55 protein-coding genes and 1 other RNA gene (1 of these 56 only partly in view) are annotated in these 55678 nt (G+C 61.5%); 19 read left to right on the top strand and 37 right to left on the bottom strand.

Translation table 11 applies throughout. The features are described from left to right. Window positions 1-511: the 3' portion of a trimeric intracellular cation channel family protein gene (locus tag Q4Q11_RS08080; protein WP_112512621.1), read on the top strand. 125 nt of this gene lie to the left of the window's left edge; 511 of the gene's 636 nt are visible here — the last part of the coding sequence; the start codon falls outside the window, past its left edge; its stop codon occupies window positions 509-511. Window positions 512-609: 98 nt separating this feature from the next. Here the strand turns inward: Q4Q11_RS08080 and irrA are convergent, their stop codons facing one another. Then, window positions 610-1023 (bottom strand): iron response transcriptional regulator IrrA, encoded by a 414-nt coding sequence (irrA, locus tag Q4Q11_RS08075; protein WP_112512620.1) that lies wholly within the window; start codon window positions 1021-1023, stop codon window positions 610-612. 297 nt (window positions 1024-1320) lie between these two features. Here irrA and fabA point away from each other — a divergent pair, with 297 nt between their 5' ends. From fabA to Q4Q11_RS08055, 4 genes are all read left to right on the top strand, one after another. Further along, window positions 1321-1836: a 3-hydroxyacyl-[acyl-carrier-protein] dehydratase FabA gene (gene fabA, locus Q4Q11_RS08070; RefSeq protein ID WP_112512619.1), complete on the top strand. Its 516-nt coding sequence runs from the start codon at window positions 1321-1323 to the stop codon at window positions 1834-1836. A gap of 53 nt (window positions 1837-1889) precedes the next feature. Beyond that, window positions 1890-3113 (top strand): beta-ketoacyl-ACP synthase I, encoded by a 1224-nt coding sequence (gene fabB / locus Q4Q11_RS08065; RefSeq protein ID WP_112512618.1) that lies wholly within the window; start codon window positions 1890-1892, stop codon window positions 3111-3113. A gap of 4 nt (window positions 3114-3117) precedes the next feature. Then, complete coding sequence (gene fabI / locus Q4Q11_RS08060; protein WP_498569158.1) at window positions 3118-3924, top strand: enoyl-ACP reductase FabI; 807 nt, start codon at window positions 3118-3120, stop codon at window positions 3922-3924. A gap of 95 nt (window positions 3925-4019) precedes the next feature. Next, a complete protein-coding gene (locus tag Q4Q11_RS08055) occupies window positions 4020-4373 on the top strand; it encodes an HIT family protein (protein WP_112512616.1) in 354 nt (117 codons plus the stop codon). Window positions 4374-4553: 180 nt separating this feature from the next. Here the strand turns inward: Q4Q11_RS08055 and Q4Q11_RS08050 are convergent, their stop codons facing one another. The 14 genes from Q4Q11_RS08050 to Q4Q11_RS07985 all read right to left on the bottom strand — a co-directional run bounded on the left by Q4Q11_RS08050 (window position 4554) and on the right by Q4Q11_RS07985 (window position 20069). Continuing rightward, complete coding sequence (locus Q4Q11_RS08050) at window positions 4554-5570, bottom strand: class I SAM-dependent methyltransferase (RefSeq protein WP_112512615.1); 1017 nt, start codon at window positions 5568-5570, stop codon at window positions 4554-4556. 216 nt (window positions 5571-5786) lie between these two features. Beyond that, a complete protein-coding gene (gene pnp / locus Q4Q11_RS08045; protein ID WP_112513271.1) occupies window positions 5787-7925 on the bottom strand; it encodes a polyribonucleotide nucleotidyltransferase in 2139 nt (712 codons plus the stop codon). A 323-nt stretch (window positions 7926-8248) separates the two neighbouring features. After that, window positions 8249-8518, bottom strand: a complete 270-nt coding sequence (rpsO, locus tag Q4Q11_RS08040; RefSeq protein ID WP_112513272.1) for a 30S ribosomal protein S15 — start codon at window positions 8516-8518, stop codon at window positions 8249-8251. 334 nt (window positions 8519-8852) lie between these two features. Next, window positions 8853-9785 carry a tRNA pseudouridine(55) synthase TruB gene (gene truB / locus Q4Q11_RS08035; protein WP_498569157.1) on the bottom strand — a complete coding sequence of 311 codons (933 nt, stop codon included), beginning with the start codon at window positions 9783-9785 and terminating at the stop codon, window positions 8853-8855. A gap of 12 nt (window positions 9786-9797) precedes the next feature. Beyond that, complete coding sequence (rbfA, locus tag Q4Q11_RS08030; protein WP_498569156.1) at window positions 9798-10205, bottom strand: 30S ribosome-binding factor RbfA; 408 nt, start codon at window positions 10203-10205, stop codon at window positions 9798-9800. A 68-nt stretch (window positions 10206-10273) separates the two neighbouring features. After that, window positions 10274-10495 carry a hypothetical protein gene (locus Q4Q11_RS08025; protein ID WP_498569155.1) on the bottom strand — a complete coding sequence of 74 codons (222 nt, stop codon included), beginning with the start codon at window positions 10493-10495 and terminating at the stop codon, window positions 10274-10276. Between the two features lie 154 nt (window positions 10496-10649). Continuing rightward, complete coding sequence (gene infB / locus Q4Q11_RS08020; protein WP_113222952.1) at window positions 10650-13385, bottom strand: translation initiation factor IF-2; 2736 nt, start codon at window positions 13383-13385, stop codon at window positions 10650-10652. 101 nt (window positions 13386-13486) lie between these two features. Next, window positions 13487-14179, bottom strand: coding sequence for an RNA-binding protein (locus Q4Q11_RS08015; RefSeq protein ID WP_498569154.1), 693 nt, complete (start codon window positions 14177-14179; stop codon window positions 13487-13489). Beyond that, entirely contained in the window at window positions 14176-15786 is a 1611-nt protein-coding gene (gene nusA / locus Q4Q11_RS08010) for a transcription termination factor NusA (RefSeq protein ID WP_112513276.1), read from the bottom strand. The genes Q4Q11_RS08015 and nusA overlap by 4 nt, the downstream gene beginning before the upstream one ends. 63 nt (window positions 15787-15849) lie before the next feature. After that, window positions 15850-16455 (bottom strand): ribosome maturation factor RimP, encoded by a 606-nt coding sequence (gene rimP, locus Q4Q11_RS08005; protein WP_113216830.1) that lies wholly within the window; start codon window positions 16453-16455, stop codon window positions 15850-15852. A 158-nt stretch (window positions 16456-16613) separates the two neighbouring features. Next, a complete protein-coding gene (locus Q4Q11_RS08000) occupies window positions 16614-17840 on the bottom strand; it encodes a lytic murein transglycosylase (RefSeq protein WP_498569163.1) in 1227 nt (408 codons plus the stop codon). A 246-nt stretch (window positions 17841-18086) separates the two neighbouring features. Then, window positions 18087-18692, bottom strand: a complete 606-nt coding sequence (recR, locus tag Q4Q11_RS07995) for a recombination mediator RecR (protein WP_112338892.1) — start codon at window positions 18690-18692, stop codon at window positions 18087-18089. Between the two features lie 134 nt (window positions 18693-18826). Further along, window positions 18827-19438: a LysE family translocator gene (locus Q4Q11_RS07990; protein WP_112513328.1), complete on the bottom strand. Its 612-nt coding sequence runs from the start codon at window positions 19436-19438 to the stop codon at window positions 18827-18829. Window positions 19439-19532: 94 nt separating this feature from the next. Continuing rightward, window positions 19533-20069 (bottom strand): RBBP9/YdeN family alpha/beta hydrolase, encoded by a 537-nt coding sequence (locus Q4Q11_RS07985; RefSeq protein WP_498569153.1) that lies wholly within the window; start codon window positions 20067-20069, stop codon window positions 19533-19535. Window positions 20070-20181: 112 nt separating this feature from the next. On the opposite strand from Q4Q11_RS07985, the gene Q4Q11_RS07980 reads away from it, so the two are divergent. Further along, window positions 20182-20658, top strand: coding sequence for an Lrp/AsnC family transcriptional regulator (locus tag Q4Q11_RS07980; protein ID WP_498569152.1), 477 nt, complete (start codon window positions 20182-20184; stop codon window positions 20656-20658). A gap of 16 nt (window positions 20659-20674) precedes the next feature. On the opposite strand, the gene Q4Q11_RS07975 is transcribed toward Q4Q11_RS07980, so the two are convergent. From Q4Q11_RS07975 to ffs, 3 genes are all read right to left on the bottom strand, one after another. Next, a complete protein-coding gene (locus Q4Q11_RS07975; RefSeq protein WP_037155519.1) occupies window positions 20675-20998 on the bottom strand; it encodes a YbaB/EbfC family nucleoid-associated protein in 324 nt (107 codons plus the stop codon). A 106-nt stretch (window positions 20999-21104) separates the two neighbouring features. Beyond that, a complete protein-coding gene (locus tag Q4Q11_RS07970; RefSeq protein ID WP_498569151.1) occupies window positions 21105-22979 on the bottom strand; it encodes a DNA polymerase III subunit gamma/tau in 1875 nt (624 codons plus the stop codon). Between the two features lie 44 nt (window positions 22980-23023). Beyond that, window positions 23024-23121, bottom strand: an RNA gene (gene ffs / locus Q4Q11_RS07965) — signal recognition particle sRNA small type. Window positions 23122-23212: 91 nt separating this feature from the next. Here ffs and Q4Q11_RS07960 point away from each other — a divergent pair. The 5 genes from Q4Q11_RS07960 (at window position 23213) to Q4Q11_RS07940 (ending at window position 26170) form a co-directional block, all read left to right on the top strand. Further along, on the top strand, window positions 23213-23623 hold the full coding sequence (locus Q4Q11_RS07960) for an HIT family protein (RefSeq protein WP_498569150.1): 411 nt from the start codon (window positions 23213-23215) through the stop codon (window positions 23621-23623). After that, window positions 23620-24579, top strand: coding sequence for an NAD(+) diphosphatase (gene nudC, locus Q4Q11_RS07955; protein WP_498569149.1), 960 nt, complete (start codon window positions 23620-23622; stop codon window positions 24577-24579). The genes Q4Q11_RS07960 and nudC overlap by 4 nt, the downstream gene beginning before the upstream one ends. A gap of 12 nt (window positions 24580-24591) precedes the next feature. Continuing rightward, window positions 24592-25278 carry a helix-turn-helix transcriptional regulator gene (locus Q4Q11_RS07950; protein WP_112513299.1) on the top strand — a complete coding sequence of 229 codons (687 nt, stop codon included), beginning with the start codon at window positions 24592-24594 and terminating at the stop codon, window positions 25276-25278. Window positions 25279-25361: 83 nt separating this feature from the next. Beyond that, window positions 25362-25595 carry a hypothetical protein gene (locus Q4Q11_RS07945; protein ID WP_498569148.1) on the top strand — a complete coding sequence of 78 codons (234 nt, stop codon included), beginning with the start codon at window positions 25362-25364 and terminating at the stop codon, window positions 25593-25595. Between the two features lie 206 nt (window positions 25596-25801). After that, entirely contained in the window at window positions 25802-26170 is a 369-nt protein-coding gene (locus tag Q4Q11_RS07940) for a VOC family protein (RefSeq protein ID WP_113217487.1), read from the top strand. A 98-nt stretch (window positions 26171-26268) separates the two neighbouring features. Here Q4Q11_RS07940 and Q4Q11_RS07935 read toward each other — a convergent pair whose 3' ends face one another. Then, a complete protein-coding gene (locus tag Q4Q11_RS07935; protein WP_112513296.1) occupies window positions 26269-27123 on the bottom strand; it encodes a prephenate dehydratase in 855 nt (284 codons plus the stop codon). A gap of 24 nt (window positions 27124-27147) precedes the next feature. Then, window positions 27148-27903, bottom strand: coding sequence for a 3-deoxy-manno-octulosonate cytidylyltransferase (locus Q4Q11_RS07930; protein ID WP_113337457.1), 756 nt, complete (start codon window positions 27901-27903; stop codon window positions 27148-27150). Window positions 27904-28054: 151 nt separating this feature from the next. Here Q4Q11_RS07930 and Q4Q11_RS07925 point away from each other — a divergent pair, with 151 nt between their 5' ends. Beyond that, on the top strand, window positions 28055-28633 hold the full coding sequence (locus tag Q4Q11_RS07925; protein WP_112513295.1) for a c-type cytochrome: 579 nt from the start codon (window positions 28055-28057) through the stop codon (window positions 28631-28633). Window positions 28634-28795: 162 nt separating this feature from the next. Here Q4Q11_RS07925 and Q4Q11_RS07920 read toward each other — a convergent pair whose 3' ends face one another. Both Q4Q11_RS07920 and Q4Q11_RS07915 read right to left on the bottom strand, forming a co-directional pair. Continuing rightward, a complete protein-coding gene (locus Q4Q11_RS07920) occupies window positions 28796-29953 on the bottom strand; it encodes a DUF3734 domain-containing protein (protein ID WP_498569147.1) in 1158 nt (385 codons plus the stop codon). Between the two features lie 119 nt (window positions 29954-30072). Beyond that, a complete protein-coding gene (locus tag Q4Q11_RS07915) occupies window positions 30073-31017 on the bottom strand; it encodes an AEC family transporter (RefSeq protein ID WP_113222961.1) in 945 nt (314 codons plus the stop codon). A 396-nt stretch (window positions 31018-31413) separates the two neighbouring features. Between Q4Q11_RS07915 and Q4Q11_RS07910 the strand changes: the two genes are divergently transcribed. Continuing rightward, window positions 31414-32406 carry an adenosine kinase gene (locus tag Q4Q11_RS07910; RefSeq protein ID WP_112513292.1) on the top strand — a complete coding sequence of 331 codons (993 nt, stop codon included), beginning with the start codon at window positions 31414-31416 and terminating at the stop codon, window positions 32404-32406. A gap of 289 nt (window positions 32407-32695) precedes the next feature. On the opposite strand, the gene Q4Q11_RS07905 is transcribed toward Q4Q11_RS07910, so the two are convergent. Both Q4Q11_RS07905 and Q4Q11_RS07900 read right to left on the bottom strand, forming a co-directional pair. Next, on the bottom strand, window positions 32696-33307 hold the full coding sequence (locus tag Q4Q11_RS07905; RefSeq protein ID WP_112513291.1) for a cadmium resistance transporter: 612 nt from the start codon (window positions 33305-33307) through the stop codon (window positions 32696-32698). Between the two features lie 85 nt (window positions 33308-33392). Beyond that, a complete protein-coding gene (locus Q4Q11_RS07900; RefSeq protein WP_112513290.1) occupies window positions 33393-33932 on the bottom strand; it encodes an SH3 domain-containing protein in 540 nt (179 codons plus the stop codon). A 190-nt stretch (window positions 33933-34122) separates the two neighbouring features. On the opposite strand from Q4Q11_RS07900, the gene Q4Q11_RS07895 reads away from it, so the two are divergent. Both Q4Q11_RS07895 and murA read left to right on the top strand, forming a co-directional pair. Continuing rightward, on the top strand, window positions 34123-35124 hold the full coding sequence (locus tag Q4Q11_RS07895; RefSeq protein ID WP_498569146.1) for a 2-hydroxyacid dehydrogenase: 1002 nt from the start codon (window positions 34123-34125) through the stop codon (window positions 35122-35124). Between the two features lie 142 nt (window positions 35125-35266). After that, the gene (gene murA / locus Q4Q11_RS07890) at window positions 35267-36580 is read left to right on the top strand and encodes a UDP-N-acetylglucosamine 1-carboxyvinyltransferase (protein ID WP_498569145.1); all 1314 of its coding nucleotides are present in this window, start codon (window positions 35267-35269) and stop codon (window positions 36578-36580) included. Window positions 36581-36606: 26 nt separating this feature from the next. Here the strand turns inward: murA and Q4Q11_RS07885 are convergent, their stop codons facing one another. From Q4Q11_RS07885 to Q4Q11_RS07860, 6 genes are all read right to left on the bottom strand, one after another. Continuing rightward, window positions 36607-37077, bottom strand: coding sequence for a GNAT family N-acetyltransferase (locus Q4Q11_RS07885; RefSeq protein ID WP_498569162.1), 471 nt, complete (start codon window positions 37075-37077; stop codon window positions 36607-36609). A gap of 5 nt (window positions 37078-37082) precedes the next feature. Beyond that, complete coding sequence (locus Q4Q11_RS07880) at window positions 37083-37853, bottom strand: molybdopterin-synthase adenylyltransferase MoeB (RefSeq protein ID WP_498569144.1); 771 nt, start codon at window positions 37851-37853, stop codon at window positions 37083-37085. Between the two features lie 35 nt (window positions 37854-37888). Continuing rightward, window positions 37889-39016, bottom strand: a complete 1128-nt coding sequence (gene recF, locus Q4Q11_RS07875; RefSeq protein ID WP_498569143.1) for a DNA replication/repair protein RecF — start codon at window positions 39014-39016, stop codon at window positions 37889-37891. A gap of 315 nt (window positions 39017-39331) precedes the next feature. Further along, a complete protein-coding gene (gene dnaJ, locus Q4Q11_RS07870; RefSeq protein WP_075856793.1) occupies window positions 39332-40477 on the bottom strand; it encodes a molecular chaperone DnaJ in 1146 nt (381 codons plus the stop codon). Between the two features lie 83 nt (window positions 40478-40560). Beyond that, a complete protein-coding gene (gene dnaK / locus Q4Q11_RS07865; protein ID WP_112507700.1) occupies window positions 40561-42480 on the bottom strand; it encodes a molecular chaperone DnaK in 1920 nt (639 codons plus the stop codon). A gap of 396 nt (window positions 42481-42876) precedes the next feature. After that, on the bottom strand, window positions 42877-45270 hold the full coding sequence (locus Q4Q11_RS07860; protein WP_498569142.1) for a transglycosylase domain-containing protein: 2394 nt from the start codon (window positions 45268-45270) through the stop codon (window positions 42877-42879). A 361-nt stretch (window positions 45271-45631) separates the two neighbouring features. On the opposite strand from Q4Q11_RS07860, the gene Q4Q11_RS07855 reads away from it, so the two are divergent. After that, entirely contained in the window at window positions 45632-45820 is a 189-nt protein-coding gene (locus Q4Q11_RS07855; RefSeq protein WP_112507696.1) for a hypothetical protein, read from the top strand. A gap of 75 nt (window positions 45821-45895) precedes the next feature. Here Q4Q11_RS07855 and Q4Q11_RS07850 read toward each other — a convergent pair whose 3' ends face one another. Next, on the bottom strand, window positions 45896-46054 hold the full coding sequence (locus tag Q4Q11_RS07850; RefSeq protein ID WP_498569141.1) for a hypothetical protein: 159 nt from the start codon (window positions 46052-46054) through the stop codon (window positions 45896-45898). Window positions 46055-46254: 200 nt separating this feature from the next. Between Q4Q11_RS07850 and Q4Q11_RS07845 the strand changes: the two genes are divergently transcribed. Further along, the gene (locus tag Q4Q11_RS07845; protein ID WP_095433530.1) at window positions 46255-46497 is read left to right on the top strand and encodes a DUF982 domain-containing protein; all 243 of its coding nucleotides are present in this window, start codon (window positions 46255-46257) and stop codon (window positions 46495-46497) included. A 226-nt stretch (window positions 46498-46723) separates the two neighbouring features. On the opposite strand, the gene Q4Q11_RS07840 is transcribed toward Q4Q11_RS07845, so the two are convergent. The 5 genes from Q4Q11_RS07840 to Q4Q11_RS07820 all read right to left on the bottom strand — a co-directional run bounded on the left by Q4Q11_RS07840 (window position 46724) and on the right by Q4Q11_RS07820 (window position 52663). Further along, complete coding sequence (locus Q4Q11_RS07840; protein ID WP_498569161.1) at window positions 46724-47587, bottom strand: SH3 domain-containing protein; 864 nt, start codon at window positions 47585-47587, stop codon at window positions 46724-46726. Between the two features lie 694 nt (window positions 47588-48281). Continuing rightward, a complete protein-coding gene (locus Q4Q11_RS07835) occupies window positions 48282-49727 on the bottom strand; it encodes an efflux transporter outer membrane subunit (RefSeq protein ID WP_113337464.1) in 1446 nt (481 codons plus the stop codon). A 350-nt stretch (window positions 49728-50077) separates the two neighbouring features. Continuing rightward, window positions 50078-51022: a phosphoribosylaminoimidazolesuccinocarboxamide synthase gene (locus tag Q4Q11_RS07830; RefSeq protein WP_498569160.1), complete on the bottom strand. Its 945-nt coding sequence runs from the start codon at window positions 51020-51022 to the stop codon at window positions 50078-50080. Window positions 51023-51166: 144 nt separating this feature from the next. After that, complete coding sequence (locus tag Q4Q11_RS07825) at window positions 51167-51850, bottom strand: phosphoribosyltransferase (RefSeq protein ID WP_498569140.1); 684 nt, start codon at window positions 51848-51850, stop codon at window positions 51167-51169. A 12-nt stretch (window positions 51851-51862) separates the two neighbouring features. Next, a complete protein-coding gene (locus Q4Q11_RS07820) occupies window positions 51863-52663 on the bottom strand; it encodes a pseudouridine synthase (protein ID WP_113337466.1) in 801 nt (266 codons plus the stop codon). A gap of 376 nt (window positions 52664-53039) precedes the next feature. Here Q4Q11_RS07820 and Q4Q11_RS07815 point away from each other — a divergent pair, with 376 nt between their 5' ends. Both Q4Q11_RS07815 and Q4Q11_RS07810 read left to right on the top strand, forming a co-directional pair. Then, the gene (locus tag Q4Q11_RS07815) at window positions 53040-53759 is read left to right on the top strand and encodes a response regulator (RefSeq protein WP_112507690.1); all 720 of its coding nucleotides are present in this window, start codon (window positions 53040-53042) and stop codon (window positions 53757-53759) included. A 3-nt stretch (window positions 53760-53762) separates the two neighbouring features. Further along, the gene (locus Q4Q11_RS07810) at window positions 53763-55112 is read left to right on the top strand and encodes an ATP-binding protein (RefSeq protein ID WP_498569139.1); all 1350 of its coding nucleotides are present in this window, start codon (window positions 53763-53765) and stop codon (window positions 55110-55112) included. Between the two features lie 64 nt (window positions 55113-55176). Here Q4Q11_RS07810 and Q4Q11_RS07805 read toward each other — a convergent pair whose 3' ends face one another. Beyond that, on the bottom strand, window positions 55177-55383 hold the full coding sequence (locus tag Q4Q11_RS07805) for a hypothetical protein (protein ID WP_112507686.1): 207 nt from the start codon (window positions 55381-55383) through the stop codon (window positions 55177-55179). Window positions 55384-55678: the final 295 nt, after the last annotated feature.

Below are 55678 nucleotides of genomic sequence, written 5' to 3'. Positions count from 1 at the left end.
CGGCGGCGGCACGCTACGCGATATCGTCCTTGGCCGAGTGCCTGTCTTCTGGGTGCTGAACCCGACCTATATCGTCATCTGCGCCGTGGTCGGCGTCCTAGTCTTTTTCACCGCGCATCTCTTCGAATCGCGCTACCGGCTGCTCATTTGGCTCGATGCGGTCGGACTATCGGCCTATTGCGTCATGGGAGCGGCAAAGGGCATGGCGGCAACGGGCTCGCCCACCGTCGCCATCGTCACTGGCGCACTGACGGCGACCTTCGGCGGCATCCTGCGCGATCTGCTGGCGAACGAACCTTCGGTGCTGCTGCGTCCGGAAATCTATGTGACCGCTTCGCTTGTCGGCGCCGGCGTCTTTACTGCCGCCAACGCGACGATGCTGCCGCTCTATGCGTCCGCGGGATTGGGCGTGACGGCGGCCTTTGTGGTGCGCGGCGGCGCGCTCTGGTTCGGCTGGACCTTCCCGACCTATCATCATAAGCCGGGCCGGCATCCGGACGATGTGATGTAATGGGAGGCAGTAGGAACTAGCCAGTAGGCGATAGCGGATGGCTGGGAGACAATTCTATTGCCTATTGCCTATTGCCTATTGCCTATTGCCTATTGCCGCTACTTGCGGCGCAGGCGGATCACCACGTCGACATGGGCGATTTCCATGCCTTTCGGTGGTTCGGGCAGATTGGCGATCGTCAGGTTGCTGATCGGGATATCCAGCACTTCGTTGTGGCCTTCCACGAAAAAGTGATGGTGGTCGGAGACGTTCGTGTCGAAATAGGTCTTGGTGCTTTCGACGGCAAGCACGCGGATCAGGCCGGCTTCGGTGAACTGATGCAGCGTGTTGTAGACGGTCGCGAGCGAAACCGGAACGCCAGCGGCAACGGCTTCCTCGTGAAGTTCCTCGACTGTCAGATGGCGGTCGCCCTTGGCGAAGAGAAGGTCTCCCAGCGCGATCCGCTGTCGGGTCGGTCTCAGGCCGACATTGCGCAGCCTGGTTTCGATCGCGATTTCGGCATGTTCTGCCATTCAGGGACTCCGGATTCCTGATCTCTATAATTCTTTCCTAAGCCATATAACTTTTGCCTTGATTGCTTTCAATAGTTTCAGTGGGGTGGGAAGGTGCTCAAAAGCCGCAAAAAACGGGCTTTTGCCGCATTTGGCTCTGGTAGCGGCTCTGGCGTTCCTGTATGCGACCACCACATAACGGCTAGTGCCTTCGATCGAACGGAAGAATGAGAGTCCAATGCTTTCGCTTCATTTTCTGTCCATCTTGCACTAAAGCTTCACATCCATCGGCATTCATGCGGGGGAAACGGAATTTTTATGACGACGAGACAGTCCAGCTTCAATTACGAGGAAATCCTGGCTTGCGGCCGCGGCGAGCTGTTCGGTCCGGGCAATGCACAGCTTCCCCTGCCGCCGATGCTGATGGTCCACCGCATTACTGAAATTTCCGAGACCGGCGGCGCCTTCGACAAGGGCTTCATCCGCGCTGAATACGACGTGCGCCCCGACGACTGGTACTTCCCCTGTCATTTCGCCGGCAATCCCATCATGCCGGGCTGTCTCGGCCTCGACGGCATGTGGCAGTTGACCGGCTTCTTCCTCGGCTGGCTCGGTGAGCCCGGCCGCGGCATGGCGCTTTCGACAGGCGAAGTGAAGTTCAAGGGCATGGTCCGTCCGGATACGAAGCTTCTCGAATACGGCATCGACTTCAAGCGCGTCATGCGCGGCCGCCTCGTCCTCGGCACGGCCGATGGCTGGCTGAAGGCCGATGGTGAGACGATCTATCAGGCGACGGACCTGCGCGTGGGCCTGTCCAAGGACAAGGTCGTCTGAACTGCGGCGTCGCCGCCTCCACAAAGACAGATGTTTTAGAAAAGGTCATCGACATGAGACGGGTAGTTGTTACGGGTCTGGGTATTGTCTCTTCGATTGGAAACAATGCTCAAGAGGTGACCGCCTCGCTGCGCGACGCCAAATCCGGCATTTCCTTCTCCCCCGATTTTGCCGAGCACGGCTTCAAGTGCCAGGTCTGGGGATCGCCGAAGATCGACACGACCGATATGGTGGATCGCCGCGCCATGCGCTTTTTGTCGCAGGGCGGCGCCTGGAACCACGTCGCCATGAAGCAGGCGATCGCCGATAGCGGCCTCGAGGAAAGCGATATCACCAACGAGCGCACCGGCATTATCATGGGCTCCGGCGGCCCGTCGACCCGCACGCTGATCGAGGCGGCCGATATCACCCGCAAGAACAACAGCCCGAAGCGCATCGGCCCGTTTGCAGTACCGAAGTCGATGTCGTCGACCGCCTCGGCCACGCTTGCGACCTGGTTCAAGATCCACGGCGTCAACTACTCGATCTCGTCTGCGTGCTCGACTTCGGCGCACTGCATCGGCAACGCCGCCGAAATGATCCAATGGGGCAAGCAGGACGTCATGTTCGCCGGCGGCCACGAAGATCTCGACTGGACCATGTCGAACCTCTTCGACGCCATGGGCGCCATGTCGTCCGACTTCAACGAGAACCACCCCGAAACCGCTTCGCGCGCCTATGACGCCAAGCGAGATGGTTTCGTCATTGCCGGCGGCGCCGGCGTGCTGGTTCTGGAAGAGCTTGAGCATGCCAAGGCCCGCGGCGCCAAGATCTATGCCGAAATCGTCGGCTACGGCGCCACCTCGGACGGTTACGATATGGTAGCACCTTCGGGCGAGGGTGCCGTGCGCTGCATGCGCCAGGCGCTCGCCACCGTGAAGGGCGAGATCGACTACATCAACACTCACGGCACCTCGACGCCGGTCGGCGACAGCAAGGAAATCGGCGCGATCCGCGAAGTTTTCGGCGACAAGATCCCGCCGGTCCAGTCGACCAAGTCGCTGACGGGCCATTCGCTCGGCGCAGCGGGCGTGCAGGAATCGATCTATTCGATCCTGATGATGCAGGAGCGTTTCATCGGGGAAAGCGCTCATATCACCGAACTCGATCCGGAATTCGAAGGCGTGCCGATCGTTCGCAAGCGTATCGACAACGCCAAGTTCGATATCGCTCTTTCGAATTCCTTCGGCTTCGGCGGCACCAACGCCACGCTCGTATTCCAGCGCTACAACGGATAAGGCAATGACGGGAATCATGCAGGGTAAGCGCGGCCTCATCATGGGTGTCGCAAACAATCATTCGATTGCCTGGGGTATTTCAAAGGCGCTTGCCGCCGAAGGCGCGGAACTGGCTTTCACATTTCAGGGCGAGGCGCTCGGCAAGCGCGTCAAGCCGCTCGCAGCCGAAGTCGGTTCGGATTTCCTTCTGCCGTGCGATGTCGAGGATCTGGCTTCGGTCGATGCCGTCTTCGACACCATCAAGGAGCGCTGGGGCAAGCTGGACTTCATCGTCCATGCCATCGGCTTTTCCGACAAGAACGAGCTCAAAGGGCTCTATGCCAACACCACGCGGGAGAATTTCACCCGCACCATGGTGATTTCCTGCTTCTCCTTCACCGAGATCGCCAAGCGGGCGGCCGATCTGATGATCGAGGGCGGCAGCATGCTGACGCTGACCTATAACGGCTCGACGCGCGTCATCCCGAACTACAACGTCATGGGTGTCGCCAAGGCCGCGCTCGAGGCGTCCGTCCGCTATCTCGCCGCCGATTACGGCCCGCGCGGCATCCGCGTCAACGCCGTCTCCGCCGGCCCGATCCGGACGCTCGCCGGCGCCGGCATTTCCGACGCTCGCGCCATTCTCTCGTGGAACCAGCGCAACGCACCGCTGCGCAAGTCCGTCACCATCGACCAGGTCGGTTCGTCGTCACTCTATCTTCTGTCGGATCTGTCGGCAGGCGTGACCGGCGAAATCCATTTCGTCGATGCCGGCTACAACATCACCTCGATGCCGACGCTGGAAACGCTGTCGAGCGCGGATGTGGAGTAAATTCGGCATCGGGCGCCGAAACTGTCACCTCAATTGCAAATTCTGTAGCATCTTAGGGCCGCTGCGAGCGGCCTTAAGTTTGGGCGGAGGTCCGTGTGGTAGGTGAAAATTGCGTCTTTTGCCGTATGTCCGAACTGACCGTCCTCGCCGAAAACGCGATGGCCTTTGCGATCAGGGACAAATTCCCGGTCCGGCCGTTACACACATTGATCATTCCCAAGCGTCACGTAACGGACATTTTCGCAACGGATGCGGAAGAGCGCGAAGCCATTCACCAGCTTGCCATGCATTGCCAGGAGGCAATCGCCGGCAGCGATCCGTCAGTCCGCGGATTTAATTTCGGATCGAACATCGGCCATGCAGCGGGTCAGAAAATCTTTCACGCCCATGTCCATCTGATTCCCCGCCGGCTGGGTGAGGTGGAGTTGCCTGGCGCCCGGCCGGATTGAGTAGCGAACGGCTTAGCTTGCGTCGCAAGGCGCTTTGATCGAAGGCGATTGCTTCAATGGCGGCGGCGGGGGGCGAATACATCTACGCCGTGCTGAGCCGCGAATGGGCTGCAATGGCAAGGAATCGAATCTCCTGAGCCCAGCTCGAAAAATGGCGGCCGATTGACCGCCATTCATCGTTTACTTCTTCGCCCAAAGCACCTTGTAACGGGCATTGCGGCAGGTCTCGCCGAATTCCCTGAAATTCTCCGCCAGCACCGGCTCGTAGGGCAGGCCACGATTGGCGACCAGCATCAGCCGTCCGCCGCCGCGCAGCGCCGAAGCGGCCGTCTTGATCATCGCCTGCCCGAGCGAGGGCTCGGCGGCATGGCCTTCGTGGAAAGGCGGGTTCATGATGATCAGGTCGTATTTGTCCTTGACCGGCTCGCTCGCCAGATCGTGCCAGAAGAAGCGCTGGGCGACCTTTGGGCAGTGCGACAGCAGATTGGCGCGTGCGGCCTCCAGAGCGCCGTAATGGGCCTCGTAGAGGTCGATACGTTCGATCCTCGGCGACTTCGTTGCGAGCTCGACAGAGAGATAGCCCCAGCCGGCGCCGAAATCGGCGGCATCGCCGGCAAAATCGGTCGGCAGGCGCGAAGCGAGCAGTTCGGAACCGGCATCCACGCGGTCATGGGAGAACATGCCTGGCGCCGTGGTGAAGCTGTCGTCGACCAGCGTTGCCGGCTTTGCAAGCTGCGCCGTCAAAATCTTGATATCGGCGGGACGGGCAAACCAGAAGGCGACGCCGTGATACTTCGGCATATGCTCAATTTCGAGGCCGAAGGCCTCGATGCGCTTGCGCAGCGGCTGGATGCCGTCTTCCTTGCCGCCGGCAACGACGATGAGGCCGCCTTCCTTAACGCGTGCCAGCGCTTCGGCGATATGATCTTCATTCTCGCCCTTGTGCTTGCCGCAAAGCACCAGCGCGCCATCATAGTCTTCGCCTTCGATATCCGGCGTCACGTTGATGCGCTGCGCCTGCAGCTGGCGAAAGAAGGGGCGGAAGCCCTGGACGGCGGAAAGCTCGGCGGCAAAGCCCTCCGGCAGTGCAAAGCCGGCCTCGGCGCCGAGAAACAGGATGCGCTGACCTTCGCCGGGTGCGTCGACAGTGCCGGAGGCAAAGGGATGGAACAGGGTCTTCAGGGCATCGCGGCTCATGGGCGGGTCTCATCATGGGAATGGGTTTCGTCTGTCGGGTATGCGCGGCATTTTAGCTTGTGCTTGCCCCTCACCCTAGCCCTCCCCGCGTACGGGGGAGGGCTAGGGTGAGGGGCCGGGCACATAGCTTCAGCGAAAGCAGGCTAGGCCGACGGCATCAATATAAAAAGGGCGCGGAAAAGATCCCGCGCCCCGGACTTGGATGAAGGCGCGGGCTTATTCGGCCGCGTCGTCCTTCTTCTTGTCGGCAGCGATTTCCTGGCCGGTCGCCTGGTCGACAACCTTCATGGACAGGCGAACCTTGCCGCGCTCGTCGAAGCCGAGCAGCTTGACCCAGACCTTGTCGCCTTCCTTGACGACGTCCTGCGTCTTGGCAACGCGCTCGGAAGCGAGCTGCGAGATGTGGACGAGGCCGTCACGGGCGCCGAAGAAGTTGACGAAGGCGCCGAAGTCGGCGGTCTTGACAACGGTGCCTTCGTAGATCTGGCCGACTTCCGGCTCGGCGACGATCGAGTGGATCCACTTGCGGGCCGCTTCGATTTCCTTGCCGGAGGAGGAGGCGATCTTGACGGTGCCGTCGTCCTCGATGTTGATCTTCGCGCCGGTCTTTTCGACGATTTCGCGGATGACCTTGCCGCCCGAACCGATGACTTCGCGGATCTTGTCGACCGGGATGTTCATCACTTCGATGCGCGGAGCGAATTCGCCGAGCTGGCCGCGGCTCTCGGAGATGGCCTTGGCCATCTCGCCGAGAATGTGCAGACGGCCGCCCTTGGCCTGGTTCAGGGCGACATTCATGATCTCTTCGGTGATGCCTTCGATCTTGATGTCCATCTGCAGGGCGGTGATACCGGCTTCCGTGCCGGCGACCTTGAAGTCCATGTCGCCGAGGTGGTCTTCGTCACCGAGGATGTCGGAGAGAACGGCGAAGCGTTCTTCTTCCTTGATCAGGCCCATGGCGATACCGGCAACCGGCTTTGCCAGCGGCACGCCGGCATCCATCAGCGCCAGCGAGGTGCCGCAAACGGTCGCCATCGAGGACGAGCCGTTCGACTCGGTGATCTCAGAGACGACGCGCAGCGTGTAGGGGAACTGTTCCGCTGTCGGCAGCATCGGGTGCACAGCGCGCCAGGCGAGCTTGCCATGGCCGATTTCGCGACGGCCCGGAGAACCCATGCGGCCGGTTTCGCCGACCGAGTAGGGCGGGAAGTTGTAGTGCAGCATGAAGTTTTCTTTGTACATGCCAGTCAGGCTGTCGACATACTGCTCGTCTTCGCCGGTGCCGAGCGTGGCAACGACGACTGCCTGCGTCTCGCCGCGGGTGAAGAGGGCGGAACCGTGCGTGCGCGGCAGCAGGCCGACTTCGGCGAGGATCGGACGGACCGTCTGCAGGTCGCGGCCGTCGATGCGGCTGGACGTGTCGAGGATGTTCCAGCGGACGATCTTCGCCTGCAGGTGCTTGAAGATGGCGCCGACTTCCTCGGCCGTGTACTTGGCTTCGCCTTCCTCGGGCAGGAAGTGTGCCTTGACCTTCGCCTTGACAGCGTCGACGGCGGCATAGCGGTCAGCCTTCTGCGTGATCTTGTAGGCGTCGCGCAATTCGGTTTCGGCAAGGCCGAGCATTTCCTTCTCGAGCTCGGAATAGTCTTCCGGCTGGAAATCGCGCGGCTCCTTGGCGGCGACTTCGGCGAGCTTGATGATCGCATCGATCACAGGCTGGAAGCCGCGGTGACCGAACATGACGGCGCCGAGCATGACGTCTTCAGGCAGTTCTTTGGCTTCGGATTCAACCATGAGAACGGCTTCCTGCGTGCCGGCGACGACGAGGTCGAGGCTCGATTCGTCCATCTCGTCGAGATGCGGGTTCAGCACGTATTCGCCGTTGATGTAGCCGACGCGGGCGCCGCCGATCGGACCCATGAACGGGACGCCCGAGAGCGTCAGGGCGGCCGAGGTGGCGACCATCGACAGGATGTCGGGATTGTTTTCCAGGTCATGCTGGATGACTGTCACGACGACCTGCGTGTCGTTCTTGTAGCCTTCCGGGAAGAGCGGGCGGATCGGGCGGTCGATCAGGCGCGAAACGAGGGTTTCGTTTTCGCTCGGGCGTCCTTCGCGCTTGAAGTAGCCGCCGGGGATCTTGCCGGCTGCGTAGGTCTTTTCCTGGTAGTTGACGGTGAGCGGGAAGAAGTCCTGGCCCGGCTTCGGCGCCTTGGCGGAAACGACGGTCGCAAGCACCACGGTCTCGCCATAGGTGGCGACGACGGCGCCGTCGGCCTGGCGGGCGATCTTGCCGGTTTCGAGTTTCAGCGGGCGGCCTGCCCACTCGATTTCGACGGTATGGATATCGAACATATCTTGTCCTTGCACTATGCGGGAAAATGCGCCGTCGCCGACGTTTCGGCAGGGCGCATCTTCAACCGCACGAAATGTGACGCATCACGGGCAAGACAACGAGAGGCTTTCGAAGATCGGCCGAAGCAAGAAGCTTCGGCTGAAAGCATCCGGCAATCCTGCCCCATGACAGGTCAACGGTTGTTGTTGGCAGGACCGGCCCATCCGGCCTGCCGGCGGTTTCGCATCGCGCAAGAGAAGGCGCGAGGGAAACAGTCTTCCAGGGTTCGTACCCTTCATAAGCATCCGGCGGACGTTCAGGTGAACGCCCGCCGGAAGTTCCGTTAGCGGCGGATACCGAGGCTGGTGATCAGCTTGGTATAACGGCCTTCGTCCTTCTTCTTGAGGTAGTCAAGAAGCGAGCGCCGGCTGGAAACCATCGTCAGGAGGCCACGACGGGAATGGTTGTCCTTCTTGTGGCCCTTGAAGTGTTCGGTGAGGTTGTTGATGCGCTCGGTCAGGATCGCAACCTGAACTTCCGGAGAACCGGTGTCGCCTTCGGCGGTTGCGTATTCCTTGATCAGCGCAGCCTTGCGCTCAGCAGTGATCGACATCGGGTGATCCTTTCTATGAGAGGAATTAAGGTCGCCAAACGCCGGGATGTCGTCCAGCATTGGCCGCGAATGCAATCAGGCGCGCCTGATGCTGGCGCTGCCTATAGACCATTTGGGCTGCAAAGGGAAGGGCATCCTGTCTTTACCTTCTCCCCTCGGGGAGAAGGTGGCCCGAAGGGTCGGATGAGGGGGTGGCGCGGCATCGGGAAATTTGCCTTTCGCTTGCGCTCAAGCCACTCGAAGCTTTGCTTCGAGCCCCCTCATCCGGCCTCTCTCAATCTCGCTCAGCGAGTTTGCTCGCGTCCACCTTCTCTCCGCCGGAGAGAAGATGCTTTTATCCAAAAACCCGCTTGGGCCGGAACTCACCCTGCCCGATCTCGCCGATCGCGATCAGCTTGCCGCGTGCCGTGGCATAGGCCTCGGTTTTGGCAACCGGCGCATCGCGGCCGCGCACCAGGATCGGGTTGCCCATCTTCAGGCGATGCGCCTGGTCGTCGCTGATGACGAGATGCGGCAGCGAAGACAGGGCTTCCGCCGTGTCGATGAGCAGAGCATCGAGCGCTGCGAGCCGCTCGTCCGCATCTTCGATCTCTTCCAGCGCCACGAGATCGGCAAGCGGCACCATCGTCTCCTCGGCGAAGGGGGCGACGAAGCTGCGGCGCAGGCCGGAAATATGACCGTAGCAACCAAGGTCGCGGCCGAAGTCGCGGGCAAGCGCGCGCACATAGGTTCCCTTGCCGCATTCCACCTCGAAATGCGCCGTATTGGCATCCGGGCAGGCGAGCAGCGTCAGGCGGAAGATTTCGACTTCGCGCGACGGGATCTCGACCGTTTCGCCCTCGCGAGCCAGATCGTAGGCGCGTTCGCCTGATATCTTGATGGCGGAAAACTGCGGCGGGATCTGGTTGATGACGCCGGTATATTTCGGCAGCAGCGCGCGGATGTCCTCTTCGCCGGGACGCTTGTCGGACGTGGCGGTCACTTCGCCTTCGAGGTCGTCGGAGGCGCGTTCCTCGCCCCAGGTCACGGTGAATTCGTAGATCTTGCGGCCGTCCATGACGTAGGGAACCGTCTTGGTGGCGTCGCCGAGCGCGATCGGCAGCATGCCGGATGCGAGCGGATCGAGCGTGCCGGCATGGCCGGCCTTCTGGGCCTTGAACAGCCACTTGATCTTGGAAACGGCTTCGGTCGAGCCGAAATCAATCGGCTTGTCGAGGATGAGCCAGCCCGAAATCGGGCGGCCCTTGGGCTTGCGTGGCTTGGACATTCTCTGTCTCTGTTATTGATCTTGGTCGTTGTCGTCTTCGAGATCGCGGCTGACCTCGGGCGAGCGCAGAAGCGCCTCGATCTTCTGGTAGTTGTCGAAGCTCGTATCGTCTCGGAAACGAACCTCCGGCATGTACTTCATCTGGCGAAGCTGCGGGCCGAGGCGGCCGCGGATATATTTCGCGTGGCGGTTCAGCGCCTCGATGACGGCGCCGTGGTCGGCGACGCCGAGCGGGGTCACGAAGGCGGTAGCGATCTTCAGATCGGGCGACATGCGCACTTCGGAAATGGAGATCACGGTGCGCTCGATCAGGTCGTCGCGCACTTCGCCGCGTTGCAGGACCTGCGTAATCGCTGAGCGCACCTGCTCGCCGACGCGAAGCATGCGCTGCGAAGGCGCGGAAGAAGTTGGTCTGGTCATGGTTGTTCCGTTAGCAGCGTCCCGTGGACGCGATAAAGCGGGTCAAATGACTCGATCCGGCGCAAAGGTCAAGGCTGGAGAGGGGTTGCGGTCCCCCAGAAGCCGAGAATCCTCGCGAATGCGGCATCCTGTGCTCCACGGTCGGAAAAGGCAGACGCCGGAATATAGGTAACGAAGGATTCGAGATCGAACTCGATCCGTCCGTCAGAGCGGCGAATATCGAGGATCTCACTCCAGCCGACCCATAGCATCGTATTGATCGATGCCCAGGAGGCGCCTTCGGCATGCATGTGCGTCCGGTTGCCGAATGAAGGAGGCGATAATGGAGCGATCGTCTTCAGGCACAGTGGTCATGCCGGTGGTCCATCCTCATTCGGATGGATCCAATAAAAAAACCGCCGGTCTTGGCCGGCGGTTTTGATATCTAGCAAATCGAACGATCGCTCAGAGCGTACGGGTGATATGCTCGACGCGGAAGCACTCGATCGTGTCGCCGGCGCGGATGTCTTCGTAGTTTTCGAAGGCCATGCCGCATTCCTGGCCGACATTGACTTCCGACACTTCATCCTTGAAGCGCTTGAGCGTCTTGAGCTTGCCCTCGTGGATAACGACGTTGTCGCGGACCAGACGCACACCGACGCCACGCTCGACCTTGCCCTCGGTGACGCGGCAACCCGCGACCTTGCCGACCTTCGTGATGTTGAACACCTCGAGGATTTCGGCATTGCCGAGGAAGGTTTCGCGGCGCTCCGGAGAAAGCAGGCCCGACATTGCCGCCTTCACGTCATCCACCAGGTCGTAGATGATGTTGTAGTAGCGGATCTCGATGCCTTCGCGCTCGGCAAACTGGCGTGCCTGGGCATTGGCGCGAACGTTGAAGCCGATGATGGCCGCGTTCGAGGCTTCGGCAAGCGAAATATCCGACTCGGTGATGCCGCCCGCGCCCGAATGGACGATGCGCGCACGGACTTCGTCGGTACCGAGCTTCTCGAGCGCACCGGCAATGGCTTCGATCGAGCCCTGCACGTCGCCCTTGACCACCAGCGGGAATTCCTTCACGCCGGCGCTCTGCAGCTGGGTCATCATCTGTTCGAGCGAACCGCGCTGACCGGACTGGCGTGCGGCCGCCTTGTCGCGGGCCAGGCGCTGACGGTATTCCGAAATCTCGCGGGCGCGGCTTTCGTTTTCGACGACGGCGAATTTATCACCTGCAGCCGGCGTACCCGAAAGACCGAGAACCTCGACGGGCGTGGCCGGACCGGCTTCCTTCACATGTTCGCCCTTGTCGTTGATCAAAGCGCGCACGCGGCCCCACTGATCGCCGGCGACGACGATCTGACCCGGACGCAGCGTACCCTTCTGAACGAGGACCGTGGCAACGGAGCCACGACCGCGATCAAGCTGGGCTTCGATGACGGTGCCCTCTGCCGTGCGGTTCGGATTGGCCTTGAGATCAAGGATTTCCGCCTGCAGCAGGATGGCTTCCAGCAGCTTGTCGAGGTTGGTACGGTTCTTCGCGGAGACTTCCACGTCGAGAACTTCGCCGCCCATCGATTCGACGAAGACTTCATGCTGCAGCAGTTCCGTGCGGACCTTCTGCGGATTGGCTTCGTGCTTGTCGATCTTGTTGATCGCGACGATGATCGGAACACCCGCCGCCTTGGCGTGGTTGATCGATTCGATCGTCTGCGGCATCACGCTGTCGTCGGCCGCAACCACGAGGATCGCGATGTCGGTCGCCTGGGCACCGCGGGCACGCATCGCCGTGAAGGCGGCGTGGCCGGGCGTGTCGATGAAGGTGATCTTCTGACCGTTCTGCTCGACCTGATAGGCGCCGATATGCTGGGTGATGCCACCGGCTTCGCCGGCAACCACGTTCGCATGGCGGATGGCATCGAGCAGCGAGGTCTTGCCGTGGTCGACGTGACCCATAATGGTGACAACCGGCGGACGGGAAACCAGCTCGCCTTCCTCGTCGGCAACGTTGAAGATGCCTTGCTCGACATCGGATTCCGAAACGCGCTTGACCGTGTGGCCGAATTCGCCGGCGATCAGCTCGGCCAGATCGGCGTCGATGACGTCGCCCGGCTTCATCATCTGGCCTTCCTTCATCAGGTACTTGATGACGTCGACGGCACGTTCGGACATGCGCTGCGACAGTTCCTGAATGGTGATGGTCTCGGGCAGGACGACTTCACGCGAAATCTTTTCGCGCGTTTCCTGCATTTGGCTGCGACGGAACTTCTCCTGGCGGCGGCGCATGGCCGAAAGCGAGCGGCCGCGGGCGTTGCCGTCTTCGTCGACATCGGCCGTGGTAACCGTCAGCTTGCCGCGGCGGCGATCGTCGTCCGTCTTCGGACGCGTGGTGACCGGCTTTGCCGGCTCCGGACGCACGACCTTGCCGCGCACAGGCGCGCCGCCACGCGGCGGGCCGCGGTCGTCGTCGTCCTGGCTGACGCGGCGCCGGGCGGCAGGCGTCTCCATCGAGGGGGCACCCGGGCGGGCCGGCTGCGGAGCCGCGTCCGGACGACGCGCAACGACCGGTGCCGGAGCGGGTTGGGCTGCCGGCTTCGGAGCTTCTGTCTGGGGTTCGGCCGGTGCGGCAGGCGCCGCTGCCTTGGCTTCGACAGCACGAGCGGCCTCTTCCTCGGCGCGGCGGGCGGCTTCGGCCTGTTCGGTGACGCGGCGTGCCTCTTCTTCCTGCCTGCGGCGTGCCTCTTCCTCGGCGCGGCGAACGGCGTCGGCGGCGTCACGAGCCTGGGCGTCGGCAAGCGCGCGGCGGCGAGCGTCCATCTCGTCGGCCGACAGGTGGTTCAGAACCACCGGACGCGACGAGCGTTCCTGCTGCGGACGCTGCTGATAACCCTGGTTCGATTGCGCGGGGCGCTGCTGCTGGCCACCCGGCTGATGAATGCGCGGAGCCGGCTGGGGCGGGCGCGGCGGCTGCGGCGTCGGCTCGGCGACACGCGTCACCGATGGCGCGGCTGTCGTCGCCGGCGTGATTGGCTTTTCGTCTTCAGGACGTAGCGGGCGGCGCTTACGGGTTTCAACCACGACCGCCTTGGTGCGACCGCGGCCCATGTCCTGGCGCACGGTGCCCTGGTTTACGCCTGAAGGTTTCAAGGTGAGGGTCTTCTTACCCGAAACACTCAGCGTCTTGTCGTCTTGATTGTCGGTCATTCCGTTCCTGTTCCTTCGGACAGGGTACGGAAATATCCGTCAGACCCTGTCGTTCAATGCATGTACCTTAATGAGGCGTCCGGCAGAGGCCGGTGACCGCGTCATTGTTTTCGCCGGCCAGCGCCGCCCGTTGCCCGGGACTGACCGCCGTTGCGGTACCGTTCGAGCAGGTTTGCGCGCTTCACTACACCCTCACCCGCCTGCCCTGCAAGCGCTGCGGCATGGATAAAAGCATTCTGGCCCATCAGTTCGTCCATTTCCGCCTCCGTAAAGACACGGAAGGATGGTATTTCCATTTCGGTCTCCATGCCGAGATGCCAGGCCTTGCGGGCCTGGTCGATCTTGCGCACGCCGTCGGCAGCAGCGTTCATCGCATGGAACACGGCAAGTGCCGAGCCGTTGCGAACGGCGCCGTCCACCTTCGACGAGCCGGATACGAACTGGCCCGCCTTGCGCGCCATGTTCATCATCCCGGCCAGTTGCGCCGCAAGCAGGCGGTCGACGGTGGCACCGAGATCGTTCGGTGCGGTCACCTCCGCCTTCAGGGCGCGGGAGAACAACTTCTTTGCCACTGCCTTGTCCACGAGCGCCCGGTCGATCTTGACCCAGCATCCGCGTCCCGGCAGCTGCCGCTTCAGATCGGGAACGACGGTTCCGTCCGGAGCGGCGACGAAGCGGATCAGCTCGTCGGGCGATCCGCTTTCGCGTGTTACGATGCACATACGGCCATTCGCGCCATCACCCGCAAGATCGTCGTCTTCGGATGCGGCCTTCGGCCCCTCTGCGCTCATCATGCTTCCTGCTCGGCCTCGCCTTCACCCTCCGATGCCTCTTCGGCTTCGGCGGCGAGATCGGCTTCGGTGATCCAGCCGGCCAGCAGGCGGGCCTGCACGACCATCTGTTCGGCTTCCACGCGCGAGACTTCGAGCTTGGAGAACAGGCCTTCGAACTTCTTCGTTTCGCCGTTCTTGCGCTCGGACCAGCCGACGAGGTCGTCGGCGGCGCAGCCGGCGAAGTCCTCGATCGTCTTGATGCCGTCCTCGCCGAGAGCAACCATCATCTGAGCCGTCATGCCGTTGATCTGACGAAGCTCGTCGGAAACGCCGAGAGCCTTGCGCTTCTCGTCCATCTCGGCTTCGAGCTTCTCGAGATATTCGCGGGCGCGGGTCTGGATTTCCTGGGCGGTGTCTTCGTCGAAACCGTCGATGGAGGAGATTTCGTCGAGATCGACGTAGGCCAGTTCCTCGACAGCGGCAAAGCCCTCGGAGGCCAGAACCTGGCCGACCATTTCGTCGACGTCGAGCGCATCCATGAAGAGGTTGGTGCGCTCGTTGAATTCCTTCTGACGGCGTTCCGATTCCTCGGCTTCCGTCATGATGTCGATATCCCAGCCCGTCAGCTGCGACGCGAGGCGGACATTCTGACCGCGGCGGCCGATGGCGAGCGACAGCTGCTCGTCCGGAACCACGACTTCGATGCGCTCGGCATCTTCATCGAGAACGACCTTGGCGACTTCGGCGGGCTGAAGCGCGTTGACGACGAAGTTCGCCGGCTCGTTGGACCAGGGAATGATGTCGATCTTTTCGCCCTGCAGTTCGCCGACGACGGCCTGGACGCGAGAACCGCGCATACCGACGCAGGCGCCGACCGGGTCGATCGACGAGTCGTTCGAGATGACGGCGATCTTGGCGCGTGAGCCCGGATCGCGGGCAACCGACTTCACCTGGATGATGCCGTCGTAGATTTCCGGCACTTCCATGGTGAAGAGCTTGACCATGAATTGCGGATGCGTGCGCGACAGGAAGATCTGCGGACCGCGCTGCTCGCGGCGGACGTCGTAGACATAGGCGCGGACGCGGTCGCCGTAGCGGAAGTTTTCGCGCGGGATCATCTCGTCACGGCGGATGATGCCTTCGCCGCGGCCGAGATCGACGATGACGTTGCCGTATTCGACGCGCTTGACCGTGCCGTTGACGATTTCGCCGACGCGATCCTTGAATTCGTCGAACTGGCGGTCACGCTCGGCTTCGCGCACCTTCTGCACGATGACCTGCTTGGCCGACTGGGCGGCGATGCGGCCGAAATCCATCGGCGGCAGCGGATCGGCGATGAAATCGCCAAGGGCTGCGTCCGGATTGCGGTCGCGGGCCAGTTCCAGCGGAATCTGCGTGGAATAATCCTCGGCCTTCTCGACCACTTCGAGCAGACGCTGCAGGCGGATCTCGCCCGTCTTCGGGTTGATGTCGGCGCGGATATTCGATTCCGTGCCGTAACGAGAGCGCGCGGCCTTCTGGATCGCATCCGCCATTGCGGCAAGCACGATCTCGCGGTCGATGACCTTTTCGCGCGCCACTGCATCTGCGATCTGCAGAAGTTCTAGCCGGTTCGCACTGACTGCCATTGTCTTTAGTCTCCGTCTTCCAGCCCTCAGGGTTCCCGTTCCGTCAGGCGGTTCGTTGATCGGTTATTCTTCGTCGTCCGCTTCGTTCTGGTTCGCTGCCTCGGCTTTCGCCAGCTTGTCGGCGCGCAGCGCGTCGCGGATGAGATCGTCCGTCAGGATCAGCTTGGCTTCGGCCAAGGTGCTGAACGGAATGGTCACCTTGAGCTCCTCGCCACGGGTAACCTGGTCGCGCTCGATCGTGAAACCGTTGGCATCGACGGCGATGATCTTGCCGCGGAAGCGCTTGCGGTTATCGACGAGGATCGACGTTTCGCATTTGACGAGGTGGCCGATCCAGCGCTGGAAATCCGACTTGCGCACCATCGGGCGGTCGATGCCCGGCGACGACACTTCCAGATGATACGCCTTATCGATCGGATCTTCCACATCCAGCACCGGCGAAATGGCCATGGAAACCTCTTCGCAGTCCTCGACGGTCATGGTGCCGTCGTTGCGCTCGGTCATGATCTGCAGCGTCAGGCCGTTCAGGTTCAGGAGGCGCGCACGCACCAGGCGGAAGCCCATGCCCACGAGGACAGGCTCGATGATGGCGGCAACGCGCTGATCAAGGCCGGTTTCGACGATCAGCCGGGGTTCATTGGTATTGTCTGCGTTTGTCACGTCCGACAAGCATTCACTCCGCATTTTTCATGCATCGGGAGATCGCGCTAATAAAAAAGAGCGGGTCCTTGCGGCCCACTCTTCATCACACGATCAAGAATTTGATGCGGATATAAGCCTCTTTCCTGCGAATTGCAAGGCATTCGCGCCGAAAGCCGTTTCCGGGGCTATTTCAGCACGCCGAGCATCGAGCTATCGGGATAGCAGGTGGGCTTCATGCCGTTCTTTTCCTGCCACTGACCGATCGAGCGCCGCGTCTTATAGCCGGGCAGGCCGTCCGTGCCGCCGACATCGTAGCCCTTGCGCTCCAGAGCCTTCTGCATGTTGGCGACGTCGGAGCGCAGCATCTTGCCGACATCGCCCCATTTTTCCTGGAAGGCGCCGCTGCCATCGGCAATGCGGTCGGCGAGATTGCCGATATAGAGGCCGTAGAGGTCGGAATTGTTGTATTCCTTGATGACGTAGAAATTCGGCGTCACGATGAATTCCGGCCCGTCGCGGCCGGCCGGCACCAGCATCATGCCGCTGGCGCGCAATTCGTCCGATGGAAATGCCTTGCCGGATACCCGCGTGATGCTAAGCGAGGCCCATTGCGAGATCGGCTTGGCAAGGTCGGGGCCTTCCTGGGCGCAGGAAACGTTCTGCGGGATCGTGACCTCGTATCCCCAGCTTCGGCCGCGCTGCCAGCCCTTCTGAACCATATAGTTGGCTATGGATGCCAGCGTATCCGGCACGGAGGTCCAGATGTTGCGGTGGCCGTCGCCGTCGAAGTCGACGGCATATTTCAGATAGTTGGTCGGCATGAACTGCGGCTGGCCGAGTGCGCCGGCCCAGGAACCCTTGAACTGATCCGGCGTGACGTCGCCATGTTCGAGGATGCGCAGGGCGGCGATAAGCTCGGTTCGAAACATGTCCTTGCGCGTCGACATGAAGGCTTTGGTTGCCAGCACCTGGATCGCGGAATTCGGCAGCTTGGCAATGCCGAAACCGGTCTCGCGGCCCCAGATGGCGAGCAGGATCGGTCCCGGAACGCCATAGGTTTTCTCGATCCGCCGCAGCACCGGTCCATATTGCGAAGCAAGCCCCCGCCCTGTTGCGGCGAGCTTCTGCAGCCGCGCCTCGTTGAAATAGGGGGCGGGGGAGGAGAACTCGGCCTGGGTTTGCGCCTGTTGTTTGGGCTTCGGGAAGCCCGGCGGCTCGAGGTCAGGCAGATCCCAGTTCAGCGTTACGCCGGCGAAGGCGGCCTGGAAAGTCTTTTCGGAAATTCCGGCCTTTTGCGCCTCGGGCCAGAAATTCTTCTGTATCCAGGCCTGAAACTGCGCCTCGACGTCGGTTTTGGAGGCGGCGAGAGCGGGAAAGGGGAGGAGGGCGAGGAGGAGGATGAGCAACCGCAGAACGTGCCGCGAGATACCCCCCTCTGTCCCTTTCGGGACATCTCCCCCACAAGGGGGGAGATTGTTGGCGGCGAGCTTCGTGCCATGTCGATAGTTCGAAGTTTCTGCAGGCAGGATATTGGTTTGAGGCAGATCGCCGCTGCGGGCAACCAATCTCCCCCCTTGTGGGGGAGATGTCAGCGAAAGCTGACAGAGGGGGGTATGGACTCTCCTCATACGCAGTCCTTTATATCTTCGCGAAAATCCTCAAATCGCCGTCCGCGCCCTCAGCGCTGCCGCCAGCGTGCCCTCATCAAGATAATCTAGTTCGCCGCCGACAGGCACGCCATGGGCAAGGCGGGTGATCTTGACCTCGAGGCCATCCAGCTGGTCGGTTATATAGTGTGCTGTGGTTTGCCCTTCGACCGTGGCGTTGACGGCGATGATGATCTCGCGGACGCCGCCTTCGCCGACGCGCGCGATCAGCCCGCGAATATTGAGATCGTCAGGCCCGACGCCGTCGAGCGGTGACAAGACGCCGCCGAGAACGTGATAGGCGGCGTTCATCGCGCCCGATCGTTCCAGTGCCCAGAGGTCGGAGACATCCTCGACGACGATGATGACGGACTGGTCGCGTCGGTCGTCGGTGCAGACGGTGCAGGGATCGACGGTATCGACATTGCCGCAGCGCGAACAGATCTTCACCTTGTCATAGGCGTCGCCCATGGCATGGGACAGCGGCCCGAGAAGCTGATCCTTCTTCTTGATCAGATGCAGCGCCGCGCGGCGCGCCGAGCGCGGCCCAAGGCCCGGCACTTTTGCCAGAAGCTGGATGAGTTTTTCGATTTCGGGGCCGGTGACTCGCTTTGCCATTGGAGGCTTTTAGCTCATAAGCTTCGAGAACGGAATCACGGAACGGACGGTCGGCAAAGGAAAAATCCCGGCCGTTTCCAATCGCATGCTATCTTTACGCCGTGTTCAGGGATGGAGTTCGAAAATTCCCGAACCTAACGCATGGCGATCGCTACGGCCGCGCCCGCCATAGTGCCGGCGCTGGCGCGGTTGGCAATGCGAACGGCGCGGCGGCTCTTCAGGAAGGTTCTCGCCTTCGCGGCAAGCATCGCCCAGGAGAGATCGATGACGATGAGAACCACGAACATCGTCGCCACCAGCTCGGCCCAGCCAGATATCGCCACGCCATGCAGATCGATGATCGAAGGCAGCAGCGCCACGTAGAATACCATGATCTTCGGATTGCCCATGGTGACCGTGAAGCCGGCGAGAAACAGTCGCGCGGGCGATTGTGCATCCGGCAACTGTTCTTCCGTCGTGTCGGAGGCCGCAAACCACATTTTCCATGCAAGATAGAGCAGATAGGCGACACCGAGCCATTTGATCGCCACGAAGGCGACATGGAAAGTCTCGGCAATGGTCGCAAGGCCGGCGATGGCGCAGGTCAGCCAGATTGCCTCGCCGAGCCACATGGCGGCAAGAAACGGCAGGACATCGCGCGCGCCCTTCGTCAGCACGCGTGCCACCAGCGCGGCAATGCTAGGTCCCGGCGACCCCGCTGCGATGAACAAGGCACCGGCAAAAACAAGCAGCGTCGACAGGCTCATCGCATTCCCTCCGATCGGGCAGGCCAGACGATATCTGGACGAAGACGGTCAGAGATAGCATTCCGGCCCGATTTTTCCAAATGGCGAATTGCGCTTATTCGAGCTGCGCGCGAAAGCGCTCGAAAATTGCCTTGCCTTCCGGCCAGTCCCCTAGTCCTGATGCAGCATTGATATGGCCGCATGGCCCGACCTCGACAAAGGTGCTGCCCCAGATTTCGGCACTGTGACGCGCATGGTCGATGGAGCCGAAAGGATCGTCGGTGCTGGCGACGAGCAGGGATGGAAAGGGCAGCCTCTGCTGTGGCGGATCGGCGAAGCTGCCGGCTTCGGCCAGATAGATTTCGCCTGTGGGGTCGGGAGCGGCCACCAGAAAGGCGCCGAGGATTGCCGTTTTCTTCACGGGAACCCAATGGACGATGAGCTGGCAGGCAAGACTATGCGCGATCAGGATCGGCGGCGTTCTAGAGCTCGAGATCTCCTTCTCTAGCGCAGCAATCCAGTCCGCGAGTTCCGGTCTGTCCCAGCTCGGCGGCTGGAACCTGCGCGTGTTGGGGTTTTGTCGCTCCCATAGTGTCTGCCAGTGATTTTCGCCCGAGCCGCCAAGCCCCGGCAACATGATGATATCGCTCATGCCAATCCTTTCTCCTTATTTCCTCGTGGAGAAACCTGCCATGTCGCTCGATCGATTGACATTGCAATCCATTGGATAAAACCTTCGCGAACCGATGAATTGAAGGTGTGGAATGGATAATGTCGAAAGAGGGCTGGATCCGACGGATCTATCGATCGTCGAGATCCTGCAGCAGGATGGACGAATCTCGGTATCGGAACTTGGCCGCCGCGTCGGCCTCTCGCAGCCGGCGGCCTCGGAGCGGCTGAAGCGGCTGGAAGAGCGCGGCGTGATTGCAGCTTATCGCGCCATCATCGATCCCGCCGTCGTCGGGCTCGGCATGATGGCGGTCATCCGGCTGCGAACCACGCATGAGCATATCCGGCCCTGCCTGAAGCAGTTTTCGGAAATGCCCGAGATTATCGAGGTCTTGAGGCTGACGGGCGAAGATTGCTTCCTGCTCAAGGTTCTCGTGCCGACACCGTCGGACCTTGAAACCATCGTCGATTCCGTCGCGCGTCATGGCGCCGTGACGACGTCGCTGGTGCTGCGGAACGAGCCGGCAAAGGCGATCGGCCGCGATCTCATTCGCAAGGCGACCGCACGCTGAAGGAAATAGACTAGCCTCAGAAAGGCAGCTTGAAGCCGGGCGGGATCGGCAGGCCGGCTGTGAGTTCGCGCGTCTTTTCGGCGGCGATTGCCTCGGCCTTTTCCTGAGCATCCTTGTTGGCGGCAACGATCAGGTCTTCGAGAATCTCGACATCGTCTTCCTTGAAGAGCGACGGATCGATCTTGAGGCCGACCATCAGGCCCTTGCCGTTGACGGTGACGGTGACGAGGCCGCCGCCGGCCTTGCCTTCGACGCGAATGTCGGCGATCTCCGACTGCATCTTCTCCATCTTGGCCTGCATTTCCTTCACTTTGCCCATCATGCCCATGATGTCGCGCATCGTCTTTGGTCCTTCTTCTGCAAACGTCTATTTCTTGGCAGAGATGTATTCCCGCGGCCGCCGCTGCTCGGCGAGCCGGGCGGGTTTGCTACCGTCCATCCTACCCCTAGAATTCTATATCGTCGCCCGGCAGGATATCGCCATCGACGGATTCGGCGATTGCCGGCGGAGCGGCGGCTTCGTCCTCTTCGTCCGCCTCAGGTGCCCGCACCCGCACGTCGATGATCTTTGCGCCCGGAAATTGCGCCAGGATCGCGGCGACGTCGGGGTCCTGCCGCGCATCGGCGACCCGCTGCTTCTGGGCGTTCGCCTCGGCCTCGACAAGCGTCGGCTGGCCTTCCTCGCGGCTGAGGCTGACGATCCAGTGGATCCCGGTCCATTCCTTCAGCTTGACGGCGAGTTCGTTCAGCAGCGTGCCGGGAGCGCCCGGCGTCAGGCTGACATCGAGCCTTCCCGGTTCCAGCTTGACCGGACGCACGAAGGTGCGCACCAGCGCCTTCAGCTTCGGATCGCGCTTCTGACTGGCGAGTTCGGCGATATCGGCCATCGAATTGACCGGCACGAGCGGCTTCGGCGCCTCGGCGGGTTTCTGCTCGATGCGTCCGACGGGTTGCGAATCCGGCTGTGTATTCGGTACGGCACGCAGCATCGCGACGGAGGCGGAGTGCGTGGGTCGCGGCGCCGGTGTTTCGACCGCGCGCGCCATGGCATTGCCCTGATAGGACACCGCTCCACCGCCATTGCCGCCGCCAGGGGACGGCGACGGGCGGGAGCCGCCGCTGCCTTCGGAAAATTCGGCAAGCCTGCGGGCAGCATCTTCCGGTGCCGGCAAATGGGCGGCGTGCGCGAGCCGGATCAGCACCATTTCGGCCGCACCGGCGGTGCGCGCGGCATTCTCGGTCTCGGTGATGCCCTTGAGAAGCATCTGCCAGATGCGGGAAAGTGCTGTGACCGCAACCCCTTGCGCGAATTCCGCCGCTTTCGTGCGCTCGATTTCGCTGAGCGACGGATCGTCGGCGGCATCGGGCACATATTTGAGGCGGGTCACGAGATGGGTGAAATCGGCAAGGTCGGTGAGCACGACGACGGGATTGGCGCCGGCCTCGTACTGGCTGTTGAATTCGGCAAGCGCCGCCGAGACATCGCCTTTGACGACATGGCCGAAGAGATCGACGATGCGCGCGCGGTCGGCGAGCCCGAGCATTGCGCGCACCGCATCGGCAGCGACGAAGCCGCTGCCATGGGCGATCGCCTGGTCGAGCAGCGACAGGCCGTCGCGCGCCGAACCTTCGGCGGCGCGGGCGATCATGGCGAGCGCGTCCGGCTCGGCCTCGATGCCTTCCTTGCCGGCGATGGTGGTGAATAGCCCGACGAGATCGGAGGCGCTGATACGGCGCAGGTCGAAGCGCTGGCAGCGCGACAGCACCGTGATCGGAACTTTACGGATTTCCGTCGTCGCGAAGATGAACTTCACATGCTCGGGCGGCTCTTCCAGCGTCTTCAAGAGCCCGTTGAAGGCCGCCGTCGACAGCATGTGCACTTCGTCGATGATGTAGACCTTGTAGCGGGCCGAAACCGGACGGTAGCGCACCTGCTCGATGATTTCGCGGATATCGTCGATACCTGTATGCGAGGCGGCGTCCATTTCGATGACGTCGACATGCCTGCCTTCCATGATCGCCTGGCAATGTTCGCCGGGTTCACGCAGATCGATGGTGGGGCGATCGATGTCGGCGGTCTTGTAGTTGAGGCCGCGTGCAAGGATGCGGGCCGTCGTCGTCTTGCCGACGCCGCGCACGCCCGTCAGCATATAGGCTTGGGCGATGCGGCCGGTCTCGAACGCGTTGGTCAGCGTGCGAACCATCGGCTCCTGGCCGACCATCAGGTCGGTGAAGTCCTTCGGCCTGTATTTGCGGGCCAGCACCCGGTAACCGGTGCCGGTCGAAGCGGCATCTTTTGCTTGTCGCTCGGTGTCGCTCATCGCCCTGCTTGTCGCCCGGAAAGCCGGGTCTTGCTTTCGGAGTGGTGGGAGGCTGGCACGAATGACCCGTGCCGGGCTCGTTAGGGCTGCTTCCTTCCGGACCTGACCCGGTTGGCGAGTGGCTCGTCCACCACCAACCTCCCGAATGCACATATCGGCAATATCGTCATCAAAAGCAAGCCAAGGTCAAAAAAAACTGCTAAACATTTGATAAAACAATGGAGGATGCCCCTTTGAAGGAGTTCACGCTCGACGATCGTCTGGCGAATGACAGCGTTTCAGTCACCATAACCGGCCTCTGTGACGTCAGGCTGATGAAGGACCGCCGCTGGCCCTGGCTCGTGCTGATCCCCCGCAGACCCGACAAATCGGAAGTTTTCGAGCTGACCCCGCTCGACCGGGTCTTGCTGACCTTCGAAACGGATAAGGCCGCAGGCGCGTTGAAGACGCTGACGGGAGCCACAAAAATCAACGTCGGGGCACTTGGAAATATCGTCCGTCAGCTGCATGTTCATGTCATCGCGCGGTTCGAAGGTGATGCCAACTGGCCAGGCCCGGTCTGGGGCTACGGCAAGGCGGAACCCTATTCGGACGAAGACATGAACAGCCTGATAGCCAAGTTGCGGGAAACGCTTTCACAATGAGCCACTCCATCTTTTCCTCGGATGCCCCGCATCCGGAACCAAGCAGTCTCACCGCTTTTGCGGAAAACCAGCTCAACCGGGATGCGGAGCATCGCGACGAGGAATCGATCAAGCATGCGCTCGCCAAGGAAGGCACGCATATCCTGGCATTCGCACGGGATCGGCTTGTTTTGAAGCATGATGGCCAGGTGCTCGATCCGCTGTTTGCCCGCTATGAGCTGCAGGAGCTCGACCCGAATTGGGAGGAGGCTGTGTTGCTCGGCTACCGCAAGACCGGCGAGCCCCGGCTTGCCGTACCCGTGCGCGTCAATGCCGATGAACTCGCCAGCCAGTACAAGCCTGCCGACATGCGCTCGCTCTGGCGCGATCTTCTGCTGGAAGGCGAAATCCTCGGCGAGGCGGCGCAGGGCATGAGCCTCCTGCGCTGGAATGGCGACAACCGTTTCTGCGGACGCTGCGGCTCGGTCATGGAAAGCCGCATCGGCGGCTACAAGCGGGTCTGTACGGCCTGCGAACACATGATCTTCCCGCGCACGGATCCGGTGGTCATCATGCTTTGCATCGATGAGGAAAGGAATCGCTGCCTCCTCGGCCGCAGCCATCATTTCGCGCCCGGCATGTATTCCTGTCTTGCCGGTTTCGTCGAGCCGGGCGAAACCATCGAAAATGCGGTGCGCCGCGAGACACTCGAGGAATCCGGCATCCATATCGGCCGCGTGCGCTATCATGCCTCGCAGCCTTGGCCGATGCCGCATTCCCTCATGATCGGCTGCTATGCCGAGGCGAGGTCGATCGACATCCATATGGACGAGGCCGAGCTTGAGGATTGCCGCTGGTTCACCCCGGAAGAGACGCTTGCGATGCTCGATCACGTTTCGGCATCCGGCAACACATCCCCGCCCAAGGGCGCCATTGCCCATCGCCTGATGCGCGACTGGGTGGAATGGAAGCGCTAGGACTATCCTGCCATGGCCCGCTCGGAACGCCTGCTGACGCTGTTGCAGACACTGCGGCGCTACCGGCGTCCGGTGAGCGGTGCCGTTCTGGCCGAGGAGACCGGCGTCAGCCTGCGCACGCTCTATCGCGATATTGCCAGCCTGCAGTCGCAGGGCGCCATGATAGAAGGTGAGCCCGGCATCGGTTATGTGCTGAAGCCCGGTTTCATGCTGCCGCCGATGATGTTTTCGCAGGATGAGATCGAAGCGCTGGTGCTGGGATCGAGGTGGGTGGCGCGTGCAACCGACGCCCGTCTGGCGGCCGCAGGAACCGATGCGCTCGCAAAGATTGCCGCCGTGCTGCCCGCGGACCTCCGCGAGGCGGTCGACCAGGCGGCCGTGGTCGTCGGCACGCGCCGCATCACCGAAGACAAGGCAGATCTCTCCCTGATGCGCAAGGCAATCCGCACTGAGCGCATGGTGCAGCTGACCTATGGTGATGTGAACGGTGCCATCTCGACCCGGCGCATCTGGCCATTCGCGCTCGGCTATTTCGACAACTCGCGTATCATCATGGCCTGGTGCGAGCTGCGCCAGGATTTTCGCCATTTCCGCGCCGATCGCATCGTCGATTTCGCGGTGCTGGAGGCACGCTACCCGCGCCGGCGTGTTGCCCTCGCCAGAGAATGGCAGGCGCGGGAGGGCGTGGCTCACAATTGATCCGTCTGCGCAACGCTACTGCCAGAAACTGTCAGTAGGCTTGGTTATTATCGGCACCATCCAAGCAGGAAGGAGGGCCGATCATGGCAAGCAATGTTTTCATGCAACAAACGCATCGCGGTGGCGTCAAGGCACGCGAAAGCAAAGATCGTCCGGCGCCAGCATGGCCGGCTCGCTTCTCGCAGATTGTGCTTGGCTGTTTCACCCGCGGCTGGGATCGCCTCGACATCGAGGAAACGCCAAACTCCGTCAAGCGCGATCTCGGCTTCCTGGATGGCCGCGCCCCTTACCGTGAGGAAGACCGGATGCGTCGCTAAGCATGCCGCGACCTTCGCGATAAGGATATGAGCACAATCAAGAACTCGAGCGCAGCAGGCTGATCCAAACGGCGCTATGCCCTTCGGAAATGCGTCTGTGCAAACCTCCGACAATACTCTGACAAAGCCATCCCCGGCGGCTCCGCTCCGTTCGCCGGACTGCCTTCGCATGCCTTCATATCCACCAAAACAAGAGGAATGTCCAAATGACCAGCCCGAACCTCATCATCTTCTACGTCAAGGACCCCAGTGAAAGCACGCCGTTCTACCGCGATCTGCTCGGCCGCGAGCCGGCTTTCGCATCGCCCAACTTCGTGGCCTTCGGGCTCGACAACGGCCTGAGCCTCGGGCTGTGGCGGCGCAGCAGCGTCGAGCCGCAGCCCTCGGCGATCGGCAATCGCGGCGAACTGGGCTTCATGGTCGAAGGCGCCGGCGCCGTCGAACGGCACTACAAGGATTGGAAGGCGCGCGGCCTGCCGATCGCGCAGGAATTGACGACGATGGATTTCGGCCCGACCTTCGTCGTGCTCGATCCCGACGGCCATCGTCTTCGCGTTTGTGAGCCGGATAAATAAAGCTTGAGCTTATATTTGCCCCTCACCCTAACCTTCTCCCCGCCCGCGGGGAGAAGGTGGCCGGCAGGCCGGATGAGGGGCTTATCAGGCCGGAGATCCTAAAGATCGCCGCGCATCGGATGGCCCTTGTAGACGCCGAGGATGCGAACCTTTTCGGAGAAGAAGCGCAGTTCTTCCAGCGCGCGGCGCACATGCGGATCCGAAGGATGGCCCTCGATATCGGCATAGAACTGCGTTGCCACGAAACGGCCGCCGAGCTGGTAGCTTTCGAGCTTCGTCATGTTGATGCCGTTGGTGGCAAAGCCGCCAAGCGCCTTGTAGAGCGCGGCCGGAATGTTGCGGACGTTGAAGACGAAGGTGGTGACGATCTTTTCGTCCGGCGAGCTGCGCTCCGCCCAGTTTTCGTCCCGCGACAGGACGACGAAGCGCGTCATGTTGTTTTCGGTGTCCTCGACATTCTCGGCAATGATCTCCAGCCCGTAGAGATCGGCTGCGAGCCGGGGCGCGAGCGCTGCCATGCTGCGGTCCCCGCTTTCCTGCACGAGCTTGGCGGCGCCTGCGGTGTCGCCGGCGATAACGGGTTTCCAGCCGTTGGCGCGCACAATGTTGCGGCATTGACCCAGCGCATGGATGTGGCTGTGCACCGTGCGGATCTCTTCCTTCTTGACGCCGGGCAGAACCATGAGCTGGAAGCGGATCGGCATGAAGTATTCGCCGACGATATGCAGGCGCGAATCCGGCAGAAGATGATGAATGTCGGCGACACGGCCGGCGATCGTGTTCTCGATCGGAATCATGCCGAGATCGGCTTCGCCGTTGTCGATCGCGGCAAAGGCATCTTCGAAGGTCTGGCAGGGCAGAGGCTCCATGGTCGGGAACATGTCACGGCTGGCCATGTCGGAATTGGCACCGTAGTCGCCCTGGAAAGAGATCTTGTTGGTCTTGCTGATCATGGAACTGCCCTTGGGGGAATGCCGTCAGTGAGAGGCGGCGGAGAGGATGCGTCTGGCCTTTTCGAGGTCGGCGGGAGTATCGACACCGAGGGGAACCGTGTCAACGATCTCGACATCGATGCGCATGCCGGCTTCCAGCGCCCGCAGCTGCTCCAGTGATTCGCGCCGCTCCAGCGGCGACGGGCCGGCCTGGACGAATTTTTCGAGGGCGGCGCGGCGATAGGTGTAAAGGCCGATGTGATGATAGAGCGGCCCCTCGCCGTAGGGCGCGGTAGCGCGGGTGAAATAGAGAGCGCGCAGGCGATCGTTCGAAATCTGCGAGCCGATGACCTTGACCACGCTTGGCAGGGTCTTCTCTTCTTCGTCCTTGATCACGACGGCCAGCGTGGCGATATCGACGGCCGGATTCTCGAGCGGGCGCAGCGAGGCGCGGATGGTCTCGGGATCGATCGTCGGCAGGTCGCCCTGCACATTGACGACGATCTCGGCGCGGCCTTGCGGATCGACGGCCTGCAGCGCCTCGTAGATGCGGTCGGAACCGGATTGGTGGTCTCCACGTGTCATGACGACGTCAAAGCCGGCATCGGCGACGGCGGCATAAGTGTCCTTGTGGTCGACGGCGACGACGATGCGACCGATCGCCGCCTCGCGCGCACGCTTGGCAACCTGTACGATCATGGGCAGGCCGCAAATGTCGGCGAGCGGCTTGCCCGGCAGGCGCGTGGAGGCCATGCGGGCGGGAATGAGGACCAGCGTCTTGTCTAAATTCGGATCAGTCATTGTTGGGCCTTCTATTCCCAAGGGAAAAGTGTCAAAACGTCTCATGGCGGAGGCCGTTTGCACAGTTGCAAGAAACAGCCAAAAGACATAGGTTTCGCGCGAATTCAAGATGGGCCGGCGGAGGATGCCGGCGGCGAGGGGAGCATAGCAGATGAATTCATCCTACGTGAACATGGGAGTCGGGGCACTTTTGGCCACGCTGTTCGTGTTGAAGTCCGTGTCGCTCGCGTCAGGATTTATTTTCCATACAGAGACGCCGGAAAAGCCCGGTTTCGCCATCGTTGCGGCAGAGGAGCCGGCAGCGGGTGGCGACAAGGCTGCCGCCGCCAAGGCGGAAACGCCGATCGCTCAGCTCTTGCAGAAGGCCGACGCCAAAGCCGGAGAAGCGATCTTCAAGAAGTGTCAAGCCTGTCACTCCGGGGAAAAGGGAGGGCCGAACAAGGTCGGTCCAGATCTCTGGGGCGTCGTCGATCGTCCCGTCGCCGAGCACGAGGGCTTTGCCTATTCGTCCGGCATGAAGGACTTCTCCAAAGGCGGCTCGGAGAAGTGGACCTACGATCACCTCTATCACTTCCTGGCCGCTCCGAAGAAATTCGTGGCTGGAACGGCGATGGGTTTTGCCGGCTTGCCGAAGGAAGAGGATCGCGCCAACGTGATCGCCTATCTGCGCACGCTTGCCGATACGCAGGTGCCGCTGCCGGATCCGAACGCGCCGGCCGCTACGAACTGAGGCAATCCGGACTGCGGATAGAAAACCCGGCCACCAAGGCCGGGTTGTTTACGCTGAGACGCACGGAACAGTTCCAGGAAATGCGTAGCCGTTCCATCCGCAATTGCGAGAAAGCAAAGAGGCAGAGCGGTCCGGAGATTCCGTGAGAAAAGCCGGATTGCTCTATGCCGAATGCCGGCGCGCGCGCGTTCTCTGGTCGAGGTCGAACACTTTCAGGCCGTCCTCGGCCGCTGGCGGAACGCGCCAGTCTTCCGCGAGCAATGCCTTTCGGCCGTCGTGCAGGCCGGCTTTCCAATGTTCATGCATCGATAGCGCCGAAAATTCATAGTCCTTCGAATGCGCACGGAACTGCTTGTTGCGGTAGATGAGATGGATGATGGTAACGCCGTAGTCCGAGCAGTGCTGTTCTAGCTTCTTGATCTCCGGATCGGCCTTGGCCTCTTCGGGAAGTCGCGCATAAAGATCGGATATGGCGCGCCGCAGGCGGTGACGCTCCAGAAAGAGATCGGTGTTGAGCCGGGTGCGGCTTGAATAGGTGATGTCCTTGCGCCGCTCCTCGACTTGCTCGAGATCTTGCGGCAGCGAACCGACGGCGCTGAAGAGATCGACCTGAAACACCACCGTATCGACATCGGCACCATTGCGCAGCACGTAGCTGAGCGGCGTGTTCGAAACCAGACCGCCGTCCCAATACTGCTCGCTTCCGATCTTGACGGCCGGAAAGCCCGGCGGCAGTGCGCCGCTCGCCATGATGTGCTCGGGCGTGATCTTGATATCCCTGTTGTCGAAGAAGGCGAAGTTGCCGGTACGCACATTGACGGCACCGAGACTGAGGCGCACCGGACCGTGATTGATCCGATCGAAATCGACATGGTCGAGCAGCGTCTGGCGCAATTGCTCAGTGTCGTAGATGCTGGTTGCGCCAGCCGATCCGCGTCCCTGGACCCAGGCTGGGATTTGCCACGGGGAAAAGAAGCCGGGAACGCCGAAGGTCGACACCCACCAGCTGCTGACGGTGCGGTAGAAGGGGCTGGTCTCACGCTGCCGCTCCATCAGGATGTCGACAGGAAGCTGGATCGTGATCTTGTTCCAGAAGGAGCGCAGCTTCTCAAGCCGTTCGCCCGGCACATTGCCGGCCATGATGGAGGCGTTGATGGCGCCGATCGAGATACCGGCGATCCAGTCCGGTTCGATATTCTGTTCTCTGAGGGCTTGAAAGGCGCCTGCCTGATAGGAACCAAGCGCGCCGCCGCCCTGAAGCACGAACACTTTCTGCGAATAGGCTGAAGCGGGATTGGTGACTTGGGTTGCAATATTCATGTGCCATCCTTTGCTGCGCTCCGGGTGGGAAGGCCGGGATGCGCAAATATATGACCATTTTCCTGCATGCTTCTCCGATGCGGAGAAATGCCATTGCGAATCGGCGGCCCGAGCCGGCGCTATGCGAGCAGATAGGCCCAAAGCGACACCGAAAATGCCCCGAGCGCTGTCGTCAAGGTTATCGTCGAGGCGGCGAGACTGTGACCGACGCCGAAGCGATTGGCAATCAGCCATGCGTTCACACCTGTGGGAACGGCGGCAGTGAGCACGAGTGCCGCCCGCCATTCTGGGCTGAGGCCAAGGAGGTGGCCGGCCGCCAGCACGCAGGCCGGCAGCAGAAACAGCTTGAAGACCGACATGACGCTGGCGATCCCGAGATTGCCTGACAGCCCGTATTGACGCAGCGCCATGCCGAGCGAGATCAGCGCCGCGGGACCTGCTATATTGGCGATGCTGTCGACGACACTGCCGAGCGGAGCTGGGATGGGGATCGCCGTCAGGTGGATGATGAGACCGCAAAAAAGGCCGATAACAAGCGGATTGCGGATAAGGTTGCTGCCGACCTGCCGCAGCAGCTCGCCGGTGCTGCGGCCCGCGCCCGCATTTTCCCTGCGCTCGGCCTGTTCCATCAGCAGCGTGCCCGCGATCATCATGGTCGGCAGATGCACGGCAATCAGGATCGACATCGCCATGACGCCTTCTGGGCCGACCGTGCGACCGACAAGGGGCAGGCCGATGAAGATCGTGTTGGCGAAGGCCGAGGAAACGCCGGCCAGCACACCGATGCGCGCATCCCGTCCGAACAGCCGCGTTGCGACGATATGGCCGGCTGTCCAGGTGATGGCGACGCCGGAAAAATAGGCGATCCATAGTCGGAATGGCGAAGCGCCGCGAAAATTCGCCTCCGCGATGGTCTGAAACAGCAGGAGCGGCACTGCGATCTTGAAGACGAAGTCGCTCATCGCCTCGCCGACCTCGGCTTTCAGGAGGCCGGTGCGCACGACGACCCAGCCAACGAGAATCAAGAGGAAGACCGGAAGGACATCGGTGAGGATTTCGGACATGCGGGATGTGGGCCGTGAAAAGGTGGCTCGGGAAGGACAACCCTTTCGTTGTAGCAGCTTGCTCGGCTGTGAGAACCTGCAAAAACAAAAAGCGGGCTAAGGCCCGCTTGTGCGTCCGGCTCCACCGGAAGGTCCCCCCGGTGCACATGCCGCCAGTTCATCCGTGGTCGGCCCGCGTACCGGTGAGGCGGAAGGCATCATTCCTTCCCAGACTGGCGCGGAAGTCTTTCGAGCTTCCCATCCCAGCCGCTTGATAAGCATCTAAAGATAGAAAGTGACAGGCAAATGACCGATTGGAATTAAGTTGGCCGCAGCGGCGCCGATTTTTCTTCCAAACTTTGGAAAAACCGATATTACCGGATACCGGCTATCACCAATACCGGGATCTTCCTATAGATGACTCGCTTCGATGTACTGACCGTTGGCAACGCCATTGTCGACATTATCGCCCGTTGCGACGATCAGTTCCTGATCGACAACAAGATCACCAAGGCCGCGATGAACCTCATCGACGCCGAGCGCGCCGAACTTCTCTATTCGCGCATGGGGCCGGCGCTGGAAGCCTCCGGCGGCAGTGCCGGCAATACGGCGGCAGGAGTAGCGAATTTCGGCGGGAAGGCCGCCTATTTCGGCAAGGTCGCCGAGGATCAGCTCGGGCAGATCTTCGCCCACGATATCCGCGCCCAGGGCGTCCACTATGAGACAAAGGCGAAGGGCATATTCCCGCCCACCGCACGTTCGATGATCTTCGTGACCGAGGACGGCGAGCGTTCCATGAACACCTACCTCGGTGCCTGCGTCGAACTTGGCCCCGAAGATGTCGAGGAAGATGTCGTTGCCGATGCCAAGGTGACCTATTTCGAAGGCTATCTCTGGGATCCGCCGCGTGCGAAGGAAGCGATCCGCGAATGCGCTCGCATCGCCCATGCCAATGGTCGCGAAATGTCGATGACACTGTCCGACAGCTTCTGTGTCGGCCGTTATCGCGACGAGTTCCTCGATCTCATGCGCTCGGGCACCGTCGATATCGTCTTTGCCAATCGCGACGAGGCATTGTCGCTGTACGAGACCGATGATTTCGAAAAGGCGCTGACGCTGATTGCGGCGGATTGCAAGATCGCCGCCGTGACGACAGGCAAGGATGGCGCCGTGATCGTGCGCGGCGGCGAACGCCATGCCGTCGATGCCCATCCGATCGAGGAACGCGTCGATACGACCGGCGCCGGCGATCTCTTCGCTGCCGGCTTCCTGTTTGGCTATACGCAGGGCCGCAGCCTGCAGGATTGCGCCAGGCTCGGCAACCTCGCGGCTGCGATCGTCATCGAGCAGATCGGACCGCGGCCGATGCGGTCGCTGTCGGAAGCGGCCGCGGAAGTCGGTCTGCTCTGAGCGGTAATCCGTTGTTTTTGATCCTGAATGCCGTCCGCATTGCCCAATGACGGGCGGCTTTTTCTTGACGCCGGTCTGGTTGGCTGGAGCAATTCGAGGAAAAACGCATCGCGGTTTTCCGTCCGGAGTTGCGCCAAGACAAAAAGATGAAGCATTTTCGCTATTCGAAGGAAAGCGGAAAGCATCTGATGCATGCCGCGCAACAGTGTGCAGCCGTTTTGCGACAACGACATGCACGAAATCAAAGAGCTAAAGCACCGCAAGCGAATCTGAAAAATCGCGACATGCTTTAGCGCCAGAAGAGCGTCATCGTCCCGGCCTCATAGAGAATGAGCATGCCGATCGCGATCAGGACGAACGGCACGAACCGGTATCCGTAACGCCTAATCGGTGCGCCAAGTTTCGGATGGTTGACAATGGAATGTGCCGCGACGAGCCAGACTGCCGTCAGAGCGGCGAAGATGCAGCCGAAGGCCAGAATTTCATAGGCGGAGCGTGTGGCGAAGAGCGGTGTATAGACGCTGATATTGTCGCCGCCGTTGGCGATCGTCACGAGGGCGACAGCCACGATATTGCCGTGCCCGGCCGAGGCTTTTTCATGGTCTTCCGGATTGTCGCCCGTGTCGATGTCATTCCAGAGTTCCCATAATCTCCTGAGGCCGAAATAGATCGGCGCAAAGCCGAGAAGGCCGACATAGGCGGCTGGAACGACGAGCACGAGGAGCGAGGCGATGACACTGACGCCGTAGAGAGCGGCAATTCCGAGATACTGGCCGATGACGATCTGCTTCGCTCGGAATTTCGGATCGGCGAAGAAACCGATAAGGACGAAGATGTCGTCCACATCCGTTGATGCGAACACGACGATTGCGACGCTCAGAACGCCCAGCAGGTAGCCCAACGCGTCTGTCTCCTTGTCCGATCCGGAAATTCGCTGCGTTGGAAAGGCAGCGAGGCTGTGTTCGCTGCGAAGCGATGAGGGTTGGTTACTTGAAGGCCTCGCCGGGGTAAGCGCCCCAGATCTCGGATTGCGCCACCCAGCCTTCGGTACCGTCGGCGGTGACGAGGCACCAGTCGCCGGTGCATTCCTTGACGCTCATCATCACACCCGGCTGAAGCTTGGCGATGACGCCGGCGGACGGCTGGGATTCGCGGCGCATGTTGACGAAGACGGCTTTGCCCTTGCCCTTCATCCAGGGGGCAGCGATGGCCGAGCGCTGGCCCGACAGCAGCGACTGGTTGACCCAGCCCTCCGTGCCGTCGGCATCGCGCACGCGCCGCCAGTTATCGTATTCCTGAATGATTTCGACGGGCAGGCCCTGCTTGAGATAGAGCCACGACACGGCATAATCCGCGCTCGGGCCGATGCGCAGATTGACGCGCTTCGACTTTAGCGTGACGAAGCGCGGCAGCGGCAGGCCACTCGGCCCCTTGGCGGCCTGGGCGGTGGCAATATCGGCCGACACGGCAGCCATCAACAGGCCGATTGCGAATATGGCGCAGGACTTCAATGCTTTGCCACGCATGGGATTTCCGTTCGTTCGTCATGACAAAGGCGCCGTTCCGGCGACCTTTCGCTCCGGTGAGCGGCAAATCCTCGGATCGCGTCAGCGAGTTTTGTTTGTCTTCGCCTGCGGGTCTGGTAGAAATGCCCGGAACGGGAAAATTATCCTGCTTCTTGGTTAAGAACATCTGAACAAGGCATCGCCGCCCGCCATGACGACGAAGAAAAAACCGAAGGTCTACGTCACGCGCAAACTGCCGGATGCGGTGGAGACGCGCATGCGCGAACTCTTCGATGCCGAACTCAACATGGACGATCGCCCGCGCACCAAGGACGAATTGATCCAGGCCGTCCGCTCGGCGGACGTACTGGTGCCGACGGTGACCGATCGCATCGATGCGGAGGTGATCGAGGCCGCCGGCCCGCAGATGAAGCTGATTGCCAGCTTCTCCAACGGCACGGATCATATCGATGTCGAAGCCGCGGCCCGGCGCGGCATCACCGTCACCAATACGCCGAATGTGCTGACCGAAGATACCGCCGACATGACCATGGCGCTCATCCTCGCCGTGCCGCGGCGGCTGGCGGAGGGCGCGCGCGTGCTGACCGACAACCCCGGCGAATGGGCAGGATGGTCACCCACCTGGATGCTCGGCCGCCGCATCCACGGCAAGCGCATCGGCATCGTCGGCATGGGGCGGATCGGCACGGCCGTTGCCCGCCGCGCCAAGGCATTCGGCCTGTCGATCCATTATCACAATCGCAAGCGCGTCAATCCGGCGACCGAGGACGAGCTGGAGGCGACCTATTGGGACAGCCTCGACCAGATGCTCGCCCGTGTCGACATCGTCTCGGTCAACTGCCCGTCGACACCCGCGACCTATCATCTGATCTCGGCGCGCCGCCTGGCGCTGCTGCAGCCGACGAGCTACATCGTCAACACGGCGCGCGGCGATGTCATCGATGAAGCGGCGCTGATCAAGATCCTGCGCGAGGGCAAGATCGCCGGCGCCGGCCTCGACGTGTTCGAGAACGAACCGGCCGTCAATCCGAAGCTGGTGAAGCTCGCCAACGAGGGCAAGGTGGTGATCCTGCCGCATATGAGTTCGGCGACGCTCGAAGGCCGCATCGACATGGGCGACAAGGTCATCATCAATATCCGCACCTTCATCGACGGCCATCGCCCACCCAATCGCGTGCTGCCGTTCCGATAGGCGAATCGCCCTGATTCTCCGGCCAAAGCGAAGCGGATAGTGTCGGCTTCAAATTTGATCTTTCTTGCCTTCGGCCGGTCATGCGCATGTCACAAAGCCGGCCCAGAGGTGATGCCAAACACAATCAGGAAGGGCGGAAACGATGGCGCGGGCGCTGCCGCATGAGCGGATTCAATATGTGGTCGAGGGCGGCTTCAAGCTGTCGGGCGACATCGAGCCGAGCGGCAACAAGAATGCCGCATTGCCGATCATTGCCGCATCGCTTCTGACCGATCAGCGCGTCGAACTCAGCAACGTGCCGCGCATTCGCGATGTCGAGGCGCTGGTGGAGCTGATCCAGTCGGTCGGCGCAAAAGTGCGCTGGCTCGGCCGCAACGAGCTCGAAATCGAAGCGCGCGAGCTTCGCCCCGCCAATCTCGATCCCAATCTTTGCGCTCGCATCCGGGCCTCCATCCTGCTTGCCGGTCCGATGCTGGCGCGCTGCGGCGAGATCACCTTGCCGCCGCCCGGCGGCGATGTCATCGGCCGCCGGCGCGTGGATACGCATTTCCTGGCGCTGGAACAGCTCGGCGCCAAGATCGAGGTCAACAGCGTCTACAGTTTCCGCACCGAAGGGCTGCGTGGCGCGGACGTCTTCCTCGACGAGCCCTCGGTGACGGCGACGGAAAATGCGCTTTGTGCCGCGGTTTTTGCCAAGGGAACGACGATCCTGCGCAATTGTGCCTCCGAGCCGCATGTGCAGGATCTCGCACGTTTCCTGATGGCCATGGGCGCGCGCATCGAGGGCGTCGGCACCAACATGATGACCATCCACGGCGGCCCGCGGTTGGGCGGGGCGTCGCATCGCATCGGCCCCGATCACAACGAAGTCGGCTCGCTGATCGGCCTTGCAGCCGTCACCGGCTCGGAAATCACCATTCGCCGTGCAGGCGTCGAGCATCTGCGCTCCACGCTGATGACCTTTGAGCGCCTGGGCATCCGCTGCCAGATCGATGGCGATGACCTCATCATCCGCTCCGGTCAGGAAATGAAGATCCAGCCCGATTTCGGTGGCCATATTCCGAAGATCGAGGATCAACCCTGGCCTGCCTTTCCGGCCGATACGATGTCGATCGCCATCGTCACGGCTACGCAATGCGACGGCGTCGTGCTGATGTTCGAGAAAATGTTCGAAAGCCGTATGTTCTTCGTCGACAAGCTGATCGCCATGGGCGCCCGCATCGTGCTGTGCGACCCGCATCGCGCCATCGTCGCCGGCCCCTCCAAGCTGCGCGCCGCCCAGCTCGAAAGCCCGGATATCCGCGCCGGCATGGCCATGTTGATCGCGGCGATGTGCGCCGAGGGCACGAGCGTCATCAACAATGCTCAGCAGATCGAGCGCGGTTACGAGCGCATCGAGGAGCGGCTGAACGCCATGGGTGCGCGGATCACCCGTATTCCGCCGCGCGAGGCGTGACGTTACCGCTCAGCGGATGAGATGTGCTAGGCAATCGCCTTGCGCATCTCGATCGATGTCGTGCGATCGAAGCCCGCATGGCGGTTTTCGGCCGTCTTCTGAAAGCCCCAGGCGGCAAATGTGGCGTGATTGTCGGTCAGCTCGATGCGCGTTTCTAGGCGAAGGGTTTTGAGACCAAGCTCCCGCCCCGTAGCCTCGGCCAGGCCAAGCAGGCGTTTGCCGATGCCCTCGCCCTGCGCCGCCGGCAGTACGGCGAGCTTACCGACATAGAGGCTTTCCGCCTCTGGCCGGCAAAAAATGCAGCCGGCTAACCGCTCGCCATTAAGTGCGATGTAAGCGATCTCGCTTCTAGCCTTCATCTTGAGCGCTTCCGGTGTCAGCGCCAGCGCGGAGGAGGGCGGATCAATGCGCCCGTTCATATAGGCGAATGACGCCAATATGAGATCCAGCAACGCGTCCCATCGGTCAAACCTGCCGTTGAGCCTCTGAATTGTAATATCGCTCATTCCGCCGCGGCCCGAGGACGTTTGCGGCGATAGCGCACGGTTTCGAAGCGTGAGGAAAGCCCGTCATAAAGCAGCAGGCGGCCGACCAGCGGCTCGCCGATACCAGTGACAAGCTTGATCGCCTCCATCGCCATCAGTGTGCCGATGACGCCTGTCAATGCACCGATGATTCCTGCTTCCGCGCAGCTTGGAATGAGACCTTCCGGCGGTGGAGCGGGAAAGAGATCGCGATAGCGTGGATTGGGATTGCCGTCCGCGTCGCTTTCGTAAGGCTTCAGCATCGTCACGGACCCATCGAATCTCCCGACGGCGCCGGTCACGAGCGGCAAGCGTGCCGTCTCGGTCGCGTCGGCGGCGGCATAGCGCGTATCGAAATTGTCGGAGCCATCGATGACGAGATCGAATCCGGCAAGGTGCCGCGCTGCGGTATCGGGGCTGAACCGCTCCTCGAAGCGGACGACGCGCACATGCGGGTTCAGCCGGGCAATGGCGTCGGCCGCACTCTGCGTCTTCATCTCGCCGATCGTGCCGGTATCGTGAATGACCTGCCGCTGCAGGTTGGACAGCGAAACGCGGTCGTCATCGGCGATACCGAGCGTGCCGACGCCGGCAGCGGCGAGATATTGCAGCACCGGCGCGCCGAGACCACCGGCGCCGATGACAAGCACGCGGGCCGCCTTCAATTTTTGCTGTCCGGCGCCACCGACCTCCGGCAGGAGGATATGGCGATGATACCGGGCGATTTCGTCTGAGGTCAAAGGGTCCATGTGGAAAGTCTAGCACAATCGTGCCGAAGGAGACGCTAGGTTTTTGTAATGCCGCCATGCGCCACGGTAAAGAATTGCGCACGCTCGCCGAGGGCCGAGAACATCGCCTTGTCCGTGCCGGTCATGAAGGCCTGGCCGCCAAGTCCGTCAATGAGATCGAAGAGGGCGGCACGCCGCCCCTCGTCGAGATGCGCGGCAATCTCATCGAGCAGCAGGATCGGCGCATAGCCGGTGAGATTGCCGACAAGGCGCGCATGGGCAAGGATGAGGCCGACAAGCAGCGCCTTTTGCTCGCCTGTCGAGCAGCGCTCCGCCTCCATGTCCTTCTCGCGATGCCGCACCAGAAGATCGGCCCGGTGCGGTCCGTCCAGTGTCCGCCCGGCAGCGGCGTCGCGATAGCGCCCTTCGTGCAGCATGTCGGCATAGGCATCTTCCAGATCGACGGCCGGTCGATCGAATTGCCCGTCGAGGAAGCCGGAAAGCTCAAGGGCTGCGGAGGGGAATGGCGTCGCCTCGCGCGTTTCGGCGATCAGCCGCGAGAGGAGGCCGAGCATTTCCTGCCGCGCGATCGCCATGGCGATGCCGAGGCTCGCCATCTGCTCCTCGATGCCGCCGAGCCAGGATGGATCGAACCGGCTTTCGGACAGGAGCTTATTGCGGCTGCGCATGGCGCGCTCGAAATCGCTGGCTCGGCGCCCATGGGCGGGATCGAGCGATAGCACCAGCCGGTCCAGGAAGCGGCGACGCTCCGAGGAGCCGCCGGTGAACAGGCCGTCCATGGCCGGTGTCAGCCAGAGAACGCGCAGGTGGTCGGTCAGCTCGTCGACGGTCTTGGCCGGCGTGCCGTTGATACGAAGTTTGCGGGCCGTCGATTCGTCCGCCGTGTCGATGCCGGTGCCGATTTCGACGCTGCCGTCCATGCCTTCGAGCTCGGCGAAGATTGAAAATCCGCCTGGGGCATTGACCCGGGTGACATCCGTATAGGCGGCGCGGCGCAGGCCGCGGCCTGGAGAAAGCAGCGAAACCGCTTCCATGAGATTGGTCTTGCCCGCGCCATTGTCGCCGGTCAGCACGACATGCCGCTCGTCAAGCGTCAGCGCCGCCGCCGCATAGTTGCGGAAGTCGGTCAGCTTCAGGCGCGAGATGGAAATTTTGTTCGGCATCGGCTCTTGGGATTCTTGATCGATGGGCGAGGGGTATGCCGAACCCAGCCCAAGCGCAAGGTTTTTGCCGACGGCTTGCGGTATCAGTGGGGTGAAGCGCCGTCATGGGCCACCCTCGTCCTTCGACGGGCTCAGGATGAGGGTGGAGTGAGCCGAGTTCCGGAGAAGCTGCTGGGGGAGTAGAAGGATGAGCCCTTACGGTGAGGAGGACCAAAAGGCCGTCTCGAACCACGAAGGCGGGTGATTCGTCTGCCCGAAACAAAAAATCCGGCCGAATCACCGGCCGGATTCATGTGAAACACCGTGCTTCGCGAATCAGTCGCTGAACGTATCGAAGAAATCCTTCATGCGGGCGAAGAAGCCCGTCGATTCGGGATTATTGTCCTTCGAGGAGATTTGCTCGAATTCCTGCAAAAGTTCGCGCTGGCGCTTGGTCAGTTTCTGCGGCGTCTCGATCTGGATCTGGATATAGAGATCGCCGACCTGGCTGGAGCGCAGCACCGGCATACCCTTGCCCTTCAGGCGGAACTGCTTGCCGACTTGCGTTCCCTCGGGAACGCTGACACGCGATTTCGTGCCGTCGAGCGTCGCCACATCGAAGGTGCCGCCGAGTGCCGCCGTCGTCATCGAGATCGGCACGGCGCAGTAGAGGTCGGCGCCATCCCGCTGGAAGAACTCATGCGGTTTGACTGAGAGGAAGATATAGAGGTCGCCCGAGGGGCCGCCGCGAAGACCTGCTTCGCCTTCGCCCTGCAGACGAATGCGCGTGCCGTCCTCGATGCCGGACGGAATATTGACGGAGAGCGAACGCTCCTCGGTGACGCGGCCTTGGCCATGACACTTGGTGCAGGGATCCGGGATGATCTGGCCGCGGCCATGGCAGGTCGGGCAGGTGCGTTCGACGGAGAAGAAGCCCTGTGCAGCGCGGACGCGACCGGAACCCTGGCAGGTGCCGCAGGTCTTCGGCTGCGTGCCGGGCTTTGCGCCCGAGCCGGAACAGACGTCGCAGGTGATCGAGGTCGGAACCCGGATCTGCGCCGTCTTGCCGCTGAAGGCTTCCTCCAGCGAGATTTCCATGTTGTAGCGAAGATCGGCGCCGCGTTCGCGTCCGCCGGACGAGCGTCCGCGCGAGCGTCCGCCACCCATCATCTCGCCGAAAATATCCTCGAAAATATCGGAGAAACCGCCGCCGCCGAAACCGGCTCCGAAGCCGCCACCGCCGCCCATGCCGCCATGCTCGAAAGCAGCATGGCCGTAGCGGTCATAGGCTGCGCGCTTTTGCGGGTCCTTGAGCGTTTCGTAGGCTTCGTTGATTTCCTTGAACTTCCGCTCGGCGTTGCTGTCGTCCGGATTCTTGTCCGGATGATATTGCATTGCCAGCTTGCGAAAGGCGCTCTTCAGCTCTTTCTCGTCCGCCGTCTTGGAGACGCCCAACGTCTCGTAAAAATCCGCTTTTGCCATTCAGCATTAGACCCCGGAAATGGATTTCCGGCTGCCATGAGGCAGCCGGAGCTAAGTTTCCTCGAGAACCTTTCGGTTCGCGCTTATGCAGACCGCTTGTGGTCGCCTTCGTCCTTGATTTCCTCGTAGTCGGCATCGACGACATCGTCCTTGCCGCCTGCTGCCGAGGCGTCACCGGAACCGGCTTCTGCCTGCTGCGACTCATAGATCGCCTGGCCGAGCTTCATGGAAACTTCCATAAGCGTCTGGGTCTTGGCCTTGATGTCTTCGGCATCTGGCTCGGAAGCTTCCGTTGCCGTCTTGAGTGCTGCGATCGCGTCCGAGATCGCGGTGCGATCGGCTTCCGTGACCTTGTCGCCATAATCCTTCAGCGACTTTTCACTGGAGTGGATCAGGCTTTCGGCCTGATTCTTGGCTTCGACACCTTCGCGGCGCTTCTTGTCTTCAGCAGCATGGGCTTCTGCATCCTTGACCATCTTTTCGATGTCGGCATCGGAAAGGCCGCCAGAGGCTTGGATACGGATCTGCTGTTCCTTGCCGGTGCCCTTGTCCTTGGCCGAAACCTGGACGATGCCGTTGGCGTCGATATCGAAGGTCACTTCGATCTGCGGAACGCCACGCGGCGCCGGCGGCAGGCCGACGAGGTCGAACTGGCCGAGCAGCTTGTTGTCTGCAGCCATTTCACGTTCGCCCTGCGAAACGCGAATGGTCACGGCCGACTGGTTGTCGTCGGCAGTCGAGAAGGTCTGCGACTTCTTCGTCGGGATCGTCGTGTTGCGCTCGATCAGACGGGTGAAGACGCCGCCGAGCGTTTCGATGCCGAGAGACAGCGGGGTTACGTCGAGGAGCAGAACATCCTTGACGTCGCCCTGGAGAACGCCGGCCTGAATGGCAGCGCCGAGAGCGACGACTTCATCCGGGTTGACGCCCTTATGCGGCTCCTTGCCGAACAGCTGCTTGACGACTTCCTGTACCTTCGGCATGCGGCTCATGCCGCCGACGAGAACGACTTCATCGATTTCAGCGGCGGTGACGCCGGCATCCTTGAGGGCTGCCTTGCACGGAGCGATGGTGCGCTGAACGAGATCGTCGACCAGGCTTTCGAGCTTGGCGCGGGTCAGCTTCAGCGTCAGGTGCTTCGGGCCGGTGGCGTCTGCCGTGATGAAGGGCAGGTTGATTTCGGTCTGTTGCGAAGAGGACAGCTCGATCTTGGCCTTTTCGGCAGCTTCCTTGAGGCGCTGCAGGGCAAGCTTGTCGCCCTTGAGGTCGATGCCGTTGTCCTTCTTGAACTCGGCAACGAGATATTCGACGAGACGCATGTCGAAGTCTTCACCGCCGAGGAAGGTGTCGCCGTTGGTCGACTTCACTTCGAAGACGCCGTCGCCGATTTCCAGGATGGAGATATCGAAGGTGCCGCCGCCAAGGTCGTAAACCGCGATGGTCTTGCCGTCCTTCTTGTCGAGGCCGTAGGCAAGAGCTGCAGCCGTCGGCTCGTTGATGATGCGCAGCACTTCGAGACCGGCGATCTTGCCGGCATCCTTGGTTGCCTGGCGCTGAGCGTCGTTGAAGTAGGCGGGAACGGTGATAACGGCCTTGTCGACCTTTTCGCCGAGGTAGGATTCGGCGGTTTCCTTCATCTTCTGAAGGATCATTGCGGAAATCTGTGCGGGCGAATAGCCCTTGCCGTTGGCTTCGACCCAGGCGTCGCCATTGTCGCCCCGAACGATATTGAAGGGAACAAGATGCTTGTCCTTCTCGACGGTCGGATCTTCGTAGCGGCGGCCGATCAGGCGCTTGACAGCGAAGAGGGTGTTCGTGGGGTTAGTGACAGCCTGGCGCTTGGCCGGCTGGCCGACGAGACGTTCACCATCGTCGGTGAAGGCAACCATGGAGGGGGTGGTCCGGGCGCCTTCGGCATTTTCGATCACTTTTGCGTCCTTACCGTCCATGACGGCGACGCAGGAATTTGTCGTTCCAAGGTCGATACCAATTACTTTTGCCATGTCATTCTCTCCTTGAAGCAAGCTATCGGAACCCCTGTCAGGCATTCCATTGACAGCCCCTTACGGGATGGTCTTGAGGATTGCGCAGCCATGACTGCGGTGATGCCGCGTATATAAGTAGCGGTTTTACTGACTGCAAGGCAGGAAATCGCCTGAAATCCAGCAAAACAAATGGTTTGTCGCCCAAATTCCATATGGCCCCATATGCGCCGAGGGCCTCAGGATTTGACGCGACCGCGTATCAGAGCAGCCTTGCCGCGGCCATGCAAGCGTCTACTGCATAATTCCTCAAATCGGTATCGATTTAGGAATAAAACTATGTCGCAGGTCCAGCGTGCTGCAGCGACCAATATGAGGCGAGTATGATGCGAGGCACTCTCGGCGCAAAATTGCGGCTTATCGGCCGAGAATGACGTCGAGCAGCGAGGAGCGATGCGGCCGGGCGGCGGCGACCGGAGCGCCGCTGTCGCCGATATCCGCGGGCGGTATATCGTTGTCATAGGGGTTCGAACTGTAGGGATTGGCGTCGTCGGCCAAGTTTGCCGGCGGCAGATCCTGCGGGTCCTCGTTCGCCGCGGCCTGGTTGACGATCTGCGGCTGAATCGGCTGCTGCGACGGCCTCTGCTGCAAGGTCGGCTGCTGGATCGGCTGTCTGCCGTCAGCCACACCGGAGATGATGTTGCCGATGGTCGTCGGCTGATCTCCATTCGGCGCCGTCTGCGCCATCGGCAGGCCATTGTCGATAATCTGACCGCCGCCGAAGATCGGCGTGGGCGTGACGCCCTTATGGGCGGCGACCATGAATTCCTTCCATGCCTTGGCCGGCAGTCCGCCGCCGGTCACCTTGCGCATCGATTTGCCGTCGTCATTGCCGAACCAGACGCCCGTGGTGAGATGGCTGGTGAAGCCGACGAACAGAGCGTCGCGGAAGGATTGTGTGGTTCCCGATTTGCCTGCCGCCTGCCAGCCGGGAATGCGCGCCGCCTTGCCGGTGCCGTTGGCGATGACGCCGGCCATCATGGCGTTCATGTTGGTGACGATATCCGGGTTCAGCACACGCTCGGGACGGTCGGTATTGGCCTGGTAGAGCACCTTGCCGGAAGCGGTCGTCACCTTGGTGATGACATGCGGCGCCACCTTGAAACCGCCATTCATGAAGGTCGCATAGGCTGATGTCAGTTCCAGCAGCGAGACTTCCGACGTGCCGAGCGCGATCGAGGCATTGGCCTGCAGGTCCGATTCGATGCCGAGCCTGCGGGCGACCTTGATCACCTGGTCCGGCCCGACTTCGGCGACGAGCTGCGCGGCGACGGTGTTCAGCGATTGCGCGACCGCGGTGGCAAGCGTGACGGGGCCGCTATAGCGCTGTTCGTAGTTTTCGGGCGCCCAATTGCCGATCTTCACCGGCATGTCGTTGCGGATGGAATTGGGCGTCAGGCCCATCTCGAGCGCTGCGGTATAGACGAACGGCTTGAAGGCCGAGCCCGGCTGGCGCTTGGCGGTGACCGCGCGGTTGAACTGGCTCTGCGCATAATCGCGGCCGCCGACCAGCGCGCGGATAGCCCCCGTTGCATCGACGGAAACAAGCGAGGCCTGCGAGGCATTCAGCTTCTTGCCCTCCTTTTCGAGCACGTCGCTCAGCGCCTTCTCGGCCTTTTCTTCCAGCGACATGTCGAGGGTGGTATCGACCACCAGGTCTTCCTTGACGTCGCCGCCGATCAGCTTCGGCAGCTGATCCATGACCATGTCGGCAACATAGTTTTCAGCGCCGCTCCAATAGCTCTTCGACCGGGTCGGCGGCAGCGCCATCGCCGTCTTGACGTCGGATTCGCTGATGAAGCCCTGTTCGCGCATCGCCTGGAGCACCAGCTGGGCGCGCGCTTCGGCGGCGGCAGGGTCGCGGGCGGGTGACAGCCTTGACGGCGCCTTGACGAGGCCGGCGAGCATTGCCGCCTCGCCGAGATTGACGTCCTTGGCCGACTTGTTGAAGTAACGCCGCGAGGCCGCTTCGACGCCATAGGCATTGGAGCCGAAATAGACGCGGTTCAGATACATCGTCAGGATCTGGTCCTTGGTGTACTTGTGCTCCAGCCACAGCGCCAGCAGTACTTCCTGCACCTTGCGTTCCAGCGTGCGGTCCGGCGACAGGAACAGGTTCTTGGCGAGCTGCTGCGTCAGCGTCGAACCGCCCTGAACCGCATGTCCAGTCACCACGTTGGTCACGACCGCGCGAGCAAGGCCGATCGGGTCGAAGCCGAAATGGGAGTAGAAGCGACGGTCCTCGATGGCGATGATGGCTTCGGGAATATAGGGGGACATCTCGCTGAGCGTAACCGCTTCCCCGCCCGTCGTCCCGCGATTGGCGAGCAGGCCGCCGTCGGCGTCGTTGATCTTGACGTTCGGCGGCCGCTCAGGGATGGACCAGGTGCTGGCGCTCGGCATGCGCGAACCGTAATAGACGACAAGCCCGGCAAGACCGATACCGGCCCAAAGGCAAAGTACGAGACCCCAATAGATCGTCGAGCGGATAAAGCCGAAAAAGCCGCGGCGCGGGCGGGAGCGCCGTGCAGGTTTGCGGCGGCTGCGGGCGCGACGAGGTTTTCGGACCACGGGCTCGCCCTCGTCATCATCCTCGTCTTCTTCGTCGGGTTCCGGCTCTTCGTAATATTTCTTGGCCAGGCGCCTGTTGCTGACGATCCGTTCGCCGGCATTGAATCCGTCATCGATGCGTTCCCGGCCGCTGGAAAAGGATGGTTCTATCCTCTGGCGTGACTTTTTCTTATCTGCCATTGCGGGCCGGTCGTACCTTGATGTCTGGTGTTCCCATGTCGTCTATCGGATGTCTTCTATCAGGCCGACAGCATTAGCGGTAGAAATCTTTGAGCCTGTTCCGTCGCCCCCGGATCGGCGCGTCACCTGCGAAAGCAGAGCGCTTGCTGTCGGAGCCGGACTGTCTGCTCTTCGTTCACGAGCCTCTCGCGAAGACACATTAAATCCCGCCTGAACTGTAAATGCGGCGATTTAAGGAGGGATTAAGAACAATTATGGCCGCAAGTGCCGCCGCTGCGCCGATGGCCGGAGGAGGCGTTCGAGGAACTTTTCGCGCACCCCGGCATTATCTCCCTGCACAATAATTAAAGAGGGCGAGCAGATGAGTTCATTGATGAAGATAGAGGAAGTGAACGGGAGCACATTGCGGGAAGTCTGGAGCATTGAGGATTTTGCTCGGCGCCACCGGATTTGCAAGGAGGAGGAAGCCAGGCTGAAGAAGCTGTTCGGCGACTTCGCAACAAAGCAGGAACTGCTCTCGAACGCGCAAAGGCCGCCTCAATTTCGCTGATGGCAACTGGCAGGCCGGGCGCGATGTTCATCGTGGGCCGCCGCGACCGAAAGGCGCGCAGCGCAGGAGGCTACGTCAATGTGGAAGCGTTTTGAACTTTGGCTGGTCGATCAGATCGATCGCATTTTCGGCCTTGAATGGCTTGCCCGCCGGGCCGGTTTTTCTCCGGCTGAAGCACGGCGGATCGCACGCGAAAAATAGATCGCCGATACAGCCGCAAAAGGCCACCGACATGTCTATCGCCTTAAAATCTCAAAAACAGTGCCTTGTCAGCCGTCGCGAGAGGTAAAGCCACGATGACGTGTGCGTCGATACTTCGCGCAATGCATGCAATCTTCCATATTTTCGAATGGCCTGATCAAGGCTATAGTGCCGTCATACGGCTGTCTTGGAGATGGCTCCGGGCAGTTGGTAGCGCGTGAGGAGGAGTGTTCATGCGACACATCAAATGGAGCAATCCGATCGAGATTGGTTTTGCTCAAGGTACATTCCAAGTTGTAACGGGTCCTTCCGAGGCTCTCAACTGCATGGCCAACCTCTGGCCCGACCGGCGCGGCCCGCTCTATGTGGCGGCGAGAAGCCTTTGCCGGGCGGCGATCGACGGCCGCAAGTCCGCCGAAGAGGCTCGGGAAATGTTCATTTCGGCGACCCGGGAAGCGCATTTGAAAATGCACTGACGCACATCGGCGCCGTCGAGTCGCCTAACCGTCCCATCTTGCGACCCGGCGGACGTGCTGGAAGCGTTCGGATATCCTAACGCAAATTGTGCGGCGCGAAGCATCGATCTTGAAGCCGCCGCCCCGCTGGGTAGAGGGCACGCACTCTTTCAAATCGGATGCATCAGAAGGCCAGCGACTTTGAAGGTCGCTGGCCTTTTGTTTTCCGAAGACGATCGCAATGCAGTCAGCGGTTCGAGCCTCTGGAGGACATCCGGCAATCTGGTTCCGATGCCGGGCAATCCTTTTGGTCTGGGCTATAGGGGCCGGGCTGAGCCGCATTCGGTCGCGGAGCGTTTTGCGGCTGCGCCTGTGGCTGTGGTTGCTGCTGCACAACAGGGGGCTGCCGTTGTGGCTGCGGGACCGGCTGGTTGCCCGGTCGGTTGTTGTCGCGCGGGCGATCTGGCCGGTTGCCCCAATCCCGGTTATTATCCGGCCGCTGCTGGCCCCAGTCGCGATTGCCGTCGCGCGGCCGGTCCCAGCCGCGGTCGGGACGGCGATCCCAGTTACCGTCCGGCTGACCGTTCCAGTCGGACCCACGACCCCAATCCTGGTTGCGGTCGGGACGGTGGTCCCAGTTGCGGTCCGGTCCGTTATCCCATCCCTGGTTACGATCCCAGCCGCTGTCGGGCCTGCGGTCGACCCAGCCCGGGCCGCGGCGCCAACGGTCGCGATCACGGTAGAAGTCGCGGCCGCGATAATAGCGGCCCCAGTAATCATCGAAGTTGAAGACCACTGTCGGGATGCCGAGCGGACGATAATACTGCCGATCGACATAGATGCGGCGCGATTGGTAGGTCGCCTGGATATAGCGGCCGGCAACCCATCCGCGGCCGCCATAGAAGGAAACGTCGCACCAGGGCGTTTCGTTGAGGCAGCCGTTGATCTGAAGCGGCGCACCGACGGGAATCATGGTCACCGCCGGATAGGCCGTGCTCGGACCCGACCGCATGTTGACGTTTGCGGTGGCAAAGCCTTCCGCAGCTTCCGCGATGGCCGGCAGCGCAACAAGTGCAGCCAGCATGCTCGCGGCAAGAACCTTCAACCTCATAAATACTCCCCCTTTGCGCATCGTCGTCGCGAGATCGCCGTCCGGTATCTGTTCCGCAAACTGCGCCTGCGCCATTCGCTAAGACTTCCCAAATCCGGCAAGATAAAGGCCTGCGCATGCACGAAATTTGGTAGAATTCCACGGCGCATCTTCAATCCTTGCATGTGTTTTAAGGGCATCCGCATGAACGCAGCTTGAACGACGATTTGCAAAGGACGAAAAGCGATCCGATTCTTTTGATAGATTTTACTTACATTTGGGGAGCTGCTGTCGCCGCGGCGTCGGTTGCCTAAAGGCCTCATCGAAGAAATTGCGAGCACGGTCTTGAAATCGCCACGTTGCGCGCCGATATAACTGAAAGTCATGCAGCCGATGGGTGCTGGCGCGCTGGAAAGCGAGCCGTTTACACCTTTGAAATCATGGAAGTGGCGTTAACTATGCGTTAACCTTTCATGATCAATCTGGCTGCAGTTCCGCCCTTGCCTTTGACCACGGATGTACTGGCACTGATGTGATGGCGGATGGCGAAAGGCCGGATCATTCCGGCCTTTTTGTTTTTATGGCGATGGCGTGCTTCATGCGAAAGCGGAGCGCGCCATTTTCGTTCTCAGGGCCGAATTGCGGCAACAAAAAAACCGCCGCAGTCGCCCGCGGCGGTTTTGATAATAGCCGGCAATGCCGGCATCCTGCTAGTTCACTTTTTGGCCGAAACCTTGACGACCTTGGCCGGAGCCTCGGCCATGGTTGCCTTGCCCGCCGGCACATATCCGGCACCGATCGCGACGTTCAGCGAGATGTAGTCGTTGGCGTTCTGCTGAACGGCCTGCGCCAGGCTCTGCTGGGCAGCCGTCACGTTGCGCTGTGCGTCGAGAACGTCGAGCAGCGAGGATGCGCCATCCTTATAGCTTGCGGTCGAAAGCTGCAGGGCTTCCTGGTAGGACTTGACCTGAGCGCGAAGCGCAGAAATCGTCTGCGCATCGCGACTGACGGCCGACAGATAATTTTCGACCTGTTCCACCGCCTGCCGCACGGTCTGCTGCCAGGCGAGATAGTTTTCGCGGCTCGTGGATTCCGCACTCTTGACGCCGGCGCGCAGGCTGCCGCCGTCGAAGATCGGCAGGTTCAGCGACGGGCCGAACGACCAGCTGGTCAGGCTGCCGCTTGCAGACGAGCTATGGATGTAGGAAGGCTGGATCGAGCCGCTGAGCGTGATCGATGGGAAGAGCTTGGCCTCGGCCACGCCGATCTGGGCGGTCGAAGCAGCAAGGGTGCGCTCTGCGACGCGAATGTCGGGGCGGTTCCGGATGAGATCGGCCGGAATACCCGTATGAACGTTGCCGCGGAACACCGGCTGTTTGCCGCCGCCCTGCATCTGCGCGATGATCGTCGTGGAAGGCACGTTGAGCAGCGTCGCGATGTGATGCACCTGCTGACGGTAGCTGATTTCATAACCAGGCACCAACGCCAGGGTCTGGTTGACGAGACCTTCGGCCTGAACCACGTCCAGGCGGGACGCAGCGCCGGCATCGAGCTGGAACTTCGTCAGCGAAAGCGTATCGCGGCGGGACTTCAGGTTTTCCTGAGCGATCGAGATGAGCGTCTGGTAATAGCGGGCATTGACGTAGCTGGTGGCCAGATCCGACAGGAAGGCTAGCCGCTGGACGTCGACGGTGGAGTAAGCGGCATCGAGCGAAGCATTGGCGCTTTCCCGCGCCCGGCGATATTGGCCCCAGAGGTCAAGCAGCCACGAAACCGAGGCGCCGCCGCCGGTGATGTTGCGCGTTTCGGTCTGCGTGCGCAGCGAGCCCTTCTGGCCGCTGGTCGTGTGGTCGCCGGTGACGGTGAGGCTCGGAAGGCCGCCTGCACCTGCCGTGACGACGGCGGCTTCGGCCTGATTGATGCGTTCCAGCGATTGCTGGATGTTAAGGTTCTGGGCAAGTCCCTGTGCGGCGAAGGCATTCAGCTTGGAATCGCCGAAAGCGGTCCACCACTGCGAACCGGCGACATCGCCGTTCGCCTTCGTACCGCCCTCCGAGAATTTGGCCGGGAGAGGCATTTCCGGTGGCTTATGATCTGGGCCGCTGACGCAGCCTGCCAAAACAAGCAGCAGGGCGGGGGCGGCAGTACGAATGGAAACCATCACATTGTCCCACAATTCAATTTACTGATCAGTGTTTTTTCGGGATCGGCATGACCCCAAGTGCCGGCGCTCCAGTCTTACGCGATACAAACAGTGACCCGAAGCGGTCGGCGTCAATTTAACAACGAGTTTTGCAATAGCACAGTGGCTTTTACGAATTCTCGGCAGCGAACATATGTGGGATCGGGCGAAATATCAGGGTTCCGGTAAAAAAAATCTAAAGTGTTGCAAAAAACATACCCTTTTGCGCACCACTCAAGGGTGCGATATGTTAAAGAACCCTTAAGTTAAGCAACCGCAAGGCGGCATCAGAGCGCGCCGATCGCGTGAAACGACCGGTCGGACTGTCTCTAAATGAAATAGCGCGCCAGACTTGCGCGAACACGGTCACGCGGCGTTGCGCCGCGATCATCGGGTACGAAAGCCGTGCCCGTGATCGCCTCGTAGGCGCGGATATAGACCTTGGAAGTCTGCTCGATGAGGTCTGCGGGGATTTCCGGAATTTCATCCTTATAGGGATCGCAGCGTTCGGTGACCCACGCCCGCACGAAATCCTTGTCGAAGCTTTCCGGGCGCGCGCCCTTATCGAAGCGCTCCTGATAGCTGTCGGCGAGCCAATAGCGGCTGCTGTCGGGCGTATGGATTTCGTCGGCAAGAACGATGGTTCCGTTTTCGTCGGTTCCGAATTCATATTTGGTATCGACCAGGATCAGTCCTCGCTTGCGGGCGATCTCCTGTCCGCGCGCGAACAGTGCCAGGGCATAATTCGACAGCGTCTGCCATTGCGCTTCGGTCAGAAGCCCGCGCTCGATGATCTGGGCCGGCGTCAGCGGTTCGTCGTGGCCGCCGTCGAATTCCTTGCTTGTCGGGGTGATGATCGGCTCCGGCAGGATCTGGTTGTCGCGCATGCCGTCGGGCAGCGTGATGCCGTACATCTCGCGCTGACCTTTCTTGTAGAGTGTCAGGATCGATGTGCCCGTGGTGCCGGCGAGATAGCCGCGGACGACGACTTCGACGGGCAGGATGTTCAGCCGCTTGCCGACGACGACGTTCGGGTCCGGATAGTCAATGACGTGGTTAGGGCAGATATCGCGCGTCTGCTCGAACCAGTAGCGCGCCGTCTGCGTCAGAACCTGACCCTTGTAGGGAATGCACGTAAGGATGCGGTCGAAGGCGCTCAGCCTGTCGGTACTGATGATGATGCGGCTGCCGTCGGGCAGATCGTAATTCTCGCGCACCTTGCCGCGATAGTAGTTGGGCAATTCCGGGAAATGGGCTTCGGAGAGAATTCGCAACGCGTCCACCAATAGGCTCGTGCATCCGCCCGGCGGATGCTTCTTGAGCGGACCCTTAACGCATTGCGGCCGAAATCGGAACGGTTTTCATGGATAATAATAGGCAATCGGCTCTGTTCGTTGGATTGACGGAGCGAAAATCGCTCAGCCCGGCCGATACCAGCAGCCGTTTTCGCTGCGCTCGAGGATGGGGGTCGAAAATACCCCGACGATCCGCTCGCTCCATCGCCGGCCGTCCATGTCGACGCGATCACGCCAGCGTTCGGATTGCAGCATGGCCGCGCCGATCGTCACAGGCTCGATACCGCAGGACGAAAGGAGAGAAAGCCCGGAGGCGATCGAGGCGCCGCTGGAAATGACGTCGTCGATGAGCGCCACGCGCTTTCCCTGCAGCAGCGGCAGCATCCGCGGGTCTATATAAAGACGCTTCTCCTGGTTCGGCGTGGTGATGGAGGAGAGCGCGACCGACAGCTCCTCGCGATACCAGAATTTCCGCGATGTTCCGAGCGGCACATAGCGCGCATGGCCGAGCACACGCGCCACGGCCGCCGCGAGCGTCAGGCCGAGCGTGGGCAAGCCGGCCACGACATCGATGCCATGGGCCGCGATTCGTGCCGCAAGCGCCTCCGCCAGCGCCTCCTGCACGGCAAAACTTGCCTGATTGACGATCAGCGACGCTAGCGCATGGTCGCCGTCGCCGAGCACGCGGATCGGCAGACGGAGCTGACGCCCGTCTGGTAGCTCGGCCAGATAGAAGTCCGCACGCTCCGCCATCGGATCGAAGGTGCCGGGTGGATGCAGCTCCTGCCAAAAGTCATGAGGTTGCATTGCATCCATCTTCTATCTGTTGACCCTCATTCCGGCACTCCGGTGCAACCCGAGGATTTCGGCCTCAGTCAAGGCGCGCACCGCGCCTTTCGGCAGATCGCCGAGCGCGATATCGCCGAAGGCAACGCGCACCAGCCGCAGGCATTCGATGCCGAGCGCTTCCAGCATGCGCCGGATCTGGCGGTTGCGGCCCTCCTTGAGCTCCACCTCGATCCAGCCGTTGCGGTCGCCGCTGCGCAACAGGCGGGCGGAACTGGCGGTCAGCAGCTCGCCGTCGTCGATGATGCCGCGTTCCATACGCCCAAGCTGCTCGTGGTCCATGATACGGTCGACCTGCACATGATAGGTCTTGCCGACATGACTGACCGGATCGAGCAGGGTCTGGGCGAGTACGGTGTCATTGGTGAAGAGCAGCAGCCCTTCGCTTGCCTTGTCCAGCCGCCCGACGGGGGCGAGGTGACGCGCATCGATGTTCTTCAGGCAGTCGTAGACCGTCGGGCGCCCTTCGGGGTCGTCGCGGGTGGTCACCAGCCCGCGCGGCTTGTTCAGCATGAAATAGAGTTTCTTCTCCGCCGCTATCTCCGCGCCATCGACTGCGAATTTCGAATTCTCCAGATCGACCCAGGTAGCGGGATCGGAGATCTTGCGGCCATCGACGCTCACGCGGCCGGCCGCAATCAGCGCTTCCGCCTGGGTGCGCGAACAATAACCGAGCTTGGAGAGCGCCCGCGGCAAGGTCACGCGCTTGCCTTCAGGCTCGTGAGCGCGCTTTGTCGCCTTGCCGGATCTTTGCGGTGATTGCCGTTGGCTCAACCGTCTTGCCTCATGCGCTTGTTGCCGTGACCCGGCTCTGCCGCCGGTTAAGGAAATCCTTTCGCACGGAGGCGAACGGGACGCAAATCGCATTGTCGAGGATAAAGCCGGAGAAGGGCAGGCTTGAAAGGCAAAATTCGCAGGCAGACAGGGCTCGCATTCATGGTGCGAGCCCTGTCGCGGACCGGAGCGGGCGATGGGGTCGGGTAGACGGCAGCGAGACTGCCGCCGTTCGCTCCGGAGGGATCGCGGTTGTCTGGGAAATTGCACGGCTTCCTTTGCTGGGATTTTTCAAAACCGCGGAAATTTGTTACAGTTTGTAACGGCGGCCGTTTCCCTGTTGCCAAAACGACCTCTCGCCCCGCATGGAAGGGCCATGGTTTCCGCATCGCTTCTTCTGGTCGAGGACGACCGCGAGATCAGGGCGCTCCTGGAGGAGTTCCTGAGCCGTGAGGGTTTTTCCGTGCAGGTGGCCGACAGCGCCGCCGGCATGGACCGCGTTCTGTCCAAGGGCTTTCCGGATCTGATCATCCTCGATCTGATGCTGCCGGGCGAAGACGGCCTCTCGGCCTGCCGCCGCATCCGTACCCGCAGCAAGGTGCCGATCCTGATGCTGACGGCGAAAACGGAAGACATCGATCGCATTCTCGGTCTCGAAATGGGCGCCGACGATTATCTCGGCAAGCCGTTCAATCCGCGCGAGCTTCTGGCCCGCATCCGCGCCATCCTGCGGCGCTCCGGCCCGGAGCGGGCGGAAGACGCCGGAACTCCGTCAAGGCGCAAGAGTGTCGCCGGGCTGACCGTCGATCTCGACGGCCGGGTGATCGAGATGGATGGAGAGCGCGTCGTGCACCTGACGACCGCGGAGTTCGATCTGCTGGTCTGTTTTCTCGAAAGGCCGCGCCGCGTGCTGTCGCGCGAGCAATTGCTCGACTGGACCCGTGGCCGCGGCGCCGATCCTTTCGACCGCACGATCGATGTTACGGTCTCCCGCCTGCGTACCAAGCTCGGCCATTGTCTGCCGGACGGTGCTCAGATCATCACCACCGTGCGCAATGCCGGCTATCTCCTCACAATGGACGTGAAGGATGTCTGAACCATGCTGAAACTCGGTCTGGTCGCCCGCATCATCATGATCGTCGCCGTGGCGCTGTTCATCATTCAGCTTGCAGCCTTTGCGGCCGCGCAGCTGAGGCCGGATACACCGTTCAATCCGGAGCGGTCGCCCGCCAAGCAGGTGAAGACCGCGATCCGTCTTCTCGATGCCATTCCGCCTGAGGCGCAGCAGGCAGCCGTGCGGGCATTGAATGCCAATGGCCTGGCGATCCACCTGGCCGATCTGCCGGCTCCTGGCCGGGAGGAGGCGTCCGATCTGACGCTTAGCGACAAGCTCGCCCGCGAATTTGCGGCGATCGCCCTCGGCAATCGCTATTTCAGCATGCGTTCGCTCTCCGAAAAGCCGCAGGGCTGGTTCTCCGTCGGTGCGCCGGACAGGATCATAGAAGTGTCGATCGGCATTGCCGGCGGCAAGGTTGCCGTCTTCAGCCTGCCCGACACGCCGACGGTGCGATTGAACGGCATTCCCATCGGCCTTATCTCGGGCGTCCTCGGCATGCTGGTCGCAGTCATCGCCATCGTCGCGGTGGCACGGGAAACCCGGCCCCTGACGCGCCTGTCCCGTACCGTCAACTCGATCGGCAATGGCTTGCAGCCGGTCCATATTCCGGAAAGGGGAGCCTGCGAATTGCGCATGCTGATCAAAGCGATCAACGCCATGCAATTGCGCATCGCCGCTCTGGTCAGCAATCGCACCTTGATTCTCGGGGCGATTTCGCATGATCTGAGGACCTATCTCACCCGTTTTCGGCTGCGCATGGAAATGATGCCGGAAACGCCGCATCGCGATCGGGCGATCGCTGATGTCGAAGCCATGCAGCGGCTCGTGGAGGATGCGCTCGGCTTTGCCCGCAGCACCGTCGTCTCGGATGGTAAGAATGTTGTCGATCTCGATGCGGCCATTCGAGGTCATCTCGCCGAACGGCAGGACGAGCAGGATCTCGTCGGCTTCACGCCGGTCGGGCAGTCGATAGCCGTGACGATGACGGAGACTGCTCTGGTGCGAGTGCTGGACAATCTCATGGATAACGCGCTGCGTTACGGCGGCAGGGCCGATATCGCGGTCGAGCGTCGCGGCGAGCAGGGTGCCATCGTCGTCGGCGATCGTGGGCCGGGCATCCCCGCAGAGCGGCGCAAGGAGGTGCTCGAGCCCTTCGTGCGGCTGGAAGAATCGCGCAATCGCGATCTCGGCGGCAGTGGTCTGGGCCTGGCGATCGTTCGCCAGATTCTCGACGCGCAGGGCGGAGCACTCTGTCTCGAGGATCGCGAAGGAGGCGGGCTGAGTGCCGTCGTCCTGCTGCCGCTGGCGATGATGGAAAGAAAAGCAGCCTGAAACAGGCGTGACTATCCGACAACCGCGCTAACGCGCGATCGGTGCGTTGCGCGCGAGTGCCCGCTCAGTGGCAGGTCATGAATCGCCTGAGCTCTTCCTGGCTGAGCACGATGCCGGCGGCCGCCTTCAGCGGATCCGGATGGGTATAGGTAAAGCTCGGCAGGTCGGGCAGATCCAATGCCTGGCGCATGTTCATGATACCGAGTGCGCGTCGTCCATTGGCGCTGTCGAAACTGACTTCGATAATGCTTTCCGGTCTTGTTGTGTGCATTGTTTCCTCCCTTCTCTAATATATAGCAGAGAGCTCATGTAAAATCTCGGGTTTTCTGGGGTTTGCGTGCAAGGGGCGCAACCATGGCTCATCCTCCGTTCGACGGTTCTGGTGGACGTGCCGGACAGGTTGGAGAAGCGGCATATTCGAAAGAAGCCGGAGGCAAGTGGGCAATCGCGAAAATTTTGACCGTTTGGACAAGATTTTCGGAGCTTCCGAGAAGAAATTTCCCTCCCATCTGCTGCCACATACAAAAACAAGTTGTATATCAAGTACTTACAAAAATGTCAGAATT

Source organism: Rhizobium sp. UFLA01-1127 (assembly GCF_059803845.1).
The sequence above is the reverse complement of the archived record's forward strand: the minus strand, read 5'-3'. Positions and strand labels throughout refer to the sequence as shown.

Bases quoted from the DNA above. Each gene is read 5' to 3' on its own strand.
- irrA (WP_112512620.1), bottom strand. From the start codon at position 1,023: ATGGCAGAACATGCCGAAATCGCGATCGAAACCAGGCTGCGCAATGTC.
- fabA (WP_112512619.1), top strand. From the start codon at position 1,321: ATGACGACGAGACAGTCCAGCTTCAATTACGAGGAAATCCTGGCTTGC.
- fabB (WP_112512618.1), top strand. From the start codon at position 1,890: ATGAGACGGGTAGTTGTTACGGGTCTGGGTATTGTCTCTTCGATTGGA.
- fabI (WP_498569158.1), top strand. From the start codon at position 3,118: ATGACGGGAATCATGCAGGGTAAGCGCGGCCTCATCATGGGTGTCGCA.
- Q4Q11_RS08050 (WP_112512615.1), bottom strand. From the start codon at position 5,570: ATGAGCCGCGATGCCCTGAAGACCCTGTTCCATCCCTTTGCCTCCGGC.
- pnp (WP_112513271.1), bottom strand. From the start codon at position 7,925: ATGTTCGATATCCATACCGTCGAAATCGAGTGGGCAGGCCGCCCGCTG.
- rpsO (WP_112513272.1), bottom strand. From the start codon at position 8,518: ATGTCGATCACTGCTGAGCGCAAGGCTGCGCTGATCAAGGAATACGCA.
- truB (WP_498569157.1), bottom strand. From the start codon at position 9,785: ATGTCCAAGCCACGCAAGCCCAAGGGCCGCCCGATTTCGGGCTGGCTC.
- rbfA (WP_498569156.1), bottom strand. From the start codon at position 10,205: ATGACCAGACCAACTTCTTCCGCGCCTTCGCAGCGCATGCTTCGCGTC.
- Q4Q11_RS08025 (WP_498569155.1), bottom strand. From the start codon at position 10,495: ATGCATGCCGAAGGCGCCTCCTGGGCATCGATCAATACGATGCTATGG.
- infB (WP_113222952.1), bottom strand. From the start codon at position 13,385: ATGACCGACAATCAAGACGACAAGACGCTGAGTGTTTCGGGTAAGAAG.
- Q4Q11_RS08015 (WP_498569154.1), bottom strand. From the start codon at position 14,179: ATGATGAGCGCAGAGGGGCCGAAGGCCGCATCCGAAGACGACGATCTT.
- nusA (WP_112513276.1), bottom strand. From the start codon at position 15,786: ATGGCAGTCAGTGCGAACCGGCTAGAACTTCTGCAGATCGCAGATGCA.
- recR (WP_112338892.1), bottom strand. From the start codon at position 18,692: ATGGCAAAGCGAGTCACCGGCCCCGAAATCGAAAAACTCATCCAGCTT.
- Q4Q11_RS07990 (WP_112513328.1), bottom strand. From the start codon at position 19,438: ATGAGCCTGTCGACGCTGCTTGTTTTTGCCGGTGCCTTGTTCATCGCA.
- Q4Q11_RS07985 (WP_498569153.1), bottom strand. From the start codon at position 20,069: ATGAGCGATATCATCATGTTGCCGGGGCTTGGCGGCTCGGGCGAAAAT.
- Q4Q11_RS07980 (WP_498569152.1), top strand. From the start codon at position 20,182: ATGGATAATGTCGAAAGAGGGCTGGATCCGACGGATCTATCGATCGTC.
- Q4Q11_RS07975 (WP_037155519.1), bottom strand. From the start codon at position 20,998: ATGCGCGACATCATGGGCATGATGGGCAAAGTGAAGGAAATGCAGGCC.
- Q4Q11_RS07970 (WP_498569151.1), bottom strand. From the start codon at position 22,979: ATGAGCGACACCGAGCGACAAGCAAAAGATGCCGCTTCGACCGGCACC.
- nudC (WP_498569149.1), top strand. From the start codon at position 23,620: ATGAGCCACTCCATCTTTTCCTCGGATGCCCCGCATCCGGAACCAAGC.
- Q4Q11_RS07950 (WP_112513299.1), top strand. From the start codon at position 24,592: ATGGCCCGCTCGGAACGCCTGCTGACGCTGTTGCAGACACTGCGGCGC.
- Q4Q11_RS07945 (WP_498569148.1), top strand. From the start codon at position 25,362: ATGGCAAGCAATGTTTTCATGCAACAAACGCATCGCGGTGGCGTCAAG.
- Q4Q11_RS07940 (WP_113217487.1), top strand. From the start codon at position 25,802: ATGACCAGCCCGAACCTCATCATCTTCTACGTCAAGGACCCCAGTGAA.
- Q4Q11_RS07935 (WP_112513296.1), bottom strand. From the start codon at position 27,123: ATGATCAGCAAGACCAACAAGATCTCTTTCCAGGGCGACTACGGTGCC.
- Q4Q11_RS07930 (WP_113337457.1), bottom strand. From the start codon at position 27,903: ATGACTGATCCGAATTTAGACAAGACGCTGGTCCTCATTCCCGCCCGC.
- Q4Q11_RS07925 (WP_112513295.1), top strand. From the start codon at position 28,055: ATGAATTCATCCTACGTGAACATGGGAGTCGGGGCACTTTTGGCCACG.
- Q4Q11_RS07920 (WP_498569147.1), bottom strand. From the start codon at position 29,953: ATGAATATTGCAACCCAAGTCACCAATCCCGCTTCAGCCTATTCGCAG.
- Q4Q11_RS07915 (WP_113222961.1), bottom strand. From the start codon at position 31,017: ATGTCCGAAATCCTCACCGATGTCCTTCCGGTCTTCCTCTTGATTCTC.
- Q4Q11_RS07910 (WP_112513292.1), top strand. From the start codon at position 31,414: ATGACTCGCTTCGATGTACTGACCGTTGGCAACGCCATTGTCGACATT.
- Q4Q11_RS07900 (WP_112513290.1), bottom strand. From the start codon at position 33,932: ATGCGTGGCAAAGCATTGAAGTCCTGCGCCATATTCGCAATCGGCCTG.
- Q4Q11_RS07895 (WP_498569146.1), top strand. From the start codon at position 34,123: ATGACGACGAAGAAAAAACCGAAGGTCTACGTCACGCGCAAACTGCCG.
- murA (WP_498569145.1), top strand. From the start codon at position 35,267: ATGGCGCGGGCGCTGCCGCATGAGCGGATTCAATATGTGGTCGAGGGC.
- Q4Q11_RS07880 (WP_498569144.1), bottom strand. From the start codon at position 37,853: ATGGACCCTTTGACCTCAGACGAAATCGCCCGGTATCATCGCCATATC.
- recF (WP_498569143.1), bottom strand. From the start codon at position 39,016: ATGCCGAACAAAATTTCCATCTCGCGCCTGAAGCTGACCGACTTCCGC.
- dnaJ (WP_075856793.1), bottom strand. From the start codon at position 40,477: ATGGCAAAAGCGGATTTTTACGAGACGTTGGGCGTCTCCAAGACGGCG.
- dnaK (WP_112507700.1), bottom strand. From the start codon at position 42,480: ATGGCAAAAGTAATTGGTATCGACCTTGGAACGACAAATTCCTGCGTC.
- Q4Q11_RS07860 (WP_498569142.1), bottom strand. From the start codon at position 45,270: ATGGCAGATAAGAAAAAGTCACGCCAGAGGATAGAACCATCCTTTTCC.
- Q4Q11_RS07855 (WP_112507696.1), top strand. From the start codon at position 45,632: ATGAGTTCATTGATGAAGATAGAGGAAGTGAACGGGAGCACATTGCGG.
- Q4Q11_RS07850 (WP_498569141.1), bottom strand. From the start codon at position 46,054: ATGTCGGTGGCCTTTTGCGGCTGTATCGGCGATCTATTTTTCGCGTGC.
- Q4Q11_RS07845 (WP_095433530.1), top strand. From the start codon at position 46,255: ATGCGACACATCAAATGGAGCAATCCGATCGAGATTGGTTTTGCTCAA.
- Q4Q11_RS07840 (WP_498569161.1), bottom strand. From the start codon at position 47,587: ATGAGGTTGAAGGTTCTTGCCGCGAGCATGCTGGCTGCACTTGTTGCG.
- Q4Q11_RS07835 (WP_113337464.1), bottom strand. From the start codon at position 49,727: ATGGTTTCCATTCGTACTGCCGCCCCCGCCCTGCTGCTTGTTTTGGCA.
- Q4Q11_RS07825 (WP_498569140.1), bottom strand. From the start codon at position 51,850: ATGCAACCTCATGACTTTTGGCAGGAGCTGCATCCACCCGGCACCTTC.
- Q4Q11_RS07815 (WP_112507690.1), top strand. From the start codon at position 53,040: ATGGTTTCCGCATCGCTTCTTCTGGTCGAGGACGACCGCGAGATCAGG.
- Q4Q11_RS07810 (WP_498569139.1), top strand. From the start codon at position 53,763: ATGCTGAAACTCGGTCTGGTCGCCCGCATCATCATGATCGTCGCCGTG.
- Q4Q11_RS07805 (WP_112507686.1), bottom strand. From the start codon at position 55,383: ATGCACACAACAAGACCGGAAAGCATTATCGAAGTCAGTTTCGACAGC.